This window comes from Pseudomonas sp. GM24, assembly GCF_000282235.1.
GTDB lineage: Bacteria > Pseudomonadota > Gammaproteobacteria > Pseudomonadales > Pseudomonadaceae > Aquipseudomonas.
Window position 1 is genome coordinate 1 of record NZ_AKJR01000084.1, and the last position, 57,098, is coordinate 57,098.

54 protein-coding genes, 2 tRNA genes and 2 pseudogenes (1 of these 58 running past the window's edge) are annotated in these 57,098 nt (G+C 58.1%); 42 read left to right on the forward strand and 16 right to left on the reverse strand.

What is annotated here, in order from left to right; genetic code table 11:
* Positions 1-326 precede the first annotated feature (326 nt).
* The 4 genes from PMI23_RS12325 to PMI23_RS12340 are packed head-to-tail and all read left to right on the forward strand — an operon-like array spanning position 327 to position 5,901.
* Positions 327-3,158, forward strand: coding sequence for a xanthine dehydrogenase family protein molybdopterin-binding subunit (locus PMI23_RS12325; protein ID WP_007913465.1), 2,832 nt, complete (start codon positions 327-329; stop codon positions 3,156-3,158).
* Positions 3,151-3,690, forward strand: coding sequence for a (2Fe-2S)-binding protein (locus tag PMI23_RS12330; protein ID WP_007913466.1), 540 nt, complete (start codon positions 3,151-3,153; stop codon positions 3,688-3,690). The genes PMI23_RS12325 and PMI23_RS12330 overlap by 8 nt, the downstream gene beginning before the upstream one ends.
* Positions 3,691-3,692: 2 nt before the next feature.
* Positions 3,693-4,928: a c-type cytochrome gene (locus PMI23_RS12335; RefSeq protein WP_007913467.1), complete on the forward strand. Its 1,236-nt coding sequence runs from the start codon at positions 3,693-3,695 to the stop codon at positions 4,926-4,928.
* A 1-nt stretch (position 4,929) separates the two neighbouring features.
* On the forward strand, positions 4,930-5,901 hold the full coding sequence (locus PMI23_RS12340; protein WP_007913468.1) for an XdhC family protein: 972 nt from the start codon (positions 4,930-4,932) through the stop codon (positions 5,899-5,901).
* 42 nt (positions 5,902-5,943) lie between these two features.
* On the opposite strand, the gene PMI23_RS12345 is transcribed toward PMI23_RS12340, so the two are convergent.
* The gene (locus PMI23_RS12345) at positions 5,944-7,227 is read right to left on the reverse strand and encodes an NAD(P)/FAD-dependent oxidoreductase (protein ID WP_007913469.1); all 1,284 of its coding nucleotides are present in this window, start codon (positions 7,225-7,227) and stop codon (positions 5,944-5,946) included.
* Positions 7,228-7,410: 183 nt separating this feature from the next.
* Here PMI23_RS12345 and PMI23_RS12350 point away from each other — a divergent pair.
* Positions 7,411-7,487, forward strand: a tRNA-Val gene (locus PMI23_RS12350).
* A 579-nt stretch (positions 7,488-8,066) separates the two neighbouring features.
* Entirely contained in the window at positions 8,067-8,522 is a 456-nt protein-coding gene (locus PMI23_RS12355; protein ID WP_007913470.1) for a DUF2214 family protein, read from the forward strand.
* Positions 8,523-8,740: 218 nt separating this feature from the next.
* On the opposite strand, the gene csrA is transcribed toward PMI23_RS12355, so the two are convergent.
* Positions 8,741-8,935 carry a carbon storage regulator CsrA gene (gene csrA / locus PMI23_RS12360; protein WP_003179932.1) on the reverse strand — a complete coding sequence of 65 codons (195 nt, stop codon included), beginning with the start codon at positions 8,933-8,935 and terminating at the stop codon, positions 8,741-8,743.
* A gap of 250 nt (positions 8,936-9,185) precedes the next feature.
* Here csrA and PMI23_RS12365 point away from each other — a divergent pair, with 250 nt between their 5' ends.
* Both PMI23_RS12365 and PMI23_RS29265 read left to right on the forward strand, forming a co-directional pair.
* A complete protein-coding gene (locus PMI23_RS12365; protein ID WP_007913471.1) occupies positions 9,186-9,554 on the forward strand; it encodes a hypothetical protein in 369 nt (122 codons plus the stop codon).
* 16 nt (positions 9,555-9,570) lie between these two features.
* Positions 9,571-9,802, forward strand: a pseudogene (locus tag PMI23_RS29265) (SIP domain-containing protein); the annotation flags it as partial.
* A gap of 57 nt (positions 9,803-9,859) precedes the next feature.
* Here PMI23_RS29265 and PMI23_RS12370 read toward each other — a convergent pair.
* The 3 genes from PMI23_RS12370 to PMI23_RS12380 form a co-directional block, all read right to left on the reverse strand.
* On the reverse strand, positions 9,860-10,549 hold the full coding sequence (locus tag PMI23_RS12370) for an endonuclease (RefSeq protein WP_007913472.1): 690 nt from the start codon (positions 10,547-10,549) through the stop codon (positions 9,860-9,862).
* A 4-nt stretch (positions 10,550-10,553) separates the two neighbouring features.
* A complete protein-coding gene (locus tag PMI23_RS12375; RefSeq protein WP_090282667.1) occupies positions 10,554-10,823 on the reverse strand; it encodes a DUF1654 domain-containing protein in 270 nt (89 codons plus the stop codon).
* 198 nt (positions 10,824-11,021) lie between these two features.
* Positions 11,022-12,110, reverse strand: coding sequence for an asparaginase (locus PMI23_RS12380; protein ID WP_007913474.1), 1,089 nt, complete (start codon positions 12,108-12,110; stop codon positions 11,022-11,024).
* A 348-nt stretch (positions 12,111-12,458) separates the two neighbouring features.
* On the opposite strand from PMI23_RS12380, the gene PMI23_RS12385 reads away from it, so the two are divergent.
* From PMI23_RS12385 to PMI23_RS12420, 8 genes are all read left to right on the forward strand, one after another.
* Positions 12,459-12,908 (forward strand): hypothetical protein, encoded by a 450-nt coding sequence (locus PMI23_RS12385; protein WP_007913475.1) that lies wholly within the window; start codon positions 12,459-12,461, stop codon positions 12,906-12,908.
* A 201-nt stretch (positions 12,909-13,109) separates the two neighbouring features.
* Positions 13,110-14,066 (forward strand): sugar ABC transporter substrate-binding protein, encoded by a 957-nt coding sequence (locus tag PMI23_RS12390; RefSeq protein ID WP_007913476.1) that lies wholly within the window; start codon positions 13,110-13,112, stop codon positions 14,064-14,066.
* Positions 14,067-14,122: 56 nt separating this feature from the next.
* Positions 14,123-15,676: a sugar ABC transporter ATP-binding protein gene (locus tag PMI23_RS12395; RefSeq protein ID WP_007913477.1), complete on the forward strand. Its 1,554-nt coding sequence runs from the start codon at positions 14,123-14,125 to the stop codon at positions 15,674-15,676.
* Positions 15,673-16,650: an ABC transporter permease gene (locus PMI23_RS12400; protein ID WP_007913478.1), complete on the forward strand. Its 978-nt coding sequence runs from the start codon at positions 15,673-15,675 to the stop codon at positions 16,648-16,650. Before PMI23_RS12395 ends, PMI23_RS12400 begins: the two co-directional genes overlap by 4 nt.
* Positions 16,651-16,653: 3 nt before the next feature.
* On the forward strand, positions 16,654-17,673 hold the full coding sequence (locus PMI23_RS12405) for a LacI family DNA-binding transcriptional regulator (protein ID WP_007913479.1): 1,020 nt from the start codon (positions 16,654-16,656) through the stop codon (positions 17,671-17,673).
* A gap of 24 nt (positions 17,674-17,697) precedes the next feature.
* Entirely contained in the window at positions 17,698-18,615 is a 918-nt protein-coding gene (gene rbsK, locus PMI23_RS12410; RefSeq protein ID WP_007913480.1) for a ribokinase, read from the forward strand.
* Complete coding sequence (rbsD, locus tag PMI23_RS12415; RefSeq protein WP_007913481.1) at positions 18,612-19,016, forward strand: D-ribose pyranase; 405 nt, start codon at positions 18,612-18,614, stop codon at positions 19,014-19,016. The genes rbsK and rbsD overlap by 4 nt, the downstream gene beginning before the upstream one ends.
* A gap of 32 nt (positions 19,017-19,048) precedes the next feature.
* A complete protein-coding gene (locus PMI23_RS12420; RefSeq protein WP_007949847.1) occupies positions 19,049-20,077 on the forward strand; it encodes a nucleoside hydrolase in 1,029 nt (342 codons plus the stop codon).
* A 32-nt stretch (positions 20,078-20,109) separates the two neighbouring features.
* Here PMI23_RS12420 and PMI23_RS12425 read toward each other — a convergent pair whose 3' ends face one another.
* Entirely contained in the window at positions 20,110-20,322 is a 213-nt protein-coding gene (locus tag PMI23_RS12425) for a hypothetical protein (RefSeq protein WP_007913484.1), read from the reverse strand.
* 131 nt (positions 20,323-20,453) lie between these two features.
* Here PMI23_RS12425 and PMI23_RS12430 point away from each other — a divergent pair, with 131 nt between their 5' ends.
* Both PMI23_RS12430 and PMI23_RS12435 read left to right on the forward strand, forming a co-directional pair.
* A complete protein-coding gene (locus PMI23_RS12430; protein ID WP_007913485.1) occupies positions 20,454-20,759 on the forward strand; it encodes a hypothetical protein in 306 nt (101 codons plus the stop codon).
* Between the two features lie 169 nt (positions 20,760-20,928).
* Positions 20,929-21,246: an I78 family peptidase inhibitor gene (locus PMI23_RS12435; protein WP_007913486.1), complete on the forward strand. Its 318-nt coding sequence runs from the start codon at positions 20,929-20,931 to the stop codon at positions 21,244-21,246.
* A gap of 71 nt (positions 21,247-21,317) precedes the next feature.
* Here the strand turns inward: PMI23_RS12435 and PMI23_RS12440 are convergent, their stop codons facing one another.
* A complete protein-coding gene (locus PMI23_RS12440; RefSeq protein ID WP_003179963.1) occupies positions 21,318-21,530 on the reverse strand; it encodes a cold-shock protein in 213 nt (70 codons plus the stop codon).
* A 288-nt stretch (positions 21,531-21,818) separates the two neighbouring features.
* Complete coding sequence (locus PMI23_RS12445; protein WP_007913487.1) at positions 21,819-22,121, reverse strand: hypothetical protein; 303 nt, start codon at positions 22,119-22,121, stop codon at positions 21,819-21,821.
* A gap of 371 nt (positions 22,122-22,492) precedes the next feature.
* Between PMI23_RS12445 and thrS the strand changes: the two genes are divergently transcribed.
* The 10 genes from thrS to PMI23_RS12495 all read left to right on the forward strand — a co-directional run bounded on the left by thrS (position 22,493) and on the right by PMI23_RS12495 (position 30,927).
* Positions 22,493-24,415, forward strand: a complete 1,923-nt coding sequence (thrS, locus tag PMI23_RS12450) for a threonine--tRNA ligase (RefSeq protein WP_007913488.1) — start codon at positions 22,493-22,495, stop codon at positions 24,413-24,415.
* Positions 24,415-24,966 (forward strand): translation initiation factor IF-3, encoded by a 552-nt coding sequence (infC, locus tag PMI23_RS12455; RefSeq protein ID WP_171057393.1) that lies wholly within the window; start codon positions 24,415-24,417, stop codon positions 24,964-24,966. The genes thrS and infC overlap by 1 nt, the downstream gene beginning before the upstream one ends.
* A gap of 60 nt (positions 24,967-25,026) precedes the next feature.
* Positions 25,027-25,221, forward strand: a complete 195-nt coding sequence (rpmI, locus tag PMI23_RS12460; RefSeq protein WP_002553160.1) for a 50S ribosomal protein L35 — start codon at positions 25,027-25,029, stop codon at positions 25,219-25,221.
* Between the two features lie 28 nt (positions 25,222-25,249).
* Positions 25,250-25,606, forward strand: coding sequence for a 50S ribosomal protein L20 (rplT, locus tag PMI23_RS12465; RefSeq protein WP_007913489.1), 357 nt, complete (start codon positions 25,250-25,252; stop codon positions 25,604-25,606).
* Positions 25,607-25,715: 109 nt separating this feature from the next.
* Complete coding sequence (gene pheS / locus PMI23_RS12470) at positions 25,716-26,732, forward strand: phenylalanine--tRNA ligase subunit alpha (protein WP_003226365.1); 1,017 nt, start codon at positions 25,716-25,718, stop codon at positions 26,730-26,732.
* Between the two features lie 26 nt (positions 26,733-26,758).
* On the forward strand, positions 26,759-29,137 hold the full coding sequence (gene pheT / locus PMI23_RS12475) for a phenylalanine--tRNA ligase subunit beta (protein WP_007913490.1): 2,379 nt from the start codon (positions 26,759-26,761) through the stop codon (positions 29,135-29,137).
* Positions 29,138-29,140: 3 nt separating this feature from the next.
* Entirely contained in the window at positions 29,141-29,443 is a 303-nt protein-coding gene (ihfA, locus tag PMI23_RS12480) for an integration host factor subunit alpha (protein ID WP_002553164.1), read from the forward strand.
* Complete coding sequence (locus tag PMI23_RS12485) at positions 29,424-29,780, forward strand: MerR family transcriptional regulator (RefSeq protein ID WP_003179985.1); 357 nt, start codon at positions 29,424-29,426, stop codon at positions 29,778-29,780. The genes ihfA and PMI23_RS12485 overlap by 20 nt, the downstream gene beginning before the upstream one ends.
* Positions 29,781-29,869: 89 nt before the next feature.
* Positions 29,870-29,946, forward strand: a tRNA-Pro gene (locus tag PMI23_RS12490).
* 519 nt (positions 29,947-30,465) lie between these two features.
* A complete protein-coding gene (locus PMI23_RS12495) occupies positions 30,466-30,927 on the forward strand; it encodes a hypothetical protein (protein WP_007913491.1) in 462 nt (153 codons plus the stop codon).
* Between the two features lie 336 nt (positions 30,928-31,263).
* Here the strand turns inward: PMI23_RS12495 and PMI23_RS12500 are convergent, their stop codons facing one another.
* Complete coding sequence (locus PMI23_RS12500; protein WP_007913492.1) at positions 31,264-31,539, reverse strand: hypothetical protein; 276 nt, start codon at positions 31,537-31,539, stop codon at positions 31,264-31,266.
* Between the two features lie 154 nt (positions 31,540-31,693).
* On the opposite strand from PMI23_RS12500, the gene PMI23_RS12505 reads away from it, so the two are divergent.
* Positions 31,694-32,023 carry a hypothetical protein gene (locus PMI23_RS12505; RefSeq protein WP_007913493.1) on the forward strand — a complete coding sequence of 110 codons (330 nt, stop codon included), beginning with the start codon at positions 31,694-31,696 and terminating at the stop codon, positions 32,021-32,023.
* A gap of 57 nt (positions 32,024-32,080) precedes the next feature.
* Here the strand turns inward: PMI23_RS12505 and PMI23_RS12510 are convergent, their stop codons facing one another.
* Entirely contained in the window at positions 32,081-32,494 is a 414-nt protein-coding gene (locus tag PMI23_RS12510) for a VOC family protein (protein ID WP_007913495.1), read from the reverse strand.
* Between the two features lie 223 nt (positions 32,495-32,717).
* Between PMI23_RS12510 and PMI23_RS12515 the strand changes: the two genes are divergently transcribed.
* Positions 32,718-34,529, forward strand: a complete 1,812-nt coding sequence (locus PMI23_RS12515; protein WP_007913497.1) for an ABC transporter ATP-binding protein — start codon at positions 32,718-32,720, stop codon at positions 34,527-34,529.
* Here PMI23_RS12515 and PMI23_RS12520 read toward each other — a convergent pair.
* The 3 genes from PMI23_RS12520 to PMI23_RS12530 form a co-directional block, all read right to left on the reverse strand.
* Entirely contained in the window at positions 34,526-35,470 is a 945-nt protein-coding gene (locus PMI23_RS12520) for an alpha/beta hydrolase (RefSeq protein WP_007913502.1), read from the reverse strand. The two genes, PMI23_RS12515 and PMI23_RS12520, sit on opposite strands and share 4 nt — an antisense overlap.
* 112 nt (positions 35,471-35,582) lie before the next feature.
* Positions 35,583-36,581: an NAD(P)H-quinone oxidoreductase gene (locus tag PMI23_RS12525; RefSeq protein WP_007913504.1), complete on the reverse strand. Its 999-nt coding sequence runs from the start codon at positions 36,579-36,581 to the stop codon at positions 35,583-35,585.
* Between the two features lie 61 nt (positions 36,582-36,642).
* Complete coding sequence (locus PMI23_RS12530) at positions 36,643-37,842, reverse strand: YbfB/YjiJ family MFS transporter (RefSeq protein ID WP_007913505.1); 1,200 nt, start codon at positions 37,840-37,842, stop codon at positions 36,643-36,645.
* A gap of 111 nt (positions 37,843-37,953) precedes the next feature.
* Here PMI23_RS12530 and PMI23_RS12535 point away from each other — a divergent pair, with 111 nt between their 5' ends.
* Entirely contained in the window at positions 37,954-38,829 is an 876-nt protein-coding gene (locus PMI23_RS12535; protein WP_007913506.1) for a LysR family transcriptional regulator, read from the forward strand.
* Positions 38,830-39,006: 177 nt separating this feature from the next.
* Complete coding sequence (locus PMI23_RS12540; RefSeq protein ID WP_238539533.1) at positions 39,007-39,471, forward strand: hypothetical protein; 465 nt, start codon at positions 39,007-39,009, stop codon at positions 39,469-39,471.
* A 49-nt stretch (positions 39,472-39,520) separates the two neighbouring features.
* On the opposite strand, the gene PMI23_RS12545 is transcribed toward PMI23_RS12540, so the two are convergent.
* Entirely contained in the window at positions 39,521-40,243 is a 723-nt protein-coding gene (locus tag PMI23_RS12545; RefSeq protein WP_007913508.1) for a pirin family protein, read from the reverse strand.
* 215 nt (positions 40,244-40,458) lie between these two features.
* Between PMI23_RS12545 and PMI23_RS12550 the strand changes: the two genes are divergently transcribed.
* A complete protein-coding gene (locus tag PMI23_RS12550) occupies positions 40,459-41,409 on the forward strand; it encodes a GlxA family transcriptional regulator (protein ID WP_007913509.1) in 951 nt (316 codons plus the stop codon).
* Between the two features lie 90 nt (positions 41,410-41,499).
* The gene (locus PMI23_RS12555) at positions 41,500-42,957 is read left to right on the forward strand and encodes an ATP-binding protein (protein WP_007913511.1); all 1,458 of its coding nucleotides are present in this window, start codon (positions 41,500-41,502) and stop codon (positions 42,955-42,957) included.
* Here PMI23_RS12555 and PMI23_RS12560 read toward each other — a convergent pair.
* Both PMI23_RS12560 and PMI23_RS12565 read right to left on the reverse strand, forming a co-directional pair.
* Entirely contained in the window at positions 42,934-45,822 is a 2,889-nt protein-coding gene (locus PMI23_RS12560; RefSeq protein WP_007913513.1) for an ATP-binding protein, read from the reverse strand. The genes PMI23_RS12555 and PMI23_RS12560 overlap by 24 nt on opposite strands.
* A 125-nt stretch (positions 45,823-45,947) precedes the next feature.
* Entirely contained in the window at positions 45,948-46,379 is a 432-nt protein-coding gene (locus PMI23_RS12565) for a helix-turn-helix domain-containing protein (protein ID WP_007913516.1), read from the reverse strand.
* Between the two features lie 211 nt (positions 46,380-46,590).
* Between PMI23_RS12565 and PMI23_RS12570 the strand changes: the two genes are divergently transcribed.
* The 8 genes and pseudogenes from PMI23_RS12570 to PMI23_RS12605 form a co-directional block, all read left to right on the forward strand.
* Entirely contained in the window at positions 46,591-47,514 is a 924-nt protein-coding gene (locus PMI23_RS12570; RefSeq protein ID WP_007913518.1) for a LysR family transcriptional regulator, read from the forward strand.
* Positions 47,515-47,627: 113 nt separating this feature from the next.
* Complete coding sequence (locus PMI23_RS12575; protein WP_007913529.1) at positions 47,628-51,674, forward strand: hypothetical protein; 4,047 nt, start codon at positions 47,628-47,630, stop codon at positions 51,672-51,674.
* Between the two features lie 70 nt (positions 51,675-51,744).
* Positions 51,745-52,677, forward strand: coding sequence for an Ig-like domain-containing protein (locus PMI23_RS12580; protein ID WP_007913530.1), 933 nt, complete (start codon positions 51,745-51,747; stop codon positions 52,675-52,677).
* 20 nt (positions 52,678-52,697) lie between these two features.
* On the forward strand, positions 52,698-54,299 hold the full coding sequence (locus PMI23_RS12585) for a hypothetical protein (protein ID WP_238539534.1): 1,602 nt from the start codon (positions 52,698-52,700) through the stop codon (positions 54,297-54,299).
* Positions 54,300-54,798: 499 nt separating this feature from the next.
* Positions 54,799-55,157: pseudogene (locus PMI23_RS12590) on the forward strand (DUF6124 family protein).
* A gap of 255 nt (positions 55,158-55,412) precedes the next feature.
* Positions 55,413-55,826 carry a DoxX family protein gene (locus tag PMI23_RS12595; RefSeq protein WP_007913538.1) on the forward strand — a complete coding sequence of 138 codons (414 nt, stop codon included), beginning with the start codon at positions 55,413-55,415 and terminating at the stop codon, positions 55,824-55,826.
* Positions 55,819-56,445, forward strand: a complete 627-nt coding sequence (locus PMI23_RS12600; protein WP_007913539.1) for an antibiotic biosynthesis monooxygenase — start codon at positions 55,819-55,821, stop codon at positions 56,443-56,445. The genes PMI23_RS12595 and PMI23_RS12600 overlap by 8 nt, the downstream gene beginning before the upstream one ends.
* 43 nt (positions 56,446-56,488) lie before the next feature.
* A protein-coding gene (locus PMI23_RS12605) for an amidohydrolase (RefSeq protein ID WP_007913540.1) crosses the window boundary here: on the forward strand, positions 56,489-57,098 show its beginning. It continues 1,229 nt past the right edge of the window; only the first 610 of its 1,839 coding nucleotides appear in the window; it begins with the start codon at positions 56,489-56,491; the stop codon falls past the right edge of the window.

Consider the following 57,098-nt stretch of genomic DNA (forward strand, 5'->3'; position numbering starts at 1 on the left):
TGTAGGAGCTGCGGCACGCTGCGATCTTTTGATCTTGATCGTAAAAAACAGGATTAAAAGATCGCAGCCTCGTTTCACTCGACAGCTCCTGCAAGGGATGCCTGTAAACATCCTGCGGTGCCACGTCGCATTGATTTTTTGATTCTTTAGTCAAATTTTCGTAACTGGTTGTTTGCTGCGAGCGCAGAAACCTTTAAAGTTAACCCTTCGGTCAGCTTTGCACTGTCAACACGCCCTTTGTTTCGCCAGAAAGGGCTTCTGCAAGACTCGAGATTCCCCAGTAGATAACCAGAAGGGCGGACACATAACCGCCCAGAGGATGATCCATGTCCAACCGTGAAATATCCCGGCGCTCGTTCCTCCAGGGCGGGCTGGTGGCGGGTGTGAGCGTCACGCTCACGCCGCTCAGCAGTCAGGCGCTGGCTGCCTTGATGGAAAACAGCGTCACCGTGCCGTCCGAGAAATGGCTCGGCAACAATGGCAAGGCGCGTCAGCGTAACGACGCACTGTCCAAAGTCTGCGGCAGCAAAGTCTTTGCCCGCGACATCCGCTCCAAGGACATGCCGGGCTGGCCCGAGCAGCAAGGCCACGCCATGCTGCTGAAAACCATCAAGGCTGACCGCATCTACGCCGGTTACGACCTGTCGTGGCTCGGCGCCGATTTGCAGCCTGATCGCATCGTCACCGCCGCGGATCTGGACAAGGACGGCATCGTCTTCCCGGAAGAGCACGCCCCGGATCCACTGCTGCCGGAAGGCAAGGTGCCGATGTTCATCGGTCATCCTGTGGCGATCCTGATCTGGAACGACTTCGAGCGTTTCCGTCAGGCCAAGAACAAACTCAAATTCAATGACAAAGCGATTCGTTACGGTGCAAAAGTGCCGTTCTACGAAGGCGATCCGTATGGCAGCTTCCGCTACGTACGTGTGGGCGGCGCGACCTCGGCAGACGAAGACGAATTCGCCAGCCTCAAGGACTCGATCCTGTTCCCGATGCTGAAAAACCGTCGTCCGGTATGGAATTCCCAGCCGAACCTGCACGGCAACCTGACCGAGCGTGGCCTGTTTTACGCCGACCGCATGAAGCAAGAGATCGATACGCCGCCGGACAACTGGCTGGTGTTCGACGAGCGCTACAAAACCCCGTCGATCGAACCGGCCGCCATGGAGCCGGACAACGGCAACGGCTGGTACGATCCGAAAACCAAGACTCTGCACTTCGTGGTAGCCACCCAGTGCCCACTGGAAGCTGCGACCGAGACCGCGAAAATGATCGCGCCGTCGCGTTTCGGCCTCGATAACCTGAACATGCACCCGGGTTACACCGTCGGTTACGGTTCCAAAGACCACAACATCTTCGTCTACTACGCAGCCCTTGCTGCGCTGTACGGCGCCGGTGTGCCAGTGCGTCTGGCCAACGACCGCTACGAGCAATTCCAGAGCGGTATCAAGCGTCACCCGTTCGACATCCGCTACCAATTGGCCGTGGACAAGAACGACTACAGCTTCAAGATTTTCCGCGCCGAAATGAGCGTCGACGGTGGTGGCCGGATCAACTACAGCCCATCGGTAGCCGCAGTTGGCGCCACGGCGGCGCAGTCGATCTACTACATGCCGCAGAACGACCTGCAAGTTACTGCCTACCACTCGCGTGGTGTTGAGGCCGGTTCGATGCGTGGTTACGGCACCCTGCAAAGCATGGCGGCGACCGAGATGATGGTCGACGAAATCGCCAACCGCCTCGGTGTCGATGCCATCGACTTGCGTCGCAAGAATGCTCTGCGTTCCGGTATGAAAAACACCCAGGGCGCGATCCCGGCCGGTGCCTTGCGTCTGCACGAAATCCTCGACAAGGCCTCGGTGCACGAAGTCTGGAAAAACCGCGACGCGATCAAGAAACAGCGCGAAGCCGCAGACCCGGATAACTGGTACGGCGTCGGTTTCGCCATCTGCCAGAAGGACTTCGGCACCGGTTCGGAAGCGCCGATGGCCAGTATCGAATTCACTGCTGACGGTCGCATCACCCTGCGCCATATCGGCATTGAAATCGGTACCGGCATGTCCACCTCGCAAGCCTTGGTCGTAGCTGATTTTCTTGGCAGCCCGGCGCACGAAGTGAAGACTGGCGAAACCGAATGGAAGGAAATGCAGCTAATCACCAGCGGCAACCCTTACATCATGAGCCAGGCCGAACAGGACAATCTGCTGCGCAACCCGCGTTGGGTCGGCAAATTGGCTTCGGCCTCGTCGGCGACCAACTCGGCGTACTACTTCAGTCACGCCACCCGTGAAGCGGCGCGAGTGCTGTTCAACAACGGTTTGTGGCCGGCGGCCATGGAAATCTGGCGTCAGGGTCCTTACGGCGGTCAAGCCAACCCTTACGTTGTGCGTCGCGAAGATGCGCATTGGGTCGACGGCAAACTCACGGCTAACGGCATGCAGCCGCTGAGCTTCGAAGAGCTGGCCAAGCGCGCTCACGAGCGTGGTCTGGTGACTGGCGCCACCGTTCACGCGTTCAACCGCTGGAGCTGGGCCGAGGCCGAATACAGCATCGACGGCGTGCGCGAGCGTCTGCCGCTCGATGGTCTCGCCGTGAAATACGGTGACGGCGCGCCGAAAGCGAAGAAAGCGTTGATGGCCACGTCTGGTTTCCACCTGCTGGATCGCCAGAACATCAATTACCCGGTTGTGCAGTTGAACAACGCTGCCGTGACTTATTACAGCCCGGTCGCCACGCTGGTCGAGCTGAAGGTCAACAAGGGCTCGCTGGATGTAGAGGTGCTCAACCACCATTCGTGGGTCGAGTGCGGTCGTGTGCTGGTCGAAGAACTGGTCAAGGGCCAGCTCGAAGGCGGTATCGCCATGGGCATCGGTCACGCCTTGATGGAAGAGATGCCGCTGTACGAAGGTGGGCCGGGGGAGGGTGACTGGAACTTCAACCGTTACCGTCTGCCGATGGCGCGTCACGTTGCGGTGTGGAAGCAGACCGCGGAGATTCTGCCGCCGCTGTCGCCAAGCGATCCGTCCAAAGGCATCGCCGAAGTGGTGATGATCCCGATCGTCGGTGCCATCGGTAACGCCGTGGCGCACGCCATCGGTAAACGTGTTCGCGATCTGCCAATCACTGCTGCGCGCATCAAGGAGGCCCTCAATGGCTAACCGTCCGTTTCAACTGACCCTCAATGGTCAATCCGTCGGCCCGGTGGACATCCCTGATGACCTGCCGATGATCGACTACCTGCACGAATACAAAAATCTCACCGGTTCGCGTCTGGGCTGCGGTCAGGGTATCTGCCACGCCTGCGTGGTGATCGTCGACAACCCGGACGGCACCAGCGAGGAAGTGCGCACCTGCATCACCGGCGCGCATTACTTCGAAGGCAAGACAGTCCGCACCATCGAATCCCACGCCAAGCGTGACGAATCGGGCCAGGTCACTGAGCTGAACCCGATCCAGCAGCGCTTCGTCGACGAGTTCGCCTTCCAGTGCAGCTACTGCGCACCGGGCTTCGTCAACGCCGCGACCGTGCTGGTGGAAAAGCTGCAACGCCAGCCGACCGTGCAGAGCAAGCTCGAACAAGTCATCGAGGACAGCCTCGGCCATCACGTCTGCCGTTGCACCGGGTACGTGCGTTATTACAACGCCACCCGCAACGTGCTGACCGATCTCGGCCTGGTCAAGGAGGGTTAAGCATGAAGCTTTTTCTGACCCGCCTGACCTTGGCGGTCGGTCTCGCTGCGCCGGTGTTGTTTGCCCACGCCGATGATCAAGTCAAGCGCGGCGAATACCTCGCCCGCGCGGCCGACTGCATGGCCTGCCACACGGCAGCGGGCGGCGCACCGTTTGCCGGTGGTCTGCCGATCGTTTCACCGTTCGGCACGATCTACGGCACCAACATCACACCGAGCAAAGAGCACGGCATCGGTCTGTACAACGATGACGAGTTCTTTGCTGCGCTGACTGAAGGCAAGCGTCGTGACGGCGCCAACCTCTATCCGGCGATGCCGTACACCTCGTATCACCTGATGCCGCGTGAAGATTCGGACGCGATCCATGCGTACCTGAAAACCATCGAGCCGATCGAGCGCGCAGCACCGGTCACCAGCCTGAGCTTTCCGTTCAACGTGCGTCCGGGCTTGATCGGCTGGAACATGATGTACGGCAAAGCGCTGAAGCTGGAGTCGGCCGAAGGCAAAAGTGAAGCCTGGAAGCGCGGCCAGTACATGGTCGAAGTGCTCGGTCACTGCGGCGAATGCCACACCCCGCGTGGTCTGCCGGGGGCGATGCAATTGGATAAACGCCTGACCGGCGGCATCCTCAATGGCTACCTGGCGCCGAGCCTGCTGGCCACTGATCTGGCCGCGCGCGGCTGGAACGAGCAGGATCTCAGCACGTTCCTCAAGCACGGCATGAGTGCGCAAGGGACGATGTTCAGCGAGATGTTCCCGGTGTTCCACAACAGCACGCAGGGCCTGAACGATACCGATCTGGCGGCGATGGCGACGTTCCTGCTCGGCGACAAACCGCCGGCAGCCAAAGCGCTGGTTGAAGTGCCGGTAGAGAAACTCAGCGCCAGCGCTCAGCGCGGCCAGCAGGAATACCTGAACGTCTGCGCCGGTTGTCATGCGGTCGGTGGCGAAGGCAAGCCGCACATTGCGGTGGCCATGCGCGGCAACACCACACTGCGCCTGGAAGACCCACGCAACCTGTTGCGGGTGATCGAGGATGGGATCGGCGAGCAGAAGTTCTCCGGCTTCGAGCACATGCAGCCGATGCCGGGTTTCGCCGGCAAGCTAAAGCCTGAACAACTGACCGACCTGCTCAACTACTTGCGTCAAGGTTGGGGCGGTCAGTCGGCTGAACTGGCGGTGAGCGATGTGCAGAAACTGCAGGCCGACGCACCGTCCATCGAGCACAAGGCGCACTGACATGCAGCATCTCGATCTACAAGTAGTGCGGCGAGCGCTGGAGTGGTCGGTGGCAGGGCGGCGCATCTGGCTCTGCACCGTGCTGACCACTTACGGCTCGGCACCGCGCGCGCCGGGTTCGCTGCTGGCGGTGAACGATGGCGGACAGTGGATCGGCTCGCTTTCGGGTGGTTGCGTCGAGGAAGATTTCCTTGAGCGCGTCGCCGAAGGTGCGTTTCTCGATGCAGTCAATGTCGTGCGTTACGGCGAAGGCGACGATCCGCGCTCGCGGGTCAGTCTGCCCTGTGGCGGCATTCTCGATGTGCTGGTAGAGAAATTTGACGCTGGCTGCGAGGTGCAGGCGCATCTGCGCGAATTGGAGTCGGCGCTGCTTGGTCAGCGTCGCTTGATTCGCGAGGTTGATCTGGCCAGTGGTGCGCGCACTTTGTTCGCTGATCGCGAGCAGGGTGCGCGGATCGAGCGCGAGATTGATCGGGTGCGCATTCGTGTCGGCGCGGCCCAGCGTTTGTTGCTCGCTGGGTATTCCAGTGTGGCGCAGGCGTGTGCTGAGTTTGCCGTTGGCCTCGGGTTTGAGGTGATTCTCTGTGATCCGCGCGATGAAGTGCTGGAAGGCGTGGTGCTGGATGGCGTGGAAATTCGTCGGCAATTGCCGTCGGTGTTTATTGCTGATGGTGGCTGTCATCGTGATACGGCGGTGGTGGCGCTGACGCATGACCCGCGCATCGACGATCTGGCGATGATGGAGGCGGTGCGCACCGAAGCGTTCTACATTGGCGTGATGGGTTCGCTGCAGACCTCGCAGAAGCGCTTCGAGCGGTTACGTCGGATTGGCGGCTTGGGCGAGGCTGAGCTGGCGCGGATTCATGCGCCGATTGGTCTGAACCTCGGCAGCAAGACGCCGGCGGAAATTGCCTTGGCAGTGTTGGCGGATATCTTGCGCATCCGCAGCGGGATTGCTCGGGATCAGCTCTGAGTGCTGTGTTCAATAAATAGGGCCGCGATCAGCGGCCCTTTTTTACATCCCGAATTTATCGCGTAGCCCGTAATACCATGCGCCCAGTGCGGCAAACGGCGTGCGCAACAGTTGTCCGCCGGGGAACGGGTAGTGCGGCAAGTCAGCAAATGCATCGAAGCGCTCGGCCTGACCGCGTAATGCTTCGGCGAGGACCTTGCCCGCCAAATGCGTGTAGGTCACGCCATGGCCGCTGCAACCTTGCGAATAATAGATGTTGTCGCCCAGGCGCCCAACCTGTGGCAAGCGCGACAGAGTCAGCAGGAAATTTCCGGTCCAGGCGTAGTCGATCTTCACATCCTTGAGTTGCGGAAAGGCCTTGAGCATTTTCGGGCGGATGATCGATTCGATGTTGGCGGGATCGCGCGCGCCATACACCACGCCACCGCCGAAGATCAGGCGCTTGTCGCCCGTGAGGCGGTAGTAGTCGAGCAGGTAATTGCAGTCTTCAACGCAGTAGTCCTGCGGCAGCAGCGCTTTCGCCAGCTCGTCACCCAGCGGCTCGGTGGTGATTACTTGTGTGCCGCACGGCATCGATTTGGCCGCAAGCTCCGGCACCAGATTGCCGAGGTAAGCGTTGCCGGCGACGATAATGTACTTGGCCCTGACCTTGCCCTGCGGCGTGTGCACCACCGGGTTGGCGCCGCGCTCGATGCGTACGGCGGGTGACTGTTCATAGATCGTGCCGCCGAGTGACTCGACCGCCGCTGCTTCGCCGAGCGCAAGGTTCAGCGGATGAATATGGCCGCCACTCATGTCGAGCATGCCGCCAATGTACTGATCGCAGGCAACCATTTCGCGGATGCGGCGTTGATCGAGCAACTCGAGTTGCGTATGGCCGAAACGCTCCCAGAGGCGTTTCTGCGATTCCAGATGGCCCATCTGCTTGGCGGTAAGGGCTGCGAATACGCCGCCGTCCTTCAGGTCGCACTGGATGTTGTACTTGGCCACGCGCTCGCGAATGATCCTGCCGCCTTCGAACGCCATCTGCCCGAGCAGTTGCGCCTGTTTGGGGCCGACGCTGCGTTCGATGACGTCAATGTCACGGCTATAGCTGTTGACGATCTGTCCGCCATTACGCCCGGAGGCGCCGAACCCGACCTTGGCCGCTTCCAGGACGGTGACGCGAAAACCGTTCTCCAACAGAAACAGCGCTGATGACAATCCGGTATACCCGGCGCCGATCACACAGACGTCCGTCTCCACATCATCCTGCAAGGCAGGGCGGGGCGGTACGGCGTTGGCCGACGCAGCGTAATAGGACTCTGGGTAAAGGGTGTTCGCCATCCTGCAGCCTCTGTTTAATATATTTTACGAGTGCGTCGATCCTACCCGAGTTGAAAAACCTCCGCCAGCCACCGGAAAATCTTCGTCGGAGCCCCGAAATTAAATATTTTGCATATTCATAGGGTTAGGTGAAAAAAAGGTGTTGACACCCCTCCGGAATTCCGTAGAATGCCGCCTCACAGCAGGCACGTAGCTCAGTTGGTTAGAGCACCACCTTGACATGGTGGGGGTCGTTGGTTCGAGTCCAATCGCGCCTACCAAACAAAATCCGCTCTGCTGGGCGGTCTAGAAGGGCTCACCGAAAGGTGGGCCCTTTTTTGTTGTCTGCGATTTACAAAACTTTTGCAAAGCCCTCATCAGGGCGCCTGTTCGACTTCGCGTTTAGACGATCTCAGGGCATTCGAATTTCCATAAGTAGACCTTCTTGGTTCTTACTGCTTCGCCAACGGTTCCTACGCCGAGGCAGGTTTTGCTTTTGGTGCAAATGATTCCGTCGGGCGCTTGAAAAATCGCCACTCGTCGCATGCATCCTTTGAAAAAGTGTGGATATTGAACAGCTTACGAGTGTTACTAACCAGCCAGTTATCAAAAAAACGTTGTTACTGTCCGTTGAATTAAGTAACATCCGCCCCGCGTTCACCACCACGGTTTATGCATTTTTAAATCCCAAGCTTCCATCAGCTGCTTGGGATTTTTTTTGCCTGCGATTTACCTCAACTGGCTGAAATCTCTCCTTTCGATCTCTCTTGAAAGCCTGGCGACACCCCGCAGGCAAATCCTTGTTTTTTCAACTACTACTGACTGGCCGATTTTCAACTCTTTCTGATGAGGGTGTATCGATGCTGGTTCATTGGTTTCTTGCAGCTGTTCATCTGCTGGCATTTGCCTTGGGTTTTTGGGCGGTACTGACGCGTGGGACGGCGTTCAGTCGCCTGGCGGCCGGGACGGGGGAGGCCGGTCGGGTTCTGCTGGCTGACAATTTCTGGGGGATTTGCGCGCTGATCTTGTTGATCACGGGCGGGATGCGAGCCTTTGGCGGTTACGAAAAAGGCACTGACTATTATCTTCATCAGCCGCTGTTTCACCTGAAGATGACGCTGTTCGTTCTGATTCTGTTGATGGAGCTTGCGCCGATGATCACGCTGATCAAATGGCGGATCGCCAAGGCGCGGGGGACGGTACTCGATACTGGGAGAGCAAAGTTGTTTGCACGCATCAGTCACGTCGAAGCGCTGCTAATGGTGCTGATGATGGTTGCAGCCACAGGCATGGCACGTGGTGTGACGTTCGGGTAGGAGGGCGAATTCCCTTCGCTCTATCGGAAATGTCCGACAGCCAGCCTTGAGAATGCTCGGTAGTATCGATCAGCAGAAAGGGCGGGAGGATAACGCGGAAGGATCATGTGTCAGGCGCCGTGCCCAAGGAGCTTGGGAAGCGGATGGCAAAACGGCGCGTGAATCTCTAGCCAGTCATTCCACGAGGTAAACGGACTGGCTACTGACTGCGATGCGGCTCAGGGAGTTTGTGGCTTGTCCGGGGCGGTCAGGCCAGCCTGAATGCGCTGGTAAATCTCTTCACGGTGCACGGCAACGTTTTTCGGAGCGTTGATACCAATGCGGACCTGTTGGCCGCTTACGCCCAGAATGGTGATCGTAATGTCATCACCAATGTTTATGCTTTCACCGACTTTGCGGGTGAGTATCAGCATGGTCTTCTCCTTGATTGCTTTGTAGGGCACCTGATTCAGACAGTGCAGAGGTCGGTGGTACGTATAGATTAGTGCGAAGTCTCACGGTTTGGGTGCCTCTTTCTGACGCGCAGAAGCGGCATTAATTCCCAGGGCGTAACTATACAGAGGCTGCAACCATCAATCTCGTTGTTTTGTGCCCATTTTGCGGGCCTCGCGAAGTATTTATGAATGATAAGATCGCGGCTTTGAGAATTTCGAGGAAAGCGTTGTGCGCAAATTGGTTTGGGTAGTCGCGGCACTGGTATTGGCAGGGTGTGGTGAAGGCAAGAGTGTAGACGCACCAAAACCACAATCGGCTGCAGTAACGGCGCCGTCGGCGGCTGTGGCACCACAATGGGATCTCGAAGTGCGCGGCGAAACGCCACAAGCTGTCAGCGACCTGAGTGGCTGGCTGATCGAGCACGCCTTTGTGCCTACGGTGATCAAGGACAGCAGCGGCAAAACGCGAATTCTGATTGGTCCGTTCAACTCTCAGGCTGAAGCTGAGGCGCGTAAGGTGCAGGTGGATGCGGCTTTGGTGAAGGCCAAGAAGCAGAACGTTGAATCGGTGTTGGTCGAGCATCCGCTCGCGCCGTAAACGTGCGCGCGTGTTTCTGCCCGTTCATGCGTCTTCAGCGGGACAAACGATTGAATTGGCTGACGTCGACATAGAAAAGGACATTCTCTGGGAAATCGCCGACACCGCCACTGAAGGCTTTTACGGCTGGATTGCCGGAGAGTCGGCAGCCGTGATGAGCTTGCGCAGATACCAGATCAAAGAGCGCGTTCATACCTCGTGAGACACTTAATCTGATGGGCTACTGGCGGCACAATAAGACGGCCAGCCAAGCACAAAATAAAAAGGCCTCGAACGTTATGTTCGAGGCCTTTTTCGTGCTGCAATCAACCGCAGGCTTTCATGTTCACCGGCCCGACAAATTCGTTGCCGCGCCCCATCACGCACGCCACGCTTTGATTGCGCTGACGCTCCCAGTCCTGCACCGGGTAAGTCTTGTCCCATGCCTCGTACAATTGTCGATCCTGTTTCGACAGGCGCAAGCCGTACTGCTTGCTCATGTAAAAGTACGTACGGGCGATCATGCCGCGAATCGAAGGGCGGGGCATTACCTTCTTCGCCTTGAAGTCGACCTGGGTCAGGCATGAGCCGTATTGCCCGGATTGCACCGGCAACCAACCGTAGCTGAAGTTGCTGCGGTCTCCGTTGACCTCGCCAATGCTCGGTACCAGGTTATGCAAGTCGGCTTCGGCTTTCTGATAGCTTGGGTCGTAACGGGTGCAATTCTTCCTTCCGCCTTCCTGCCAGCACTGACGCTGATGGCCGAACTGCCAAGCCGGCACGATGTGCTCCCATTCAATACGTGACGCACGCTTGGCGTTCTTGCGCGGTACGTAACCGCAGGCTTTCAGATCAACCTTGTTGCCGGTGTACTTGCACCCGCAATAAAACTCTGTGGACTGTGGCGCGTACAGCTTCCAGGCGACCTTCTTGGCTTCGGTAAATGTGCGGGGTGCACCAGCCTGGGCACCCATGGTGATGAACAAAAAAAGCAAAGCAAAACAACGGACACTCATTGAATCAATCTTCCTTCGGCACAACCCAAAAAATCTGCACGCCACCGTCGTCGCGATAGGCGAGGGTGACGTTGTCGTTCTCGTCGATTTCCTCGAGCAGGCGCTCCCAGTCGTCCATCGGCTCGTCGGGCAAGCGGAAGATCAGTGCGGCTTTGGCTTTTTGAGCGGTGGGCGAATTGATGATTTTTTGAACGCGCATACCCATGCGTTCGTAAGCGTCAGGAGCATCTGGGGAAGTGGCCACGAGGTTATCCTTATTAAGCTGTACGTGCATACAGTATTTAACTGTAAGCATTTTCGCAACTGCTTAAAATTCAAGAAAATCCTCTGACAGCGGTTTTCAGAATTTGGTGTAGGCCGTGTCGATTTTTTTGTGGGAAAAGTGCGAGAGAGTTGTAAGCGATGCACCACCCGCCCATTGGGCGAGTAGTGCGCAGGGTGCCCGATCGAGAATTGATCGGGCGAAGGTCAATCAGTATTCCCAGAACATCCGTTGCAGCTCTTTGCTGTCGTTGGTTTTGGTCAAAGCGACCATTGCCAGGATGCGGGCCTTTTGCGGGTTCAGGTCGTGAGCCACAACCCAGTCGTACTTGTCGTCTGGCTGCTCGGCGTTACGCAGAACGAAGCCTCCAGCGTTGACGTGGGACGAACGAATGATTTGCACGCCATCCTTGCGCAGCGCTTGAAGGGTCGGAACCACGCGGGAGGATACCGAACCGTTACCTGTACCGGCATGGATAATGGCTTTGGCACCGGATTGTGCGAGGGCCTTGTAGGCGGTATCGCTGACGTTGCCGTAGGAATAAGCGATTTCTACGTCAGGAAGGCTCTTGATATTTTTGATGTCGAACTCCGAATCCATGGTGTGACGCTTGGCTGGCAAGCGGAACCAGTAGGATTTGCCTTCAACCACCATGCCCAATGGACCCCAGGCGCTTTTGAACGCTTCGGTCTTGATGTTGATCATTTTGCTGACGTCGCGACCGGACTGGATTTCATCGTTCATGGTCACCAGTACGCCTTTGCCGTGCGCTTCTTTGCTGCTGGCCACGGCCACGGCGTTGTAGAGGTTGAGCATGCCATCGGCGGACATCGCCGTGCCCGGACGCATCGAGCCGACGACGATGATCGGCTTGTCGGTTTTTTCTACCAGGTTGAGGAAGTAAGCGGTTTCTTCCAGGGTGTCGGTGCCGTGGGTGATGACGATGCCGTCGACGTCTTTGCTGTCAGCCAGTTCGGCCACGCGACGACCCAGTTGCAGCAGGTTTTCGTTGGTGATGCTTTCCGAAGCAATCTGCATGACTTGTTCGCCACGCACGTTCGCCAATTTGCTCAGCTCGGGAATGCCGGCGATCAATTGTTCGACGCCAACCTTTGCCGCCTGATAGGTGGCGCTATTGGCGGCGCTCGCGCCGGCACCGGCGATGGTGCCGCCTGTTGCAAGTACCACGACGTTAGCGAGCTTGGTCTGGGTTTCGACTTCTTTCGCCTGAAGGGCGGAAGGCAAGAGCAGAAGCAGGGCCAAAGCGCCCGGAACCAAAGTGTTGAAAGCAGATTTCATTATTTTTCTCTCTAGTAGTGAGACGGTGCTGATGCAGGTTCATCTAGATGCGCCCCAAGCCGATCTGAATGCTTGGGGTGCGGTGAGGGGAGCAGGATCTGTACCAGCCGTACTTTGCGTCAGAGAAATGTTTAACTTGATGATTTACATCAAGATTTTATGGGTTTGAAAATGTCGGGGTGAATCGTTTATCCGGTTTTCCGAACGATGGACACTTTCGCGTTCGGCTCTCCGAAAAGGACTACTGCTTTTGTCGAGTATTTCGAGTGGCCGGTTTCGGCTTTTCTGCTAAAGAAACTTTCGCGGGGGCCGATGGTTGTCCAAGGAAACAGAATCTACGGAGTTCACATGTCACTGACGGTCGGTTTATCTAATCCTGCGGCAGTCACCATCGGCGGCAAAACCGCAGCGACTATCAATGCATTGAGCGAGGCGGGAGCGGAGGCTTCCACCGAGGCGCTGGGCACTGAGAAGGAATCGAACAATCAGGTCAGGACCGGTGGCGCCGCCGCGCCAGAAGACAGCAAGGCTGAAAGCGGCGACAACCTGAGCGTCACGGTCAAGATGCTGCTCAAGCGAATGCAGGAACTGCAAAAGCAACTTCAGGAGCAGCAACAACAACTGGCGGCCGCACAAGCCAAGACCTATCCGACGCCTGAGGCCAAATCGCAAGCGGTGATGTCCATTCAGGGGCAAATCGCGCAAACCAGCGCTGCGATGGCAGAAGTGGCCGGTGCACTGGTCAAGGAAATGACGAAGAGTTCCACCAGCGGTAATCTGGTCAGCACCACGGCATAAGTAGTGAAGGGGCGAGTCCGACGATTCGCCCTACAACAAATGACGATTTCTGATTGTTGACAAATGTCGGCGGGATTCGCATAGTTCGGTCTACGCAAACGTTTGCGCGGCTTTCACGGCGCTGTATGGCCCGCAAGAAAGCCATGTAGCTTACGTCAGCGCAAGCGTTGCTCACAATAATCATAAGATCGGAGTGAACCCATGAAGCTGCCATTCGCTGGACGTCTTCTTGCTGTCGCTATGCTGGCTGCCACAGCCGCCGCACTACCTGTCTCTTCGGCATTCGCCGAATCTGCCGAGAAACCCAAAGTCGCGCTGGTCATGAAGTCACTGGCCAACGAATTCTTCCTGACCATGGAAGATGGCGCCAAGGCCTACCAGAAAGAACACTCCGCCGATTTCGACCTGATCTCTAACGGTATCAAGGACGAAACGGATACTGCCGGCCAGACTCGCATCGTCGAGCAGATGATCCTGGCCAAGGTCAACGCGCTGGTTATCGCCCCATCTGACTCCAAAGCCATGGTGCCGGTGATCAAGAAAGCCGTCGATGCCGGCATCACCGTGATCAACATCGACAACCAGCTCGATCCGGCCATCGTCAAAAGCAAAAACATCAGCGTGCCCTTCGTAGGTCCGGACAACCGCAAAGGTGCGCGTCTGGTCGGTGAATATCTGGCCAAGCAGCTCAAGGCCGGTGACGAAGTCGGCATCATTGAAGGTGTGTCCACGACCACCAACGCCCAGCAGCGCACCGCTGGCTTCAAGGATGCGATGGACGCTGCACAGATCAAGATCGTTTCCCTGCAATCCGGTGATTGGGAAATCGACAAAGGCAACAAGGTTGCCGCTTCGATTCTCAGCGAATACCCGGACGTCAAAGCGCTGCTGGCCGGCAACGACAGCATGGCAGTAGGCGCTGTCTCTGCTGTGCGTGCCGCCGGCAAGGCTGGGCAGGTGAAGGTCGTCGGTTACGACAACATCAATGCCATCAAGCCGATGTTGAAAGATGGCCGCGTGCTGGCCACCGCTGACCAGTTCGCTGCCAAGCAAGCTGTGTTCGGTATCGAAACCGCGTTGAAAATCATCAAGGGCGAGAAAGTCGACAGCGGCGCCAATGGTGTGATCGAAACACCGGTCGAGCTGGTCACCCAGTAAGTCTTCTGGCGACACAACGGCGCTCGTCCGTCCGGGCGAGCGCATGGAGAGTTTTTATGTCAGTTTCCGCCCCGAACGCTGTCCTCTCGGTCAGCGGTATCGGTAAGACCTATGCGCAACCGGTGCTTACCGGCATCGACTTGACGCTGATGCGCGGTGAAGTGCTGGCGCTGACCGGCGAGAATGGCGCCGGCAAAAGTACCCTGTCGAAAATCATTGGCGGACTGGTCACACCGACCACCGGCCAGATGCAATTCCACGGCAAGGACTATCGTCCGGGCAGCCGTACCCAGGCTGAAGAGCTCGGCGTGCGTATGGTCATGCAAGAACTCAATCTGTTGCCGACCCTGTCGGTGGCGGAGAACCTGTTTCTCGACAACCTGCCAAGCAACGGCGGCTGGATCAGCCGCAAGCAGTTGCGCAAAGCCGCGATCGAAGCCATGGCGCAGGTCGGTCTCGACGCGATCGATCCGGATACGCTGGTTGGCGAGTTGGGTATCGGGCATCAGCAGATGGTCGAAATCGCCCGTAACCTGATCGGCGATTGCCACGTGCTGATTCTCGATGAGCCGACCGCGATGCTGACCGCACGTGAAGTCGAAATGCTCTTTGAGCAGATCACCCGCTTGCAGGCACGCGGCGTCTCGATCATCTACATTTCCCACCGTCTCGAAGAACTGGCCCGCGTCGCGCAACGGATTGCCGTGCTGCGTGACGGCAATCTGGTCTGCGTCGAGCCGATGGCCAATTACAACAGCGAGCAACTGGTCACGCTGATGGTCGGTCGCGAACTGGGCGAGCACATCGACATGGGCCCGCGCAAGATCGGTGCTCCGGCGCTGACTGTCACGGGTTTGACTCGCTCTGACAAAGTGCGCGATGTCTCGTTCGAAGTGCGTGCCGGCGAGATCTTCGGGATTTCCGGACTGATCGGGGCAGGGCGCACAGAACTGCTGCGCCTGATTTTTGGTGCGGACGTTGCCGACAGCGGCACCATCGCGCTCGGCTCCCCGGCCAAAGTGGTCAGTGTGCGCTCGCCGGTCGATGCGGTACGCAACGGTATCGCGTTGATTACCGAAGACCGCAAGGGTGAAGGCCTGCTGCTCAGTCAGTCGATCAGTGCCAACATCGCACTCGGCAACATGCCGGAAATTTCCAGTGGCGGTGTCGTCAACAACGGCGACGAGATCGCTCTGGCGCAGCGTCAGATCGACGCCATGCGCATCCGCAGCTCGAGCCCGACACAATTGGTTTCAGAGTTGTCCGGTGGCAACCAGCAAAAGGTCGTGATCGGCCGCTGGCTGGAGCGCGACTGTTCAGTGCTGCTGTTCGACGAACCGACCCGTGGCATCGACGTCGGCGCCAAGTTTGACATTTATGCCCTGCTCGGCGAACTGACGCGCCAGGGCAAAGCGCTGGTGGTGGTGTCCAGTGACCTGCGTGAGCTGATGCTGATCTGCGACCGGATCGGCGTGCTGTCCGCCGGGCGGCTGATTGACACTTTCGAGCGTGACAGCTGGACCCAGGATGACTTGCTTGCCGCCGCGTTCGCCGGCTACCAAAAACGTGATGCGTTGCTCAACGAAGCGGCGCCTAGGGATCTCCCATGAAAACTGCATCTCCTGCCGGCAAACGTAGTGGCAACTTCTATGGTCTGGGCACTTATCTGGGCCTGGCCGGTGCCTTGCTGGCGATGATTGCGCTGTTCTCGGTCTTGAGCAGCCACTTTTTGTCCTATAACACCTTCAGCACCCTGGCCAACCAGATTCCTGACCTGATGGTGCTGGCGGTCGGCATGACTTTCGTGTTGATCATCGGCGGCATCGACCTGTCGGTGGGCTCGGTGCTCGCATTGGCCGCTTCGACCGTCAGCGTCGCGATTCTCGGCTGGGGCTGGGGCGTTTTGCCGTCGGCATTGCTCGGCATGGCGGTGGCGGCACTGGCCGGTACCGTCACCGGTTCGATTACTGTTGCGTGGCGGATTCCATCGTTCATCGTCTCTCTGGGTGTGCTGGAAATGGCTCGGGGTCTGGCGTATCAGATGACCGGATCGCGCACCGCGTACATCGGTGATTCGTTCGCCTGGCTGTCGAACCCGATCGCGTTCGGCATCTCGCCGTCGTTCATCATTGCTCTGCTGGTGATCATCATTGCTCAAGCGGTTTTGACCCGCACCGTATTCGGTCGCTACCTGATCGGCATCGGCACCAACGAAGAGGCGGTGCGTCTGGCGGGGATCAATCCGAAACCCTACAAGATTCTGGTGTTCAGCTTGATGGGCCTGCTGGCCGGTATCGCCGCGCTGTTTCAGATTTCCCGTCTGGAAGCCGCTGACCCGAACGCCGGTTCCGGTCTGGAGCTGCAAGTGATCGCTGCTGTGGTCATTGGCGGTACCAGTTTGATGGGTGGGCGCGGCTCGGTGATCAGCACTTTCTTTGGTGTGTTGATCATCTCCGTGCTGGCGGCGGGTCTGGCGCAGATCGGCGCGACCGAGCCGACCAAACGTATCATCACCGGTGCGGTGATTGTGATCGCGGTGGTGCTCGACACTTATCGCAGTCAGCGCGCCAGTCGCCGGGGCTAAAACATGGCAACGATCAAGGATGTGGCAGCCCTCGCGGGAATTTCCTACACGACGGTGTCGCATGTGGTGAACAACACCCGGCCGGTCAGTCAGGAGGTGCGGCTGAAAGTCGAGGCGGCGATCAAGAGCCTCGACTATGTGCCGAGTGCGGTAGCGCGCTCGCTGAAGGCCAAGACCACTGCAACCATTGGCCTGCTGGTGCCGAACAGTCTCAACCCGTACTTTGCGGAACTGGCGCGGGGCATTGAGGATTACTGCGAGCGTAACGGCTACTGCGTGATCCTCTGTAACTCCGACGACAATCCTGAAAAGCAGCGCAGCTATTTGCGTGTGTTGCTGGAGAAGCGCATCGACGGTTTGATCGTCGCTTCCGCTGGCGGTGACAGCGGACTGGCGCAGGGGCTGGCCGGGGTGAAAACGCCGATGGTCATCGTCGACCGTGGTCTGGACGGTGTCGATGCTGATCTGGTGCGTATCGACCATGAATACGGCGCTTACCTCGCGACCCGGCATTTACTGGAATTGGGGCATCGCGACATCGCCACCATTGGCGGTCCGGCGAGTACCAGTGTGGCGCAGATGCGTCTGGCCGGATATTGCCGAGCGCTGAAAGAGGCGGGCGTTGAAGTCCGCCCGGAGCGCATGCTGGAAAGTGATTTCACCAGTACGGGTGGATACAGTGCAGCGGCGATTCTGCTTGAGGGTAACCCGCCCAGCGCAATCTTTGCCGGTAACGACATGATCGGTATCGGCGTGCTGCGCGCCGCGGCAGAGCGCAATGTTCGTGTGCCGAGCGAGTTGTCGGTGATCGGTTTCGACGATATCCAGATGAGTCGTTACGTGTATCCGGCACTCACCACTGTGGGGCAATCGATCCTGCAGTTGGGCGAGATGGCGGCCGAAGTACTGCTGCGAAGGATCGCTACGCCGAATCTGGGCACTGATCAGCGGATCGTGACCCCGAGTATTGTTTTGCGCGAATCGACCGCACCGTTGTCCGGCGTGTTCACCGAATATCGCTGAAACCGAATTGACGAGTAATGATGTATGCCAGCAAATGTAGTGGTAATAGGCAGCCTGAACATGGATCTGGTGACCCGGGCACCGCGGCTGCCCGTCGGCGGTGAAACGCTGATCGGTCATTCGTTTGCCACGGTTTCTGGCGGCAAGGGTGCCAATCAGGCGGTGGCGGCGGCGCGTTTGGGTGCTCAGGTCGCGATGGTCGGTTGCGTTGGCAATGACGACTATGGCGTGCAATTACGCAACGCCTTGTTGGCCGAGCAGATCGATTGTCAGGCCGTCAGCACTGTCGATGATTCCAGTGGTGTGGCGTTGATCGTGGTCGATGACAACAGTCAGAACGCCATTGTCATTGTCGCCGGCGCCAATGGCGCCATGACGCCCGCAGTGATCGACCGTTTTGATGCGGTGCTGCAGGCCGCCGACGTGATCATCTGCCAGCTCGAAATTCCGGATGCGACAGTGGGGCATGCGCTCAAACGTGCGCGCGCGCTGGGTAAAGTTGTCATCCTTAATCCGGCGCCAGCCAGTCGTCCACTGCCGGCAGACTGGTTTGCCGCGATCGACTACCTGATCCCCAACGAGAGCGAAGCGACCGTGTTGAGCGGATTATCGGTGGACTCGCTGGAAAGCGCAGAAAGTGCCGCCAGCCAGTTGATCGCCATGGGGGCGGGCAAAGTCATCATTACGCTCGGTGCTCAAGGTTCGCTGTTTGCCGATGGCCAACGCTTTGAGCATTTCCCGGCACCGAAAGTGAAGGCTGTCGACACCACTGCCGCCGGAGACACATTTGTCGGTGGCTTTGCGGCGGCGCTGGCCAATGGCAGGTCCGAGGCCGAGGCGATTCGCTACGGACAGATTGCCGCCGCGCTGTCGGTAACCCGCGCCGGTGCGCAACCGTCAATTCCAACCCAGTCCGACGTACAGGCGTTTAAACCCGCATGAAAAAGACTCCTCTGCTCAACGTCGCATTGTCGCGGCTGATTGCTTCTCTGGGCCACGGCGACATGGTGGTCATTGGTGACGCCGGGTTGCCGGTGCCGCCTGGTGTCGAGCTGATTGATCTGGCGCTGACCCATGGCGTACCGGATTTCGTCAGCACCCTGAAAGTCGTGCTCAGCGAGATGCAGGTGGAAAGCCATGCACTGGCCAAGGAAATCTTCGACAAACAGCCGACCGCGTTGAATACGCTGGATGCGTTGAATGAAGAAGGTGCTCTCGGTCGTCGTGATCTGCTCAGTCACGAGCAATTCAAGGTTCTCAGCCGACAGGCTCGGGCGATTGTTCGTACAGGCGAATGCCAGCCGTACTGCAATATCGTGCTGGTCGCCGGAGTTACGTTCTGATTTTTCGATTCCACATGCACAAGGAATGCGCCATGCAACGCTATGCTCAGAAACTGCATCAATTCATCCGGAGCTTTCTGCTTTTGTCCGTAATCACTGCCACCGGCGCCCAGGCGGCGGAGAAAATCGACCTGATTATCGACACCGACCCGGGTGCCGATGATGTGGTTGCCTTGCTGTTCGCCCTGGCCTCGCCGGACGAGCTGAACATTCGCGCGCTGACCACCGTGGCCGGCAATGTGCGCCTCGACAAGACGTCGCGTAACGCACGACTCGCTCGCGAGTGGGCAGGGCGCGAAGATGTACCGGTTTATGCCGGTGCGCCGAAGCCGCTGATGCGCACCCCTATCTACGCCGAGAACATCCATGGCAAGGAAGGCCTGTCGGGTGTCACCGTGCACGAACCGAAAAAGGGTCTGGCTGAAGGTAATGCCGTCAACTATCTGATCGATACCCTGAAAAAAGCCAAGCCGCACAGCATCACCATCGCCATGCTCGGGCCGCAGACCAACCTGGCGCTGGCGCTGATCCAGGAGCCTGAAATCGTTCAGGGCATCAAGGAAGTGGTGATCATGGGCGGTGCGCACTTCAACGGAGGCAACATCACCCCAGTGGCCGAGTTCAACCTGTTTGCTGACCCGCAAGCGGCTGAAGTCGTGCTGAAAAGCGGCGTGAAACTGACTTACCTGCCGCTGGACGTGACCCACAAGATCCTCACCAGTGATGCACGCCTGAAACAAATCGCTGCACTGAACAACAACGCGAGCAAGATTGTCGGCGACATTCTCAACGAGTACATCAAAGGCGATATGGAACACTACGGTATTCCGGGTGGCCCGGTGCATGACGCGACCGTTGTGGCTTATCTGCTCAAGCCGGAACTGTTCACCGGTCGTTCGGTGAATGTTGTGGTGGATAGTCGTGAAGGGCCGACTTTTGGTCAGACCATCGTCGATTGGTACGACGGCCTGAAGGCACCCAAGAACGCCTTTTGGGTTGAAAATGGCGATGCTCAGGGTTTCTTTGACTTGCTGACCGAGCGTCTGAAGCGTCTGAAGTAAATCATTCGCCCGCAGGTGCCAGCCTGCGGGTTTTATCCCTTCTCTGCGTGTTTATGCGCGACCTGTTCGGTCGGGTAACGCTCGAAAATCTGCTTGATGAAGTGCTTGGCCGCTTCAGTGCCCAACTCCTTGACCAATAGATCGATACCAATCAGCGCAAGCTCCTCGGTGGTTCCCGGGCTGTAAGAGCTGTGTCCGTCTGTCCATTTGGCATTAATGGCGGCGTCGATGCTGATGGTGGTCATGAGAGCGCTCGAAAAGTCGGAAGATCATGGATTCGAGTTAACCATTTTGTCGGGCATTTGGCACTGCGACTTAGGCATGAACGGAGCGCTATGCGACACTTGGTATTTCAAGGCTTTCCAAGGACCGTTCTGTGCAGATCGATTTGAATACCCCTGACGGCCTCACGCTCGATGCGGTGCGCCAGTTGCTCGCTTCGGCCAGCGATGACGAACACACGCAACTGCGCGTGACCAAGGGCGGTATCGCTTACATTTCTTCCGGCGTTACCGGTGGGCAGGATATCGACGGTTTGCTGTTTCGCCTGGAAACCTGGGCCAAGGGTTCAGGGTATGTGGGCAATGTCGCGGCCAGTGATGAGGTGTGGGTGATGCAGATTTTCAACGCGCTGAAGGACAACTGGCCGAATCCGCCGTATGACTACATCGACGTCTACTGAGCGCCGTTAATATTCAGTCACGATTGATTGATGAATAGACGCATGCCGCTCAGGCACACTCGGCGTTTTTCCAATCGTGGGGCAGGGTGATGGCCTTGGCCGTGAAACCAAACGCCGGAATGGCGGTCGCACGATCTCAGCTTAACCATTTTGAAAACAAGGAGGCTTCATGCCTTTGAAGTTCGCGACACTGGGTGCACTTATGGCCGCCGCCATGTTGGCCGGTTGCAGCACGACCTCCAGCGAGTCGGCAAAGGAATCTGCGGCGACCGAAGCCGGTCACAGCCGCTGTGAAGCCACGGCGGCGGAGTTCGCCATTGGCAAGAAAGCTTCGCCAGAGCTGCTGGAGCAGGCGCGCAACAAAGCCGGGGCGCAGAATGCCCGCTTCCTCAAGCCGAATGACATGATCACGCTCGAGTACCGCTCGGATCGCTTGAATCTGAACACCGACAACAACCTGGTGATCACACGCGTCAACTGCGGCTGATCAGCGAAGGCTTTTGTTGCAGGCATAAAAAACCCCGTCACATGGACGGGGTTTTTTAGTGCGCGCAGAAATTACTCTGGGCGAACCTGTGCAGCTTGCATACCCTTTTGGCCTTTCTCAGCCACGAAAGAGACGGTCTGGCCTTCTTTCAGGCTTTTGAAACCGTCGGATTCGATAGCTTTGAAGTGTACGAACAGGTCGTCACCGCCACCTTGAGGAGTGATGAAGCCGAAGCCTTTTTCATCGTTGAACCACTTAACGGTGCCGGTTTGGCGATTAGACATGGTGTATCTCCAAGAAACATATATTTTTCAGTACTGTGCTGCTCAGGCCAACTGGGCACACCCGGGTATCATAGTCGAAATGTTCGCTTTGGTAGCCCCCCGGACGTGCTGTTTGCCAATCAGACGTGTTTTCTTTACTGCCTGATTCGGCTGAAAGCCCCGGTTTACAAGGCTTTTGGCAGAACGTAAAGACAATAAAAAAACCTGTAAAACCTGCATAAATCGTCTGAAAAGGCTCAAAATCAGCCCGTTTCAGGGGCGCTGAGCCGGGTCAGAAAGGTGTTTTGATCACTTTTTCGCCGGTGTATTTGCCTTGCATTTGGCAATTTGACCCAGTGCTTTTTGCTGCAGTTCTGGGGAGGCCTTATTGTCCATCAGCGCCTGAATGTCGGCGGCAGGATAGGACTTGATGGCATCAGCACCACAAGCACAGTGCGATTTGGCTGCAGCAGCGCCAATTTGCGGAGTTGCCGCTTGGGTGCACTGCTCCATGTACTTCTCACGCTCGCCCTTCGGCCAGTCGGCGTGGGCGCTCAGCGGTAGCAGCATAACGATAGGGGCGACGACGGCGAACAGGGTATTCAGACGCATGCGAGGATGCTCCTTGTGGGTCAATGTCTTGTTATCTGAGGGCTGAAGGGGCCATCAAGTTCATCACTCTGGCATAAAAACGGACGATTTGCCTTCTGGCAAAACAGAGGCATAAGTGACCGCTCATCTGTGCTAGCATGCCGGGCTCAAGCGTTCTCAGGCTCCGGCAGACCTTCAGTCCCGGCAGCGGTCAACGTACGTATATTTCGATTTGAATCCCAGTCACTCTGGTTCGGTTTTCCGGTTGGCCGCAAGGCTCCTGCCGCTGTAAGGCAGGCGTTCGTCATTGAATGGCCTGGATCGGATCTTGTACTGGCTCATCCCAACCCACGTGACCTTTGGTAGGGGTCACCACTAGGAGAGGAGGCGCCATGCCAACTATTACTCTTCCCGACGGCAGTCAACGTTCATTCGATCACCCGGTTTCCGTAGCCGAGGTCGCCGCATCCATTGGTGCCGGTCTGGCCAAAGCCACTCTGGCCGGCAAGGTCAATGGCCAACTGGTCGACGCCAGCGACATCATCAGCAGCGACGCGACCCTGCAAATCATCACGCCAAAGGATGAAGAGGGGCTGGAGATCATTCGTCACTCTTGCGCCCACCTGGTTGGCCACGCGGTCAAGCAGTTGTACCCGACTGCGAAGATGGTCATCGGGCCGGTCATCGACGAAGGCTTCTATTACGATATCGCCTTCGAGCGTCCTTTCACGCCGGACGACATGGCTGCTATCGAGCAGCGCATGCAGCAGCTGATCGAGAAAGATTACGACGTCATCAAGAAAGTCACTCCGCGTGCTGAAGTGATCGAAGTGTTCAAGGCCCGTGGCGAAGACTACAAGTTGCGCCTGGTCGAGGACATGCCGAACGAGCAGGCCATGGGCCTGTACTATCACGAAGAATACGTCGATATGTGCCGCGGTCCGCACGTGCCGAACACCCGCTTCCTGAAATCCTTCAAGCTGACCAAACTGTCCGGTGCCTACTGGCGCGGCGACGCCAAGAACGAGCAATTGCAGCGCGTTTACGGCACCGCTTGGGCAGACAAAAAGCAGCTGGCGGCTTACATCCAGCGCATTGAAGAAGCTGAAAAGCGCGATCACCGCAAGATCGGCAAGCGTCTGGGCCTGTTCCACACCCAGGAAGAATCCCCGGGCATGGTGTTCTGGCACCCGAACGGCTGGACTCTGTACCAGGTGCTCGAGCAATACATGCGCAAGATCCAGCGCGATAACGGCTACCTTGAAATCAAGACTCCTCAAGTCGTTGACCGCAGCCTGTGGGAGAAATCCGGGCACTGGGCCAACTACGCCGACAACATGTTCACCACCCAGTCGGAAAACCGCGACTACGCCATCAAGCCAATGAACTGCCCATGCCACGTGCAGGTGTTCAACCAAGGTCTGAAGAGCTACCGCGAACTGCCGATGCGTCTGGCCGAGTTCGGTGCTTGCCACCGCAACGAGCCGTCGGGTGCGCTGCACGGCATCATGCGCGTACGTGCGTTCACTCAGGACGACGCCCACATCTTCTGCACTGAAGAGCAGATGCAGGCCGAATCCGCAGCGTTCATCAAGCTGACCATGGATGTTTATCGTGACTTCGGCTTTACCGATGTCGAGATGAAACTGTCCACTCGTCCGGAAAAACGCGTCGGTTCCGACGAACTGTGGGATCGCGCTGAAGCCGCACTGGCTGCAGCCCTTGATTCTGCGGGCCTGCCGTACGATCTGCAGCCGGGTGAGGGTGCATTCTACGGTCCGAAGATCGAATTCTCGCTGAAAGACTGCCTCGGCCGCGTCTGGCAATGTGGTACTCTGCAGCTCGATTTTAACCTGCCTGTCCGTTTGGGCGCTGAATACGTCTCTGAAGACAACAGCCGCAAACACCCAGTGATGTTGCACCGTGCGATCCTCGGTTCCTTCGAGCGTTTCGTCGGGATTCTGATCGAGCACTACGAAGGTGCGTTCCCTGCCTGGCTCGCGCCAACGCAGGCGGTGATCATGAATATCACTGATAAACAGGCAGATTTTGTTGCAGAAGTTGAAAAAACTCTCAACGAAAGCGGATTTCGTGCCAAGTCCGACTTGAGAAATGAAAAGATCGGCTTTAAAATCCGCGAGCATACTTTGCTCAAGGTTCCCTATCTTTTGGTTATCGGAGATAAGGAAGTCGAGATGCAGACTGTCGCTGTGCGTACTCGTGAAGGTGCTGACCTGGGCTCGATGCCCGTCGCCCAGTTCGCTGAGTTTCTCGCGCAAGCGGTTTCCCGGCGTGGTCGCCCAGATTCGGAGTAATTATTATTAAGCGTGAAATGAGACAAGATAAACGAGCTGCACCGAAAGCCCCGATCAACGAGAATATCTCGGCACGCGAGGTTCGGTTAATTGGCGCTGATGGCGAGCAGATTGGCATCGTCTCGATTGATGAAGCGCTTCGTATTGCTGAAGAAGCAAAGCTTGATCTGGTGGAAATCTCCGCAGACGCAATCCCACCGGTTTGCCGTGTGATGGATTACGGCAAATCGATCTTCGAAAAGAAGAAGCAGGTTGCCGCGGCGAAGAAGAACCAGAAGCAGATTCAGGTAAAAGAAATCAAGTTTCGTCCAGGGACGGAGGAAGGGGATTACCAGGTAAAACTGCGCAACCTGGTACGTTTCCTGAGTGATGGGGACAGGGCCAAGGTATCCTTGCGATTCCGCGGCCGTGAGATGGCCCACCAGGAGCTGGGGATGGAACTCCTCAAGCGGGTTGAAGCTGACCTGCTCGAGTACGGTTCGGTCGAACAGCATCCTAAGATGGAAGGACGCCAGCTGATCATGGTCATCGCCCCGAAAAAGAAGAAGTAATCAACAGGGCACGGCAGGCCTTCTGATTATGTTTATCAACTGAATGCGGAGTATCCGAACATGCCAAAAATGAAAACCAAAAGTGGTGCTGCTAAGCGGTTTCTGAAAACTGCTAACGGTATCAAGCACAAGCACGCTTTCAAGAGCCACATCCTGACTAAAATGTCGACCAAGCGTAAGCGTCAACTGCGCGGTAGCAGCTTGCTGCATCCGTCTGACGTGGCAAAAGTCGAGCGCATGCTGCGCCTTCGTTAATTTTAGTCAAGAATAGAGGAAGTAACTCATGGCTCGTGTAAAGCGTGGCGTCATTGCCCGTAAGCGTCACAAAAAAATTCTGAAACTTGCTAAAGGCTACTACGGCGCACGCTCCCGCGTATTCCGTGTTGCCAAGCAAGCGGTAATCAAGGCAGGCCAATACGCCTACCGTGACCGTCGTCAGAAAAAACGTCAGTTCCGCGCTCTGTGGATCGCTCGTATCAACGCTGGTGCTCGTGTTAACGGTCTGTCCTACAGCCGTTTCATCGCTGGCCTGAAAAAAGCGTCCATCGAGATCGACCGTAAGGTTCTGGCTGATCTGGCAGTGAACGAAAAAGCGGTGTTTGCTGCGATTGTCGAGAAAGCTAAAGCCACCTTGGCTTAAGTACCCCCGACAATCACCCGGCCTCACTTCCGTGGGGCCAGGTGGTAAACGTCTTAAATAGGGGAAGAGCCTTCAAGCTCTTCCCCTATTTTGTATCTGGAGTCTGTACATGGAAAACCTGGATGCGCTGGTCTCTCAAGCACTAGAGGCTGTGCAAAGCGCTGAAGATATCAATGCCCTGGAGCAAATCCGGGTTCAATACCTTGGCAAAAAGGGTGAATTGACTCAGGTGATGAAGACCCTGGGGAATTTGCCGGCAGAAGAGCGTCCGCAAGTCGGTGCGCTGATCAACGTTGCCAAGGAACGTGTTACAGGCGTTCTCAATGCGCGCATGGCTCTGTTTGAAGAAGCCGAACTGGCTGCCAAACTGTCTGCCGAATCCATTGACGTGACGTTGCCGGGCCGTGGTCAGACCTCCGGTGGTCTGCATCCGGTGACCCGGACTCTGGAACGTGTTGAACAGTTCTTCACCCGCATCGGCTACGGCATTGCCGAAGGCCCTGAGGTCGAAGACGACTATCACAACTTTGAAGCGCTCAACATCCCAGGCCATCACCCGGCCCGGTCGATGCATGACACCTTCTATTTCAATGCCAACATGCTGCTGCGCACCCATACCTCGCCGGTACAGGTCCGCACCATGGAATCGAAGCAGCCGCCGATCCGCATCGTCTGCCCAGGCCGCGTGTATCGCAGTGACTCCGATATCACTCACTCGCCGATGTTCCACCAGGTCGAAGGCCTGCTGGTTGATCGCGACATCAATTTTGCCGATCTCAAAGGCACCATCGAAGAATTCCTGCGGGTGTTCTTCGAAAAAGAGCTGGCCGTACGTTTCCGTCCTTCGTACTTCCCGTTCACCGAACCATCCGCTGAAGTCGACATGGAATGCGTGATGTGCAGCGGTAAAGGCTGCCGTGTCTGCAAGCAAACCGGCTGGCTGGAAGTGATGGGCTGCGGCATGGTTCACCCCAACGTGCTGCGCATGTCCGGCATCGACCCGGAAGAGTTCTCCGGCTTTGCTTTCGGCATGGGCGTCGAGCGTCTGGCCATGCTCCGTTACGGCGTGAACGACTTGCGTCTGTTCTTCGACAACGACTTGCGGTTCCTCGCGCAATTTCGCTAGTCGTAACGAATTCTTAGGAGAGCAGGATGAAATTCAGTGAACAATGGCTGCGTGGCTGGGTTAGCCCGCAGGTAAATCGCGACGAGCTGGTTGCTCGTCTGTCGATGGCTGGTCTGGAGGTCGATAGCGTGACTCCGGCTGCCGGTGTTTTCAGCTGCGTGGTCGTGGGCGAGGTGCTGAGCACCGAGCAACACCCTGATGCCGACAAGTTGCGCGTGTGCCAGGTCAGCAATGGCGCGGAAACCTTCCAGGTCGTGTGCGGTGCGCCAAACGTGCGTCCGGGCCTGAAGATTCCGTTCGCCATGATTGGCGCTGAGCTGCCGGGCGACTTCAAGATCAAGAAAGCCAAACTGCGCGGCGTCGAGTCCAACGGCATGCTGTGCTCGCAAGCCGAGTTGCAGGTCGGTGAAGGCAACGACGGTCTGATGGAGCTGCCGGCTGATGCGCCGGTGGGCGAAGACTTCCGTGTGTATCTGAGTCTGGAAGACGCCAGCATCGAGGTCGACCTGACCCCGAACCGCGGCGACTGCCTGTCCCTGGCTGGTCTGGCTCGTGAAGTCGGCGCGCTGTACGACGCGCCGGTGACCCGTCCGGTGGTCATGGCCACTCCTGCCGTGCACGACGAAGTGCGTTCGGTAGAAGTGCTGGCGCCTGCCGCGTGCCCACGTTACCTGGGCCGCGTTATCCGCAACGTTGATCTGTCCAGACCGACGCCGCTGTGGATGGTTGAGCGTCTGCGTCGCGCTGACGTGCGCAGCATCGACGCTGCCGTCGACATCACCAATTACGTGATGCTCGAACTGGGTCAGCCGCTGCACGCCTTCGATCTTGCCGAAATCAATGGCGGCATCCGTGTGCGCATGGCGGAAGAGGGCGAGAAGCTGGTGCTGCTCGACGGTCAGGAAGTCAGCCTGCGTAGCGATACGCTGGTGATCGCTGACCACACTCGCGCGCTGGCGATTGCCGGTGTGATGGGTGGTGAGCACAGTGGTGTTTCCGCGACCACTCGCGACGTATTTCTGGAAAGTGCGTTCTTCGATCAGATCGCAGTGGCGGGCAAGGCCCGTTCCTATGGCCTGCACACCGATGCTTCGCACCGCTACGAGCGTGGCGTCGATTGGCAACTGGCCCGTGAAGCCATGGAGCGCGCCACTGGCCTGCTGCTGGAAATCACTGGCGGTGAAGCCGGCCCGATCATCGAGACCGTCAGTGCGCAGCATCTGCCGTCGATCGCGCCGATCACTCTGCGTTCCCAGCGCATCACTCAGATGCTCGGTATGGAAATGGATTCCGCCCAGGTTGAGCGTTTGCTCGGCGGCCTGGGTCTTGGCATTGCTGCCGACGGTGAAGGCCAGTGGCGAGTAGAAGTGCCAAGCCATCGCTTCGACATCAGCCTGGAAGTCGATCTGATCGAAGAGCTGGCCCGTCTGTACGGCTACAACCGTCTGCCGGTTCGTTACCCGCAAGCGCGCCTGGCGCCGCAAGCCAAGGCTGAAGCGCGTAGCGATCTGCCGGAACTGCGTCGTCTGTTGGTAGCGCGTGGTTATCAGGAAGCGATCACTTACAGCTTCATCGATCCGCGTCAGTTCGAGCTGTTCAACCCGGGCGTCGAGCCGCTGTTGCTGGCCAATCCGATCTCCAATGACATGGCCGCCATGCGTTCGTCGCTGTGGCCGGGTCTGGTCAAAGCGCTGCAGCACAACCTCAACCGCCAGCAAGATCGCGTGCGTCTGTTCGAAAGCGGTCTGCGCTTCGTTGGTCAGCTGGAAGGTCTGAAGCAAGAGCCGATGCTGTCCGGCGTGGTTTGCGGTAGCCGCCTGCCGGAAGGCTGGGCGCAAGGTCGCGACACTGTCGATTTCTTCGACGTCAAAGCTGACGTGGAGGCCGTACTGGGCTTTGCCGGTGCACTGGATTCGTTCACCTTCGCACCGGGCAAACACCCGGCGCTGCACCCGGGTCAAACCGCGCGCATCGAGCGCGAAGGGCGTGAAGTCGGCTTCATCGGTGCCATCCACCCGGAATTGTCGAAAGCCTTGGGTCTGGATCGTCCGGTCTTCGTTTTCGAACTGGTTCTGGCAGAAGTGGCACTCGGTAAAATGCCGAAATTCCATGAGTTGTCGCGCTTTCCTGAAGTGCGTCGTGACCTTGCACTGATTGCGCACAAAGACGTCGCGTCTGCAGCCGTACTGGACGTAATCCGTGAAAATGCAGGCGAATGGCTCACAGATCTCAGGCTGTTTGACGTGTATCAGGGTAAAGGTATTGATCCTGATAGAAAAAGCCTTGCAGTTGGCTTGACCTGGCAGCATCCATCGCGCACTCTTACTGACGATGAGGTGAATTCGACGACGCAAAATATCCTCACCTCGCTCGAACAAAGGTTGAACGCCACGTTAAGGAAGTGACGTATGGGGGCTTTGACGAAAGCTGAGATGGCGGAACGTCTGTATGAAGAGCTGGGCCTGAACAAGCGGGAAGCCAAGGAATTGGTAGAACTGTTTTTCGAGGAAATCAGGCACGCTCTTGAAGACAACGAGCAGGTCAAATTGTCCGGTTTCGGCAATTTCGACCTTCGGGACAAACGCCAGCGGCCTGGCCGCAACCCGAAAACGGGGGAAGAAATCCCGATCACGGCTCGCCGTGTGGTCACCTTTCGTCCAGGGCAGAAGTTGAAGGCCCGAGTTGAGGCTTATGCTGGAACCAAGTCATAACGACGAACTACCCGTCATCCCGGGCAAACGCTACTTCACCATCGGTGAAGTCAGCGAGCTGTGTGCCGTAAAGCCACACGTGCTGCGCTACTGGGAGCAGGAGTTTCCTCAACTCAACCCCGTCAAACGCCGCGGAAACCGCCGGTATTATCAGCGCCAGGACGTGCTGATGATCCGGCAGATCCGCGCGCTCCTTTACGATCAGGGTTTCACCATCGGCGGCGCACGCCTGCGTTTGTCCGGCGATGAAGCCAAAGACGACACGACCCAATACAAGCAGATGATTCGGCAAATGATTGCCGAATTGGAAGATGTACTGGTGGTTCTCAAGAAATAAAAAGCAGCGTTTGAATACTTCCAGTTTTCAAACGCTTGCGCTATATTCTTGAGCGTTCTTCGAGATGAAGAGCGAGTTGCAAGACCAGTCGGGGCGTAGCGCAGTCCGGTAGCGCACTAGCATGGGGTGCTAGGGGTCGAGTGTTCGAATCACTCCGTCCCGACCATATTTTTCAATGACTTAGCCCAATCTGAAAAGGTTGGGCTTTTTCATGCGTGGGGAATTTGCGGGGGCATCTCGTTTTCTCCTCAAGATGATCAGAGCCGGTCCTCGCGAACTGATTGACCTCGATGCGGACTCAGCCAAAGGCTGCGACGTCAGGTTGCGTGGGTCATGCGGTCGTATTCGCCACGACTGCACCAATGCATGCTCAGCGAGTAACCTCATCACCAACGCGGACATCCGCAGACTCATTGCGCTTCAGGCAGGCAAGATGTCGATGAAAGCCATTATTTCCGATGTCAGACGACATTACTTCCAGCGTGTCGCGTCTTTTGGGGGTAATCAAGTCTCTTGCTTTAACAACTTAACACTTTCGAAATAGCGCCATAGTGCTGATGTTGCTTTATAGCTCTGGTATATAGAAGTGTATAGGTCGTAAGTTTATTTGACGCCAAAAAATATCGAACTATAGTTTTTTTTGCTGCAGGCAGAATTCTATTCTTTGTTGATGAGGTGTTGCTAAATGGAAAGTAAAATTCATGCGAATAAAGGCTGGCAACGTATCGGGAAAATCCCTTCGGCAGGCAATCTTTATGCAGATGGTACATGGTGCTTCAATACTCGCGAGCGAGACGCCAGAACCTGTGATGCTAAAGGATATGGTGTAGGCAAGGGCAACTACTACATTATGAATATTGATAAGGGGGACAAGAAATATCCTTATAGCGGCGAGAAGGCAATAGTGGGGCAGGCAATATTCAGAGTCGGTGAGCATGGATCGCCAGAGGCGCTGGGTCTGCGAGGGGCGTTCAGCGGTGGTGAGGATGTGTGGATGATGATCAATGACACGTTTGACGGTCTTGATGACAATGACGGTTCCCTCCAACTTAGGTTTGTTTCTGCAGGAGGACGGACACTAACACCGACAAATTCTCTTGGTGATCCCATTGGTACTCAATATACAAAGGACAAGTTCACGAACTAAGAGTGGTTCTTGGCGTTTCTATTTGTGCGGGATTATGATGGTCTCATGTTTCGTTCGATTTTAATTTTGGTAGCTGTGCTGTCGGTGGGTTTTTCTGGTACTACAAATCAATAAAGGGTGGGGCTTGGGGCGAGCACAAACAGGAGGTGCCACTGAGCGACTATCAGAGTTACTCTGTCCCGGTCGTATAATTCATTTAAAAAGGCCAATGCATTCAGTATTGGCCTTTTCAGTACGTGTCCCTTTATGCGATGCCAGCGCGGCTAGCGTGTATTCATGGTGCCAGGCTCGCTAGTTGCAATGTTTGGAGCTCACCGCGAGACGGAAAAAGAACGGCTATTGTGCAGGCTTCTTCTTGATGTCATCCGAGTCACTCGAAGTCGCAGCGTCCTTTTCCGTTTCGTGCGATTGCGCGCCTGCGTTGCCGCCTGACGATTCCTCGCCTTTCTTGTTCGCCTTTTCTTCATTGGATTGTTTGCTGCCGGAATTGACTCCTGGCAGGGCGGTCGGCGGGGCAGCAGACCCAGCGTTAGTCTCCTCGGCAGCCAATGTGCAGGCAGGGCCAATGAGCAGCAGACTGGCGAGGGACAGGGCAGCAATATTCTTGTTCATTATCTGTACGCTCCACTGAGGGGTGTTCAGTTTGGAAGTGCTGAGAGGCGAAAGGTGCGGGCCACCGGACGAGTGGTGAGAAGGCAAATTGCTGGCCCCCGGACTATCGCTTCCCCGGCAAAATCGCCTTTTTTCAAAAGGTTAGGTTGGCTATATGCGGACGATTGTCATAACCGTTGCAACGCTTTCCCTGGCTGTCATCGCCTGTGGGGTTCAGGCGAAAGAGTTGAGCAAGAGTCATCGTTTTGCCTGTGTATGGGGTTCGGACATCGCCGCCGGCGCGCAGCAGTCGAAGCTTGCGGGGATTTCGCTGTATGGCGCGCGCAAACGCCTGCAGGTGCGCAAGTTCCAGCAGCCGTGGATGCGCATGACTGCGATGGGGATCACCGAGCAGACCTACGACAGTCCATCAAAGCTCAAACCCGCAGCGGTCAAGCAGACCTATTATGAACAATGCGTACGCCACGAACTGGCCCAGCGCTGAAGCAAAAAGCCCAACCTGAACCGGTTGGGCTTTTTCATGCCTGGCGAAAAGTTTGTCTCACTTTTCGCTCTCGCAATTGACCATCCACGATACGCCAAAACGATCCACCAGCATGCCGAAGCGCACCGCCCAGAAAGTCGCCTCCAGCGGCATATCGATGCGGCCGTCCTTGGCCAGAGCGTTAAACACCTGCTCAGCTTCAGCGATGCTGTCGACATTCAGCGAAATCGAGCAGCCGCTCATGCCTTGAGTCGGGCGGTCGGGTGTGGTGTCCGAGGCCATGATCATCTGATCACCCACTTTCAGACAGGTGTGGATGATCAGATTGTGGTGTTCTTTGGGCACATGTTCGGCGGCGGGTGTCTCGCCGAATGTCATCATCGCTTCGAGCTTTCCTTGCAAGGCTTGCTGGTAAAAGGTGAAGGCCTCGCGGCAGTCACCGTTGAAGATCAGGTACGGGTCGATTCTCATGTCTCTGCTCCCGGCAGTCAGGCGCGGAGCATGGCGGGTGTTCGCCGGGTTCCGCGTTAGGCGGTTAAAACATAGCAGAGCGTTGGACGCCGGAAAGGCCTGAGTCTTCCAGATGTTTTTGTTCTGAAAAGCGCTTCGACGATAACGCGGTCGTTGTGTGAAATTCAGTCCAAGCGCTGGAGTACCATGACGCACCACCATCACCTGCAGAGTCCAACGCCCCATGCCTGATCTATCACGCTTCACGTCCTTGTTCGATCAGGCGCAGCGCGCCTTGCGCCTGGTCTGGGGGACATCGCGTGGCTTGTTTCTGGGGCTGGTGCTGGCAACGTTGGTGGCCGGGCTGCTGCCGGCACTGGCGGCGTGGTTGGGGCAGCGAATTGTCGATGCCGTGGTCGCAGCGATGCAGCTGCACGCGCAACACGGCAGTGCGCCGCTGTGGCCGGTGTTGCGTTACGTTTTGTTGGAGGCCGGGGTGTTGGCGCTGTTGTCCGGCACGCAACGGGCGCTCTCGGTGCAGCAGTCGCTGTTGCGGGTGCAGTTAGGGCAGAAGGTCAATACGCTGATCCTGGAGAAAGCACAGACCCTGTCACTGGTGCAGTTCGAGAACTCCGAGTTCTACGACAAACTGGTGCGTGTGCGTCGCGAGGCTTCGACCCGGCCATTGGCGCTGGTCATGAAGTCGTTGGGCTTGATTCAAAACCTGATCATGCTGATCAGCTTTGGTGTGCTGCTGGTGCATTTCTCCCCTTGGGCGCTGGTGCTGCTGGTGGTCGGAGCATTGCCGGTGTTCTTTGCCGAGGCGCATTTTTCCGGTGACGCCTTTCGCCTGTTCACCCGCCGCGCGCCGGAGAGTCGGCAGCAGAATTACATCGAAACCTTGCTGTCCCACGAAACCTATATCAAAGAGGTCAAGCTGTTCGGTTTTGCACCACTGTTGCTGCAACGCTACCGCGACACGTTCGCCAGGTTGTATGCCGAAGATCGACGTCTGACGTTGCGGCGCGATGGCTGGGGTTTCGGCCTCGGTCTGCTCGGTACGGCGGCTTTTTACGTGGCCTATGCCTGGGTGGTGATCGATGCTGTGCATGGCCAGATCAGTCTTGGCCAGATGACCATGTATCTGGTGTTGTTCAAGCAAGGCCAAAGCGCGGTGAGCAGCAGCCTGAGTGCAATCAGCGGCCTGTACGAAGACGGCCTCTACCTGACCAGTCTTTATGAATATCTAGCCGAACCGGTTCAGGTCGATAGCGGCCACCTGACGGTCGGTGCCTGCCCGGGCGATGGGTTGCGTTTCGAAAACGTCGGTTTCCGTTATCCGGGTGCCAGTCGACCGGCACTGGAAAATATTGACCTGCAACTGGTGCCAGGCCAGAGCATGGCGTTGGTCGGAGAGAACGGTTCAGGCAAGACCACGCTGATCAAATTACTGACCCGGCTCTATCGTCCTGATCAAGGGCGCATCCTGCTCGATGGCAGTGATTTGCAGGATTGGCAGGAGACCGCGTTACGTCGACGTATTGGCGTGATTTTTCAGGACTACATCCGCTATCAGTTCAGCGTCGGAGAAAACATCGGCGTCGGCGATACCTTGGCGTTCAACGATTCGCAACGATGGAAAGAGGCGGCTGCCCAAGGGATGGCGGCGCCCTTTATCGAAGGACTGGACAAGGGGTATGCCACGCAATTGGGACGCTGGTTTGCCGGGGGCCAGGAATTGTCTGGCGGGCAGTGGCAGAAAATTGCCTTGTCCCGCGCGTACATGCGCCGTGAGGCCGACATTCTGATCCTCGATGAGCCGACTTCCGCCCTTGATCCGGCGGCCGAAGCGGCGGTGTTCGAGCATTTCAGCCAGCACAGCGAAGGGCGCATGACCTTGCTGATTTCCCATCGTTTTTCCAGCGTGCGCAATGCCGACCACATCATCGTCCTGCAACAAGGCCGGATTCTGGAGCAGGGTGGCCACGATCAACTGGTCGCCGCTGCGGGGCATTACGCGCAACTGTTCGATTTGCAGGCTCGCGGCTACCGCTAAGTGTCCCGCCCGCTGCGCACGGTCGCCGGTCCGGCCATCCGCGGCGCTGGTTTGCTCTGCATCAGGCTGTCGAGCGCCTTGCGATAATTCTGCCCGCCGAGCGCCATGCTGTTGTTGTGCGTCGCTCCTGGCACCAACAACAGGCGCTTGGGCTGTTGCGCGGCGTTGAACAGTTGCTCGCTGAAGCGCGGAGGAACGAAAGCATCAGCCAGACCGTGAACCACCAGCAGCGGCATGTGAATGTCGGCGATCTTGTCGATCGAATCGAATTTCTGCGACAGCAGCCAGCGCACCGGCAATGAAGTGTTGGCCACAGAGGCGGCGACATCTGCCAGCGTGGTAAACGTGGACTCGATCACCAGTCCGCGCACGGGTAGCGCGGAGTGATCGCGGGCGGCGGCCTGCCCAAGTTCCGCTGCCAGATCGATCGCCACGGCGCCGCCCAGGGAATGCCCGTAGATCAGGCGTTTGGCCGGATCCGGTTGCAGCAGTTTGAAGCGCTCCCACGCCACGCGTGCGTCTTCGTAGACACTGCTTTCCGATGGCAGATCACCGTGACTCTTGCCGAAACCGCGATAGTCGATGGCCAACACCGAATAACCCGCCGCGCGCAATTGTTCGATGCGAAACAACTGCCCGGTGAGGTTCCAGCGCACGCCATGCAGATAGAGAATGGCCGGCGCATTGGCCTTTTCCGCCGGCCACCACCAGGCATGAATGTTTTCCCCGGCCTTGAAACTCTTCGGTTGCAGGTCGAGTTCCTGCACGCTGCCGGGCAAGCCGCGATACCAACCGGCAGTGCCCGGTTCGATGCGAAACAGCAGTTTGCGTTCGGTGTGTTCGAGTACGGCACAACTGGTCGGCACGCCGATAATCAGCGCGGCCATGCAGGCAAACGCCAAACGGCGGCGTCGCAGACGCGTCATGAAGGACAGGAACATTAAACGTTTCACCCAGGCGCAGACAAAGAAGGCTTTTTACCAGATGCCTCGGTCTGCGCGTGAGTTTTTCGACCACCGCCCCGGCGCAACGATTACCAAATGCTGCAAAGACTTACACGACCTGCAGCACGATCTTGCCGATATGGTCGCCAGCCTCCATGTGTGCGTGAGCCTGAGCCGCGTCGTTGAGTGAATAAACCTTGTCGATCATCGGCAGGCAGCGCCCGGCAGACAGTGCTGGCCATACGTGCTCGCGCAGTTGATCGGCAATCGCGGCTTTTTCGGCAGCGGTACGGGCACGCAAGAGGGAGCCGGTGATCACCGCGCGTTTGGCCATCATTGCCAGCAGGTCAAAGTCGTTGGCCCGTGCGCCGCCGAGGAAACCGAGCATGACCAGACGGCCATCCATCGCCAAAGCGCTGACGTTATCGTTGAGATACGAGCCGCCCATGATGTCGAGGATCACATTGACGCCCTGGCCTGCGGTTTTATCGGCGATGACCTTGGCGAACTCCTCCTCGCGATAGTTGATCGGCAAGCCGCCAAGGTTGCTGATCGCTGCGCATTTGTCCGGGCTGCCGGCGGTGGCAAACGCTTCTATGCCGAATTCTCGGCACAGCATCAGTGCGGTAGTACCGATGCCGCTGGTGCCACCATGAATCAATGCGCGTTGACCACGGCTGGCGCCACCGAGGCCGAACAGGTTGGCCCATACGGTAAAGAAGGTTTCCGGGATCGCGGCGGCGAGCACCCAGTCCAGGCCGTCGGGAATCGGCAGGGTCTGGCCGGCGGGGACGGCGCAGTATTCGGCATAACCGCCGCCATTGGTCAGCGCGCAGACTTTGTCGCCCACGGCGAACTGATTGACACCCGCCCCGAGCGCCACGACTTCACCGGCGACCTCCAGCCCGGGAATCGGGTTCATGCCGGGTTTCATCGGGTATTTGCCGGCGCGCTGCAAGGCGTCCGGCCGGTTGATTCCGGCGGCGTGTACGCGGATCAACACCTCGCCCTCTGCGGCGACTGGCAGCGGTACGCGGCGGGGTTGCAAGACCTCGGGTCCACCGGGCTCGGTGATTTCGATTCGGGTCATTTCGCTGGGCAGGGACATATCGATTCCTCTTGGCTTGAGTTGTGTAAGTGGGAGCGTGCTGCGCAAGCAATGATTCCCTTCAATTTGCACAGCAGCGCCGTTCAACCGGGGCGGGCAGCCATTTCATGGCTTGCTCCAGCAGCAGCGCCACGACGATCGCGCCAGCGGCAATAACGAACAACAACGCGTGATGCCCGCTGCTGGCATTGAACAGCGCCGAATAGGCAAACCCGGCCAGCGCCTGAAACGTGGCGAATGACACCGTGGCACGGCTCCAGGCGATTTGCTGGCGATGGTGCTCCGGCACCAATTCATGCACCCGCGCCAGCGCCAGCGGCACAATGCCCGGCGGAAATGAACCGAGAATCACCGCCAGCAAAGCCAGCGCCAGAAACGAGTGGGAGATCGCCAGCAGTCCTAGGGCAATCGCCTGCACCACCAGCACCAGACGAATGCCGGACCGTGCGCCCAGTTGATCGGCGAGAAAGCCATAACTCACCGGGCCGACAATCGCGCCCAAGCCGTACATCACCCAGATCAACGCGCCGATATGCGCCCCGGCACCGAGTCCACGCGCCACGTAATCCACCAGAAACACCATGGCGGGCACCAGGCCGGCTGCCATAAAAGCGTATTGAGCGAACAGCAAGTACACACCACGCGGTGTTGGTTCTACGGGCACTATTTCTTGCGCAACGACCGGGTGCAGGAAATCAGACGGCCAGGCAAACCAGCTCAGCACCGTCAGCAACAAGGCCAAAGCCCCCAGGCCCAGCCACGTTGCCTGCAAGCCAAGGCTCAACAGCGGTGGCACCAGCGTCCCGGAACCGGCAATGCCAAGACCGATACCCAGAAAAATCGCGCCACTGGCCAGCCCTTTACGCGCCGCCGGGACATGCGGCAGTACTGTCGCGGCCACTAGAACCATGATCGCGCCGCCGGCAATCCCGGACAGCAGCCGCCAGCCGAAGAACCAGCTCACCGACAACGGAAACGCGCAGGCAAAAAATGCCGCCGTGACCACCAGCATCATCAGCCGCAAGGCATTTTTATTGCCGAGTTGGCGTGCTGCAGGCCGGCCGAGCAGGGCGCCGATCAGATAACCCACCAGATTGGCGGCTCCGAGGTAGACCACATCATTGGCGCTGAACCACTGCGCCTCAATCAGCGAAGGGATCAACGGGGTGTAAGCGAAACGCGCCAGTCCGATGCTGACCAGGCTGGCGCAGAGGCCAGCGAAGATCGAGAGCCAGATACCGGTGGAGGTTGAAGTGCGCATGATAGCGATCTCGCGGAAGGTTTATGGCATTCAGCATATCGGCTATCGTTGCTGCGTTAATGCAGCGATTAAGCGGCACGCTGATGCGAATTTGCATCGCCTGGAGACAGCATGAATTGGGATGACGCACGGGTATTTCTTGCCGTTTGCCGCGAATCGACGCTGCGCGGTGCAGCGAGGGTTTTGGCGGTGGATCAGGCAACCGTCGGGCGGCGCATCACGGCACTGGAAAAGTCCCTGAGCGCGACGTTGTTCCTGCGCACCTCTGACGGGTACGCGTTGACGGCGGTCGGCGAAGCAGCGCTTAAAAGCGTGGAGAAAATGGAGCATTCGGCGCTGGAGCTGGAGCGGCAGATTCAAGGCTTGGACGATCGTCTGACTGGCACGGTGCGCGTCAGCACCACGGATTCGCTGGCCATCGATTTTCTGATTCCGGCGATTGCCCGCTTGCACGAGCAGCACCCGCACGTGCGCGTGCAACTGGATGCGTCCACACAGATTCTCAGCCTGGCCAAGCGTGAGGCGGATATCGCCGTGCGCAACACCCGGCCGGACAACCCTGACCTGATTGCCCGGCGCATTGCCCGATGGCCGGTGGGGCTGTTTGCTTCCCAAGCCTATATAGATGCCAATGGAGTGCCGCCGCCGGGCACGGCATTTGAAGGGCATGATCTGGTGGTTTATCAACCGTATCTGCAAGGCAAAAAGGACCTGACGTTGGTATCGGAGCCGTTGAGTCGCGGTCGGATCGTCGCCAGCCTCAGTTCCAGTTTGCTCGTCCGTCGTTCGATTGCAGCAGGGTTGGGTGTAGGAGAAATCCCGGTATACATGGGTGAGCGCGATGGCTTGATCAGGCTATGGCCGGAGCGCACTACGCCGCTCCCGTATGAGGTATGGCTGGTAACCCACGCGGACCTGCGCCACACCGCGCGGGTGAGGGCGGTGATTGAGCAGATTGTCGATGTGTTCGCGTCGGAGAATGAATAGGTAGATGCTGTTTTGGCAGGGCTACAACCTCTGACGAAACGGCCTACACCAGAGGCAGAATCGCCCGGCTTGTCAGCATTCTGGATGGGGCCTACCGTTTCATCAGCTCGGTGAGGGGCGTTGGAAACTCACCGACTTAATACCAGGGACGGTATGTAGACCCAGGAAGGTGTCGAATTGAAAACCTCGGAATTCAGTCAAAATCCAATCAGTGATCTATCGAGTAAAAGCCGGAATACTCAAGCCATGAACGCAATAAGCCGTGAAGAATTCAATGCCCGGATCGAAACCATTGAGACCAGGATGGACGCTCGGTTCGAGGGTGTGTCGGCAAAAATCGATGCTTATCTTTTGACTCAGGCGGAGAGGGACAAACGATACGATTTGATGTGGGACGGTGTACAACAAATCGCCGAAGACTCAAAAGAAGCCATCAAACAAGCCTCGACAGTGAAGGCGCATTACTGGGCGACGACAGCCGTCCATTTTCTCGGAATGATCACCATCGTCGTGGGGGCGCACTTCGCCAATCAGGCAGCGGTGTTAACCACCTTGCAGACGACACTCGCGGCGATCCAGGTAGGTAAAGATATAGGCGCACCAAGACCTGCTTCGCAACAAGCACCCGAATCAGCACAATAGAAAACGGCCTTCAAAGAAGGCCGTTTTTCGTGAGCATTGAAACACCGCGTCATGGCATCTCTGGCAATTCCTGCGGCCGCAGGTCGAACACCAGCACTTCGGCATCGACACCGTTGCTCAAGGTCAGCAACTGTTCTTCGCGAACCCGCACGCCGTCACCTTCGTGCAATGGCTGGCCATTGAGTTCAACGCTGCCACGCGCGACATGCACATAGGCATAGCGGTTGGCAGCCAGTTCCAGTGTGGCGCTTTCCTTGCCGTCGAACAGCCCGGCGAAGACCCGTGCATCCTGACGCACCTTGAGCGAACCGTGCTTGCCGTCCGGCGAAATGATCAACTGCAGGCGACCGCGTTTTTTCTCGGCGCTGAAATGCTCTTGTTGATAGCGCGGTTTGGCTCCGGCAACCTCCGGCACAATCCAGATCTGCAGGAAGTGCACCGGTTTGATCGCTGAATGGTTGAACTCACTATGCGCCACGCCGCTGCCTGCGCTCATTAATTGTACGTCGCCTGGACGAATGACCGAACCGGTGCCCAGCGTGTCCTTGTGTTCCAGCGCACCTTCCAGCACATAGGAAAAGATCTCCATGTCGCGATGCGGGTGCTGGCCGAAGCCTTTGCCCGCGGCAACGCGGTCATCGTTAATCACCAGCAGGTCGGAAAAACCCTGTTCGCGAGGGTTGCGATAGCTGGCGAAGGAAAAGGTGTGAAAGGACTTCAACCAGCCATGATTGGCGAGGCCACGATCGGAGGCTTTGCGAAGAGTCAGCATGATGAAATCTCCTTGCGGGACGTGAATTCGTCCGAGTGAGGAGAAGGTTACTGTTTACTGGATTGCGCAATAAGTAGATGAAAATTGAAAGACTGTCCCTTTCAGGTTGACAGTTTTGCGATAGCCGTCACACAAAACTTTTGCGCTCAAACGGCTACAGTTGGCCATAATGTCTGGCCTGTCTCATGTTTCTTTGATTGAAGTGATGTCCTCCCATGAAAACCGTGGCAATGGTGCTGTTCCCCGACTTTCTCCTGCTCGACATGGCCGGGCCATTGGAGGTTTTTTCGGTTGCCAATCGGTATCTGAAACCCGATGCGCATTATCAATTGATCACGCTTGGCACCGAAGATGGACCGCTGCGGGCCTCCAATGGTGTGATGGTGCAGGCGGACCGGACCATTGGCGGCGACACCGAACGTTATGATTTGCTGCTGGTGCCGGGAGGCCCCGGTGCCTACAACCAGCAGTTTCCGTCGTTGTTTGCCTGGCTCAAAGACGCCGTCCGGCGCGTTGAATATTACGGTTCGATCTGCACCGGCGCGTTTGTGTTGGGGCATGCCGGATTACTTGATGGCTACCGTGTGACCACGCACTGGAACTACACCGAACGCCTGATCAAGGGATTCCCCAAAGCCCATGTCACGACCGATCAGATCTATGTCGAGGATCGCAATCTGATCACCTCGGGTGGCGTCACTGCCGGCATCGATATGGCGCTGGCCGTGATCGCCCGCGATCACGGCAAAAAGCTCGCCCAGGATGTGGCCAAAGTCCTGCTGGTGGTGATGAAGCGGCAGGGCGGTCAAGCGCAGTTCAGTCCGCTGATGGCTGCAGTGGCGCCACAGGAAACGCCGATCACCCGCGCACAAAGCTATGTGCTGGAGCATCTCGACGAAGCCTTTACGGTCGAGCGCATGGCCGCCATTGCCAACATGAGTGCGCGGCATTTTGCGCGGGTGTTCACCCGCGACATCCACATGACGCCGATGGAGTTTCTGCAAAGTGCGCGCATCGATTGCGCGCGCAATCTGCTGGAAACCAGTGATCTGCCGCTTAAAACCGTGGCTTACAAAAGTGGTTTCGGCAGTGTGCGGCACATGCGTTCACTGTTTGCCGAAAAGCTCGGCCTGACCCCTGCGCAATACCGCGAACAGTTCAGCTAGAGCGCTTGTGTCCGTCTGGCGCACTCGGATGTCCGTGCTGCGCCTCGTGTAGCGGTTGTCGCGTCATCTGAGGCTGCCAAGATAGTTGGCATGGATAGCCTCAACGATTTGAACACGGCGTCGGTGCTGCATTTCGGCCCTTACGCCTTCCATCTGCGGCAACGGCTGATACTCGATGGAGATCGGCCCTTGCGCATGGGCGGTCGTGCGCTGGACATTCTGCAAGTGCTGGTCGAGCGTGCCGGTCGAGTGGTCAGAAAGGAGCAGTTGATCGCGCTGGTATGGCCGACGTCGGTGGTCGAGGAGATCAACCTGCGCGTGCACATTGCGGCGCTCAGGCGAGCGTTGGGTGACGGCGAGAACGGTCAGCGTTACATCGTCCATGTACCACAATGCGGTTACAGCTTTATCGCCCCGGTCCGCTGCGACAGCGCCGCGCAAGTGGTTTTCGAGGGCTTGCAGACACCCCAGCATAATTTGCCAGCGCGACTGACCTCGGTCACCGGTCGTGACTCGCTGGTTGGCGGGTTGGTGCGACAAATGCCGCTGTGTCGGTTGATGACCATCACCGGAACGCCGGGCGTAGGTAAGTCCACCGTGGCGCTGCGGGTCGCGGAACTGCTTTTGCAGTACTACAGAGACGGTGTATGGCAAGTAGATCTGAGCTTGATCGACGACCACACGCCGCTGCTCGACCATGTGCTGCGCACCCTGAAGAGCGATTTGACCGGGCTGTCGACTCGCCATGCGTTGCTGCTGCTGGATAACTGTGACCACCGTCGCGATGCTTGCAGATTAGCGGTTGAAACGTTGCTCGAAGCCGCGCCTCGACTGTCGATCCTCGCCACCAGTCGTGAAGCCTTACAGGTCAGTCTGGAAACTCTGCAGCGTGTTCCAGCGCTGGCCATTCCGAAGCGCTCGGCAGCCAATTGCATCACTGAAGCCATGGGACATTCCTCGGTGCAGTTGTTCGTCAGCCGTGCGCGGGCGCGACAGCATGATTTCCGCTTGCGCGAGCAGGATGTCAGTGCCGTGCTTGAGATCTGTCGTCAACTCGATGGTTTGCCGCTGGCGATCGAACTGGCGGCGGCGCAGATCGATGCGCTGGCGCTGGTAGGTTTGCAAGCGCAAATGGCCAACGGCCTGCAAGTACTCAGCCATGGCCGGCGCACTGCAGTGGCGCGGCACCAATCCATGCAGGCGGCACTCGACTGGAGCTATCAATGCTTGAGTGAGCAGGAGCAACGCGTGCTGCAACGCCTATCGGTGTTCAAACTGGCGTTTACGCTGGAGGCTGCGTTGGCGGTGATCAGTTGCCCGCGACTGGCTGTGTCGGAGTTGGCCGCGATCATCGAAGGCCTGGCGCAGAAGTCTTGGCTGTCACTGGAACGCGGCGCCAGTGCAGGCCGGTACCGGATGCTCAATACCACCCGGTGCTATGCCCGCACGGAACTTGAGCGCAGTGGTGAGGGGATTGATCTTGAACGCCGGCATGCACGTTACATCAAGCGGATTCGCCGGGCTTCAGACGTGCGCGCCCTCGCGTAATTCGTCGATCAGCAAGTGCACCTTGCGCAGGTCCGGGGTCGCGTAGCCCTCGGTGAAACGTTGATAGATCGGACTGAGCAAATCCAGCGCCTCGCGACAGCGTGACTGACGCTGCCAGAGTTGCGCCAATGAAGTGGCGCTGCGCAGTTCCCAGGAGAGCGCGCCTTGAGTGCGGGCGATGGTCAGGGATTGTTGCAGGAGTGCTTCGGCTTCCTGAATGGCCCCTTCGCGAGCAAGCTCGCTCCCACAGGAATTCTGGATGTACTCGGAACCAGTGTGGGAGCGAGCCTGCTCGCGAAGAGGCCCGCCCAGACAAACCATCCCTCCCTTCAATAACGCATCCGCCCGAGCCCGCAGAATCTCCGCCGTACTCCACCCCGCATCACCACTCAGCGCCCGCTCAAGCAGCGCGTCGTCGACAAAACGGTCATCCAGAGTCACCATGATTTCCCCGATCAGCCCGCCGCTGCCTGTCGACACAGGCGCACTGACTTGTGGTTCGATCACCTGCGCGTAGTGCCGCGCCCAAGTGTTGAACAGCAGCACCGAATGTTTCTGCGACTGCTCGAGCAGCAACTGCAATAGCGCCCGGGCGTTTTGCTGATCGCCGTTGTAATGAGCGATCAGGCAACTGGCCAGCGCCAGGGTGTAGCAAATCGAAGTGCCATGGTCGATTTGCACGGCAATGTCCAGTGCCTGCCGCGCCGTGCGCCACGCTTGCTCTGGCAGACCCTGCATCCACAACACCCGTGCCAGCACCGTCAGCGACGCGACGCTTTGGTCGTACTGCACGCCAAAGCCATGAGTGAAGCGGTTGACATGACCACTGTGCGCCATGCGCTGGAGGACCTGTTCGGCGTGGATGCGCGCCTGCAATTGGTCGCCGGCATAATGCAGAGCCAATACGCGCAAGCGGTGGGTACTCAGTGACAACAGCGGGTCGCCGTGCAGGCCGAGGCGGTCGAAGTGCTCGCTCTGTGCCAGCGCCATGCGGTAGTGCCCGCAACTGAGGTTGACCGCCATGTGCCCGGAGACTGCGCGCAATTGTCCGGCAACGTCGTCGTGCTCGTGGGCCAACTGGCGGGCTTCGGCGAAGGCCTGGATGGTTTCCGCCGTGCCACCCCACGTGTGGTAGCAGGCACTGCCAAGGGCCAGTTTGAGGGCGACTTTCAGGCGCGGGCAGGGTTCGTGCAGTTCATCAAACAGGCTCAGCGCCCGGCGCACATAGGCGCCGTACTCCTTGAGCAGCGACAACTCCTGCCACAAGGGTGCCGACGCCGCCGTCAGCCGAATCCCCAAACCACCAGGGCCGACACCGTTCAGGCTCCAGTCCAGTGCTGCGCGCAAATCTTCCAGCCCTCGGGCGTAGCGATCGATCCATAACAAGGTCGGCGTGTTTTCCCAATCGTTCTGCGCCTGCTGCATCAACGCCAGACAGCGTTCGGCATGGCGTTCGCGGGTTTCCTCGCATTCGGCGGCGTGATCGAGTTTTTCCAGCGCGTAACGTCGGGTGGTGTCGAGCAAGCGGTAGAACACGTCCTCGTCACCGACCTCGACGGCGAGCAGGGATTTGGCCACCAGTTGCGTGATCGACACAAACACCATGCCGGGGTCGATCTGCTGACCGACGATAACGGCTGCCGCCGACTCGAGGGTAAAACCACCACGAAACACGCCCAGACGACGCAGGCAGGTTTGTTCGCAGCGATCGAGCAGATTGAAACTCCAGTCCAGCGTTGCGCGCAGAGTGAGATGACGCTCCAGACTGCTTTGATTGCCCGCTGCCAGCGGCGGTAAACGGCCTTGCAGTTGGCTCAGCAGACCATCCAGTCCGAGTTCGGTGACCTGCGCTGCCGCCAGTTCCAATGCCAGTGGAATGCCGTCGAGCCGATGGCAGATCTCGATTGCCTGTGGCAACTGGGCATCGTTCAGTTCGAAGCTTTCCTGCGCGGCCGTCGCTCGTTCGACGAACAACTGCAGCGCCGAAAAATTCAGCGTTAGCTCACGATCCAGCATCGTCGTCATCGGCGGGTATTCGAGGGAGTCCAGACGCTGTACGTACTCGCCTTCGGCCCGCAGATTTTCGCGGCTGGTGGCGAGGATATGCACGTGCGGCGCCCCACGCAGAATGCTTTCACTAAGCGCTGCGACGGCATCGATCAAATGCTCGCAGTTGTCGAGTAACAACAGCATCTGCCGTTGTTGCAGGCCTTTGACCAGTGCTGTCTGCGGGTCGCCTTCGAGAAGTGCCAGATCAAGCAGGGCGGCCAAGTGTGAACAGATCAGCCGGGGATCGCTCAGAGGTGCCAGATCCACCAGACGAATGCCGTCGCGATAGTGCCCGATCAACTGTTCGGCTACCCGCAGGGCCACCGTGGTTTTACCGATCCCGCCGGGGCCGACCAGGGTGATGCAGCGTTGGCGCGGCAGTTGCGTCATCAAGCTGTCGACCAGCGGCTGGCGGCCGATCATCCGCGTGCGCCGCAAGGGCAGATTGTGTCGACCGCCAGCATTGCCCACAGGGCGCTCCTCCATGGATTTCAGCAAAACCGGTGCGACGAAACTGTAACCCCGCTGCGCCACGGTGATGATGTAACGCTGGCCGGCCTGACCGTCACCGAGCGCCTTGCGCAGCGCCGCCATGTGCACACGCAAGTTGATGTCTTCAACGACAGTGTCCGGCCAGACCCCTGCCATCAATTGTTGCTTGCTCACCACTTCGCCGGCATGCGCCAGCAGAATCAGGAGGATGTCCATCGCCCGTCGGCCCAGACGCAACGGCTGCTCGCCTTCGAGTACCAAACGTTGCCCGGGATGAATCCGATAAGGGCCAAAACCGAGGGCCTGATTCGGTGAAAGACTCAACAGCTCACTCCTGCGGTGCTGCGGCGGACAGAGCGGAGTAGTGCCGGGCGCGTGCGCAGGCCTTCTAATCCGGGGTGTCCCGGCATAATCCTCAGGTTTGAGCGTCAGTGCAACGGGGGCCGCGATCAAAACACGGCAGGCTGTGCACGGTGAGCTTTGGGTTCACGCATGATCTGGCAGCGCCAGGCAAACGGATTGATGCCTTCGCTGCGGGTGAACATATGGCAGAAATGCGCCTGATCGCAGAAGCCGCATTCCAGGCTGATTTGCGTCAGGCTCAGGTCGGTGTGCTGGATCAACAGCTTGGCCCGCGCCAGGCGCTGGGTGCGAATCCAGTCCTGCGGTGACAGCCCGGTGCTGCACTTGAAGGCGCGGGAAAAATGGCTGCGTGACAGTGAACAGGCGCGAGCCAGTTCGGTGACCTCAAGGCTTTCGCCGAGGCGTTCGAGGATCAGTTGTTTGACCTGTCGTTCACGTTGCGGACTGAGTCCGCCGACGCCGGTCTTGCGTGGTTCGTTGGCAGGGGCGAGGGCGACGCTGTGCTGTAAGTGAGCCATGGCCAAAGTCCGTGTCGATGGGGAATGCACGGTCGGCGCATCCCCTCAGGTCAAAAAAACAACGCTGCGCAGTGGCATTCATTGTTGGCTGAGGGCGGGGGGGTGACGAGTTAATCGTTGTTAATTTCGCTGCGAAACGGCGCTGACAGTCCCGTTGATCGCGTAAAGTGCGTAGCACTGGCGTCTGACTGGCTAAAAGGAATCCGTGCCCATGAACCGTAACGATCTGCGTCGCGTCGACATGAACCTGTTGGTGATTTTCGAAGCGCTGATGTTCGAAAAGAACCTGACCCGCGTCGCTGAAAAACTGTTTATGGGGCAACCGGCCGTCAGCGCCGCGTTGGGGCGTTTGCGCGATCTGTTTGACGACCCTTTGCTGTTGCGCAACGGTCGCGGCATGGAGCCGACCGCGCGGGCACTGGCGATTCTCAAAGAGCTGCAACCGGCGATGGACGTTATCTCCGGAGCGGTCAGCCGGGCCAAGGAGTTCGAGCCGGCGAGCAGTTGTGATGTGTTTCGCATCGGCTTGTCGGACGACGCCGAATTCGGCCTGTTTCCGCCGTTGTTGCGTCAGCTTCAGCAAGAGGCGCCGGGGATTGTCGTGGTGGTGCGCCGCGCCAACTACCTGCTGATGCCGGCACTGTTGGCCTCTGGGGAAATCTCCGTTGGTGTCAGTTACACCACCGATCTGCCGGCCAATGCCAAGCGCAAGACCTTGCGCGACATTCCCTGCAAGGTTCTGCGCGGCGACGACCGACCGGGGCCGCTGACCCTCGACGAATACTGCGAGCGCCCGCACGCGATGGTGTCGTTCTCGGGCGACTTGAGCGGCAATATCGATATGGATCTGGCCAAGGTCGGCCGTACGCGCCGCGTGGTCTTGGGTGTGCCGCAGTTCAGCGGGTTGCGCGCCTTGCTCGCCGGCACCGAGATGATCGCCACTGTGCCGGATTACGCCGCCTGCGCGTTGGTGGAAGGTTGTGCGCTGCGCGCCGAAGATCCACCGTTTCCGATTGATGCGGCGCAATTGTCGATGGCCTGGAGCGGGGTGCATGACAACGATCCGGCGGAGAAATGGCTGCGCTCGCGGATCAGCCAGTTCATGGCGGCGCCGTTGGATATACCGCCACGTTGACCCCTCCGCTCGTCGGAAATTGCTCTGTACCTGTCAGATCTGACAGGTGACGATTTTCTGTTTCTGGCTGTTAATCACTCCGTCGCCTAATCCCCCGGCAGGAGTGTTTTGTCATGCTTTTAAAACTCAAAAAACAGATCGCAACGCTGGCACTTCCTGAGCCGGATATCACCGGTCGTACGCTTCCCATCCTTCCCTCGGGAGAGTGGGGGATCAATCACGCTGCGGCGAAAGGGGTCTATCCGGACGAAGGGTTGCAGGTCTACCTCAGCCCATGGACGACCAAGAGTAAAGGCGACCTGGTGGTGCTCAGGAAAGGCTCTGTCGAGGTGGATCGGTACACCATTCGTGATCAATCAGAATCTGATCAGCGTGCGACCCTGTTCGTTGCTCCGCGGCATCTTGCTTCGGGCTCCCATGAAATCGACTATTGGGTAAAGCGATTAGGCCTGGATCCCGCCGAGACGTACACGCCGCCATTGAAAATATTCGTCAAGCTGGAAATTCCCGGCGGACAGGATACGGAGGAGGGGCCGGGGCATTCCAATCTGTACATGTTCATCCCGCCGGAATTTGTCTCTGGTGGAGTGGACAGCGACAACATTCCGGTGGATCCGGATGATGAGGGTAATCCGGATGCGCCGAAAGCGGGTGTGCCTATCGTCATTCGAAACGCATCCGGTAGCGGCGAACCCTATCCTGAGATTGCCGTGGGCGACCAGCCTCAGATCAGTTGGGGCGGCATTTTTATCTGGGGCGACCCGGTGACGGCGGAGCAAATCAGTGATCCGGTGAAGAATCCCATCACGATTTACGTCAAGCGGGCGATTATAGAAAAAGCAGGTGATACCGATGCGGTGGGCCTGGCCGTGAGCTTTCGCGTGCGCGATATCGTCCACAACTATTCGGAGGACTGGTGTAAAGAAACCCGGATCAGGGTTTCGCTCAACACCAATCGGCTGGTTGCCCCTATTGTCAAGGATGCGCTCAACAATGTTCTCGACCTTGACCGGTTGGGTGAAAAAAACGTCGTTGTTCAGGTCTGGGCAACCTCGAGCGAATTCAAACATCAGGACTGGATTGTAGTAAAAGTCAGCGGTACCAGCGCCGACGGTGAAGCCGTCACGTTCACTGCGCCGAGGCAGGAGGTCGACAATCTTCCCCACACCTATGAGTTCGAGTTCGAGAATGCGGATCTGCGCAGGCTTGTCGCAACCCAGGTGATTTTTTCTTATGAGGTCGAGCGCGAGGGAATTGCCGATCCGCTGCAATCCAAAGGTCAGTTCGTGCAAGTCAACGGCGAGGCCACGCGCCTGGATGCCCCTGTTGCTGAAGATGAAAACCAGGGCGCCATTGACCCTGACCTGGCACGTACCCGGATTCTGATTCGCTCTGATTCGCTGTTCAACTATGGCGATGCGTTTGAACTGGTGTGGTTCGGTAAACGTCCGGATGGCAGTGCCTATATCCCGGAATTCGAAAGGTATACACCGAGCCGGGAGGAAATCGACGACCCGATCGGTTTCTTCCTCACTGTCGAAGGCTTGCACTTGAAGACCATTGAGGGCGGAACACTGGTGCTGTCGTATGTCCATTTGAGTGTGGATGGGAGCGATGAAATTGTCAGGCGTGTGTCGCGTCCCGCGGCATCGCTGAGCGTGGGCGAGCCAAAATTCGAGTTGGTCAAACCGATCGTGCTGGGCGAAAACAATGGCTCACTGGAGCCTGCTGATTTACCCAACGGCGTTGGTCGGCTGACTGTTCTCAACCCCATCGTCACGCCGACGAAACGCGGTGATAAGGTGGCTTTCGATTGGGTCGGGGCAAAAACAGGCAAGACCGGCGACATCATCGACATTACTGTGCTCAACGAGAATATGGACGTGTCATTCCGACTCAGCCAAACGTTCGTAGCCGAGCATATTGAGCCAAATCGCGGGTCCATGATCACGGCCAAGTACAAAATATGGCGCAAGGAGACGGACACATTCAGTTATTCCAACCCCCTCGTGTTCTCCGTCGGCGAATCTCGGCAATTGCTGGACCCGGCCCGCGTGGTGCAGGCGCTGGATGACATTCTCGACCCGGCCAATGTTCCGGACGGAGCAACCGTTGAGATACCGGCCAATGATCCCGAGAATGCCGGCGATCACTTCTATATGACCTGGGCATCATCGGACGGAGTGGTCAATTACACCGATGACAAAGCGGTCAGTGGCAATAACAAGGGCAAACCGATCGAGTTCACTGTTGACCTGTCCGTTGTGCAGGCCAGCCTGAACAAAAAAGTGACTGTCGATTATCGGGTCGAGTTGTTTAACGGCGGCGAGGCGGACGGCAAACCTTATGAGTTTGACGTGCAAGCGCAGGAGTTCCGGCTGCCGGTTGCCACCTTCCGGGAAGCCACGGGCTCGCAAAAGGATCAGTTGAACCCGGACGATGTCTACCCCAACGGCGCAACGGTAGTGATCCCGGCAACTGCTCGGTTGAAGACCGACGATGAAATCACCGTGACCGTGGTTGGCAAAACCACCACTCCTTACCCCCACACGGTTCTGGCAGCAGAGGCCGACAAAGAACTCAGCGTGATCAAGGTGGCCCACACGGTGATCAGCGCCAACCTCGATGACAGCATCTCGTTGCGTTATGAGGTCAAGCGCAAGGCGGGAGGGACCGATGGCCCGTCGGTGCCGACGGTTTACGATGTTCGCCGGGTCATTGGCAGCGGCACCCTGAAGATCATGGGGGCGCGCTATAACCGCAGTACTTATCGCGCGTCCAGTGCCACTCGTGTACTGAGCGCATTCAATGCCACCACCGGGCAGGCGCTGCAAGCGCAGTGGAAGTACGCTTCGGACACCGAGTGGATGACCGCCGCCACCTGGCGCGACACCTCACCGCAGCAGCCGCTGCAAGTGCGCACTGCCGATGATCTGGTCACGCTCAACTCAGCCAACATTATTGGCAACGGGATCGATACCACGGTCACAGGACTCGCGGCTTTCGTCGCTCACCGAGATGTCGGGGATGTCGCCGGTTGGGGCAACGCTGCGTACGGTGCCAATATTCCTCCGACCATCATCACCATGGATGACATCGTTGAGGTGAGCTGCACGCGCAGCGCTTATGCGGCTCGCCGCGCCAATAGTGCAGTTGTCGCCTGGGGAACCGCCGCCGAGGGCGGAAGCATGAGCGGTATGGATCCGCTGGGTTTTGTCGAAGTCATCGGTAATGCGACCGCGTTCACCGGGTTGAAGACGACCGGGCAGGTGGTTGCCTGGGGCACACCTGCCGATGGAGGTAGTGTTCCTGCAGACATCAGCGCACTGACGGATATTGTTCGAGTGGTGGCGGCGGGTCAGGCTTTTGCAGCAAAACGATCCGCCGGGAATGTTGTGGCCTGGGGCCTGGCGGCAAACGGTGGGGTGGTTCCCGGTGATATTGCAGGCTTGACCGATATCGACAATCTGATCGGCAGCTTTGGTGCCTTTGCCGCGCATCGTGGCAATGGGCGGATTGTCGGCTGGGGCCACGCCACCTATGGCGGCGCAGTGCCGGCTGAAATTGCGTCGCTGACCGACATCATCGAATTGAGCTGCGCCAACGCGCAGGCCTTCACTGCAAGGCGTGCCACCGGGCAGGTGGTGGCGTGGGGAACGGCCGCGTACGGCGGGACGATTGACGCGCTGATCGGCGGGCTCACGGACATAGTCGAGGTCAGTTCCACCTGGCGCGCATTCGCAGCGCGCCGAGGCAACGGTCATGTAGTGGCATGGGGCACTCCCGCGGAGGGTGGTCTGGTGCCTGCCGAAATCGCGGCGCTCGATGACATTGTTCAGGTGTGTGGTTCCTCCATGGCTTTTGCCGCGTTGCGCAAGAACGGCACAGTGGTCGCCTGGGGGAATGCGACTGTAGGTGGCGACACCTCGACGGTCGTCACTGAGCTGACTCAGGTACAAGCGCTATACGACAACACTCATGGGTTTACTGCGCTAACCGCTGACGGCCGCGTCGTGACCTGGGGACATGCCGATGGCGGCGGGGACAGCAGCGCCGTACAGGAGCGGCTGAGGGGCAAGGTGTCTTATCACGCCACTCCGATCTCCAGAGGCCGGGCACTTCTGGCCAGTCGCTGGGCCGAGCTGAATACCGGGCGTTGAACGCTTGCCCTTGAGCCTTGCTTCAAACCCGGAACACGGCGCTCGACCGAGCGCCGTGTGAGGTCTCACCATGCACAAAACAACAAACACCCCGCTCAAACCGTCGGTAGACGAAGCGCCCGGCGATGTACTCGATCCTGCGAATATTCCGGCCAAAGGCGTGACGGTCAGAATCAAACCCTATGACGACATGGCCTACCGTGATCACGTTTTTCTTAGTGTCGGCGAGTACACCGATGACATCCCGATTGGCCCCACCGCTGTTGGCAAAGACGTCACCTTCACCGTGCTTGGCAGTGAATTGATTGCCGACGCAAACGACATCGTCCCCATTCACTTCGAAGTGCAGTTCTATGGCGGCGATCGTGTGCCGTCGCAAAGACTGGAGCTTCTATTGCAGTCAGGTTTTGACGCGCAGGCGGCCCTCGATCTGAGCGCGCACAACCATGTGGTGTCGGTTGATAAACCGCCGATGAAGTTACCCGAAGCGGCCAGAATGACGCGTCTTGCGCAGTGGGGGAGTGGCCCCTATCAATACACCAGCAGCGATCCGGCCATTGCCAGTGTCGATACGCTGTCGGGCGAAGTCACTGCGCTTCGCAATGGCGACTGTACGATCAGCGCCACCGACAGCCAGAGCCAGACCCGAACCTACCCGTTGACTGTGAAGGGCATTGTTGAAGTGCACTTCCTTACCCACAGCGCGGATTTTCAAGGGATGCTCACACTGTGCGAAACAGCAAAATTGCAGCCGGTCACGCTGACCCAGATCAAACGCATGTGGACGCTGTACTTCCCCGACGCCGGCCCGGTGGCCGATTACCTTGAGTGGCTGAACTATCCCGTATGGACCGGCGAAGATCTGGGTGGCGGTACCGCGTGGACTTATGACCTTAACGGCGATTCTGTCAATGACAATGCCAGTGCGCACAACAAGGACACGTATTGGCAGGTCCTCGGGGTTAGTGCGACTCAAGCGAAGCGTCAAAAGGGCAGGGGGTAGAAGCCATGCAAGGCGCACGGATGCAGATAACCCGATACCTGCTGGCATTGCTGTTGCTCAGCGGTCCGGTCCTCGCCGCCACCGGCCCGGAAACCGCGCAGTTGCTCAACAGACGTTATCAGAACACCACGGCCGAATGCCCGGGCGCCAACCCAGCGTATTTTTGCAGCGGTGTGCTGGTGCGCGGCAGTGATCCGGCTCTTGAGTTCTGGAAACACGGTGAGGTCGCCACGCAGTTGGGGGCCGAGGCTTTTGTCTATCTGCGCAGCGACCTGGGGACTCGCACCTTGTCATCAGCCAACGGCGTTGTCTTCAGTGATTCATTCACTGCCATAGGTCTGGGTAAAACGCTGAACGTGTTATGTGCCTATCCATTCGAACTGGCACTGGATGACGATAGACCAGACTTTGGTTGCGGCGCAGTGACGTCAGGACGTGACAGCAGTTCTTGCGCTGCCCAAGGCGTGACCGATGCCGAGAGCTGGTTGACGCATTTTCATCAGCAGGATTTACAAACAGCAAAGCAGTGTTCATTGAGCAGCCTTGCCCCGGCACAGTTCAGGGCCAGCCTGCTGGCACATCAGGGCATTGATAACGAATGGTCGGTTCGGTCGATGCAGGTGCAGTTGCGCAATTGGGATGTCAGCGCACCGAAACAACTACCGCTACAAGGCCTGTACTACGACATGACGCAACCCGCCGCGTTACTCGGCGCGCAGAGAGATCAGCGGGCTTACTTCATCGCGACCGGCGACTGGTTGCCCATCATGCGCATGGACCTGATGCAGGGGCCCGATGCCGTGTTCGGTTTCGATCTCAAGGAGCAGGTTTACAGCGGCTATGAAGTGGCGGCGCGACTGAATGCGCGTTACGCCGATACCGCCATGGCATGCCGGGGCAATACCGCCGCTTATAACTGCAACGGCGTGTTGATACGCACCACCGACGCCTCGCCGAACTTTCATGCGTGGAACCCCAGCCCCGGTTCGATTCAGCGCAATGGTGTGTCTTTTTCCTATCTGCGGGCGGATGTGCATTTGCCTGTTCTGGCTTGGGCCAAGAACGAGGGCTTGATCATGAAGGAGCTCGCGGCTCCGACAGGTTATCCATTGACCTTGCGTTGCTCTTTCCCGTTCGACGGTGCGACTTTTTATCGAAGCGACAGCTGCAATGGGCATTCCGATGCCCCCCAAGATAGCCGGCCGTGTGATGAGCAAGGCATAAGTGATGTGGAGGAGGTGATCACTCATTTTTACGCACAGGCCAGCCGATATCACGGCTGCAGCCTCAATGGGAACCAGGCGCCGTTTGCGGTCAGCGTCGAAGCGCGTGCTCGACTCAACGCCACTGATCAGCGCGTACACAACGAGGTTATCATCGCTAACTGGCCACAGGACATCCCTGCGCAGCTACCTCTGGAAGCGTTCTTTTACGTCGCGGCTTCGGGGCGTCTGAACGCTCAATTTTTTCAATGGGACTATTTCAACCAGACCGGGCACTTTCTGCCGATTGTACGGGTAGCCTCTAACGCATCGAGAAGTGCATATGTGTTCGATTACGATCCAGCGGATCAATGGTTGGGGGCGGATTCACCGAAATCGAGCAGTGGTAACGTTCAATGAACACAGCTCCTTTGCACTCGGCAACCTTAAACCAGTCATGGCAGCGCCGCTGGATATCCCGGCTAGCTGAATCCCTGCGCAAATCTCAAATACAGCACTGATCCCCTGTGGGAGCGGCGTGATCCCTGAGTTGTTGGGTGGTTTAAACATCGCTGTTTAAGCAACACCCACAGACACTCTTTCAGGCTACGCATCCTTGCGCCTTTGCCTACAGCTACGCCAGAATCCGCCGGCTTGTGCGCTTGTGGCCCGGTCTCTATCGTTTGGTGGTCGCTGAAAACTCAGCGATCGGGTTTAGCGACTCGGACCAAAAAAAGTGCATCAGCGCTCCATGCTTCGTTGCAGGCTATCGTCTGCACTTCGCTATGGCGGCTGTATGCGGGAGACCTTCGGGTCTACCGGGTTGCCTTTTTACCGGTTCGCTAACCTGCATACGGTCGCCACCCATCCTGTTTAGCGACAGGACGTGGTGATCCCGGCTCTAAAAAGGAGATTCACCATGTTTAAAGTCACACCCAACCCGCCAGACATCGACCCCACATCCCCCTACGAATCCATCGATTCGAGAAAACTCCACGAAGCCGCCGACCGCGCCCTCGACCATTACCTCCTTCCACCCGGCTCCACGCCGACCCACGCAGAACCCGTGGCATGTATGCCGTGACCGCTGACACCAAAAACGAAGACCTGCTGACCGATGCCAGCGAAACACTCGCCTCGGCCAAAACCATCGCCCAGGATGTCGCCCACCTGTTGCCCGCGCCGCAGCGTCGGGCGTTGTTGGGGATTGCGCAGTTGATCATGCTCGGCGAGCTGGCGGTGAACCGGGTGCTGGATAACCTGGAGTTACCGGGCTAACCCGGACCACTGATCGTTCCCACGCGGAACTTGGGGCGCTCAGAAACCCTGTGGGAGCTGGCTTGCCAGCGATGGCGTCAGCTCAGCCAACAGCGACGTCGCCTGACACTCCGCTATCGCTGGCAAGCCAGCTCCCACAGAGTTCTTCGGCGTTCCCGGCAACCTGGTTGATCGCAAGAACTGAGCACACCCATCCAATTTCCTCCCGACCATCATTGGCATGATTCCAGCCAATGACATTTCAAGGGTCGGGTCATGAATGCCTCAACAGATGAACAGGCACGCGACATCGGTTTGCTGTTCCTGCGGGTCAGTGGCGGGTTGTTTCTGCTGTGGGTCCACGGCTTGCCCAAGCTGCTCGACTTCACCGCGCAACTGCAACTGATCGAAGACCCGTTCCACCTCGGATCTCACCTCACTTTGATCCTGGCGATCTTCGCCGAAGTCCTCTGCCCACTACTGATCGTCGCCGGGTTACTGGCACGATTGGCCTGCGTGCCTATTCTCTTTGTGCTGCTGGTGGCGTTGCTGGTCGTGCATCCGCAATGGAGTGTGGCCGAGGGGCAGTTCGGCTGGTTGCTGCTGATCCTGTTTAGCACTGTGTTGATCGCCGGGCCGGGACGGCTGGCGATTTCTGTTCGTTTGCCCGGAGTGTTGCGTTATGCCTGAAGTCCTCAATCCACAGTCACCGGGGGCCGATGAGACGGTCACGTTGATCATCAAACACCGGGTCAAGGCCGGTTTCGAGTTAGCGTATGAGGCCTGGCTGCGCAATATCGTCCGCGTGGCGGGGCAGCGTGAGGGGCATTTGGGTGTGGACGTGGTGCGCGGCAAGCGCGGCCGCCTCGACTTCTACACCTGTGTGCTGCGTTTCAGCAGCACCGACGCGATGCAGGGGTGGCTTGAGTCGTCGCAGCGTCAGGCGCTGGTCGCCGAAGCCGCGCCGATGCTGGCTGATGGCGATCAGACCGAAGTCGCACCGATCAATGAATTCTGGTTTACGCCACTGGCCGATGCCGCTTCGCCGCCGCCGCGCTGGAAACAAGCGGTGGTCACGCTGCTGGTGATTCTGCCGCACACCTTGCTCGTGCCACTGATCTGGGGGCCGCTGCTGGCGCTGCATCCGCTTCTTTCCAACTATGTGGTCGCTACTTTCCTGATCACCCTGACCATCGTCCTGTCGGTGGTGTACGTGGTGATGCCGCCGGTCACCCGTTTGTTTTCGCCATGGCTCGAAGCCAGCCAGGCCCATGAACACCTCAATTCCCAAGACACCTCGCCGCGTTGAGCGCGCGAGGTTCGCTCCTTTTCACTTTGCTTGAGGAACTGCGATGAGCGCCGATCTGATTTTATTCAATGGCCAGTTTCATACCGTAGACCGCACCAAACCGCTGGCCAGTGCCGTGGCCATCACCGACGGCCGCTTTGTCGTCGTCGGCAACGACAACCAGGCCATGGCCCTGCGCGGGCCGAACACGCAAGTGGTCGATATGCATGGCCGCTGTGTCATCCCGGGTCTCAACGACTCGCACTTGCACCTGATCCGTGGCGGTTTGAACTACAACCTCGAATTGCGCTGGGAAGGCGTGCCGTCGCTGGCCGACGCGCTGCGCATGCTCAAGGATCAGGCTGACCGTACGCCGACCCCGCAATGGGTGCGCGTGGTCGGTGGCTGGAACGAATTCCAGTTCGCTGAAAAGCGCATGCCGACTCTGGAAGAAATCAATCAGGCCGCGCCGGACACCCCGGTGTTCATCCTGCACCTGTATGACCGTGCGCTGCTCAATCGCGCCGCACTGCGCGTCGCCGGTTACACCCGCGACACGCCGAACCCGCCGGGTGGCGAGATTGTCCGCGACAGCAACGGCAACCCGACCGGCATGCTCGTTGCGCGGCCTAACGCGATGATTCTCTACTCGACGCTGGCCAAGGGGCCGAAGC

Coding starts and splice junctions, on each gene's coding strand:
- PMI23_RS12440 (WP_003179963.1), bottom strand. CDS start 21,530: ATGTCTAATCGCCAAACCGGCACCGTTAAGTGGTTCAACGATGAAAAA.
- PMI23_RS12555 (WP_007913511.1), top strand. CDS start 41,500: ATGGATAGCCTCAACGATTTGAACACGGCGTCGGTGCTGCATTTCGGC.
- PMI23_RS12520 (WP_007913502.1), bottom strand. CDS start 35,470: ATGTTCCTGTCCTTCATGACGCGTCTGCGACGCCGCCGTTTGGCGTTT.
- rbsD (WP_007913481.1), top strand. CDS start 18,612: ATGAAAAAGACTCCTCTGCTCAACGTCGCATTGTCGCGGCTGATTGCT.
- PMI23_RS12585 (WP_238539534.1), top strand. CDS start 52,698: ATGCAGATAACCCGATACCTGCTGGCATTGCTGTTGCTCAGCGGTCCG.
- PMI23_RS12340 (WP_007913468.1), top strand. CDS start 4,930: ATGCAGCATCTCGATCTACAAGTAGTGCGGCGAGCGCTGGAGTGGTCG.
- PMI23_RS12325 (WP_007913465.1), top strand. CDS start 327: ATGTCCAACCGTGAAATATCCCGGCGCTCGTTCCTCCAGGGCGGGCTG.
- csrA (WP_003179932.1), bottom strand. CDS start 8,935: ATGCTGATACTCACCCGCAAAGTCGGTGAAAGCATAAACATTGGTGAT.
- PMI23_RS12330 (WP_007913466.1), top strand. CDS start 3,151: ATGGCTAACCGTCCGTTTCAACTGACCCTCAATGGTCAATCCGTCGGC.
- PMI23_RS12485 (WP_003179985.1), top strand. CDS start 29,424: ATGCTGGAACCAAGTCATAACGACGAACTACCCGTCATCCCGGGCAAA.
- PMI23_RS12345 (WP_007913469.1), bottom strand. CDS start 7,227: ATGGCGAACACCCTTTACCCAGAGTCCTATTACGCTGCGTCGGCCAAC.
- PMI23_RS12525 (WP_007913504.1), bottom strand. CDS start 36,581: ATGTCCCTGCCCAGCGAAATGACCCGAATCGAAATCACCGAGCCCGGT.
- PMI23_RS12575 (WP_007913529.1), top strand. CDS start 47,628: ATGCTTTTAAAACTCAAAAAACAGATCGCAACGCTGGCACTTCCTGAG.
- rplT (WP_007913489.1), top strand. CDS start 25,250: ATGGCTCGTGTAAAGCGTGGCGTCATTGCCCGTAAGCGTCACAAAAAA.
- PMI23_RS12425 (WP_007913484.1), bottom strand. CDS start 20,322: ATGACCACCATCAGCATCGACGCCGCCATTAATGCCAAATGGACAGAC.
- PMI23_RS12435 (WP_007913486.1), top strand. CDS start 20,929: ATGCCTTTGAAGTTCGCGACACTGGGTGCACTTATGGCCGCCGCCATG.
- PMI23_RS12600 (WP_007913539.1), top strand. CDS start 55,819: ATGCCTGAAGTCCTCAATCCACAGTCACCGGGGGCCGATGAGACGGTC.
- PMI23_RS12495 (WP_007913491.1), top strand. CDS start 30,466: ATGGAAAGTAAAATTCATGCGAATAAAGGCTGGCAACGTATCGGGAAA.
- pheT (WP_007913490.1), top strand. CDS start 26,759: ATGAAATTCAGTGAACAATGGCTGCGTGGCTGGGTTAGCCCGCAGGTA.
- PMI23_RS12535 (WP_007913506.1), top strand. CDS start 37,954: ATGAATTGGGATGACGCACGGGTATTTCTTGCCGTTTGCCGCGAATCG.
- PMI23_RS12395 (WP_007913477.1), top strand. CDS start 14,123: ATGTCAGTTTCCGCCCCGAACGCTGTCCTCTCGGTCAGCGGTATCGGT.
- rpmI (WP_002553160.1), top strand. CDS start 25,027: ATGCCAAAAATGAAAACCAAAAGTGGTGCTGCTAAGCGGTTTCTGAAA.
- PMI23_RS12500 (WP_007913492.1), bottom strand. CDS start 31,539: ATGAACAAGAATATTGCTGCCCTGTCCCTCGCCAGTCTGCTGCTCATT.
- PMI23_RS12505 (WP_007913493.1), top strand. CDS start 31,694: ATGCGGACGATTGTCATAACCGTTGCAACGCTTTCCCTGGCTGTCATC.
- PMI23_RS12550 (WP_007913509.1), top strand. CDS start 40,459: ATGAAAACCGTGGCAATGGTGCTGTTCCCCGACTTTCTCCTGCTCGAC.
- PMI23_RS12515 (WP_007913497.1), top strand. CDS start 32,718: ATGCCTGATCTATCACGCTTCACGTCCTTGTTCGATCAGGCGCAGCGC.
- PMI23_RS12510 (WP_007913495.1), bottom strand. CDS start 32,494: ATGAGAATCGACCCGTACCTGATCTTCAACGGTGACTGCCGCGAGGCC.
- PMI23_RS12565 (WP_007913516.1), bottom strand. CDS start 46,379: ATGGCTCACTTACAGCACAGCGTCGCCCTCGCCCCTGCCAACGAACCA.
- PMI23_RS12545 (WP_007913508.1), bottom strand. CDS start 40,243: ATGCTGACTCTTCGCAAAGCCTCCGATCGTGGCCTCGCCAATCATGGC.
- thrS (WP_007913488.1), top strand. CDS start 22,493: ATGCCAACTATTACTCTTCCCGACGGCAGTCAACGTTCATTCGATCAC.
- PMI23_RS12370 (WP_007913472.1), bottom strand. CDS start 10,549: ATGAGTGTCCGTTGTTTTGCTTTGCTTTTTTTGTTCATCACCATGGGT.
- PMI23_RS12390 (WP_007913476.1), top strand. CDS start 13,110: ATGAAGCTGCCATTCGCTGGACGTCTTCTTGCTGTCGCTATGCTGGCT.
- PMI23_RS12380 (WP_007913474.1), bottom strand. CDS start 12,110: ATGAAATCTGCTTTCAACACTTTGGTTCCGGGCGCTTTGGCCCTGCTT.
- rbsK (WP_007913480.1), top strand. CDS start 17,698: ATGCCAGCAAATGTAGTGGTAATAGGCAGCCTGAACATGGATCTGGTG.
- PMI23_RS12530 (WP_007913505.1), bottom strand. CDS start 37,842: ATGCGCACTTCAACCTCCACCGGTATCTGGCTCTCGATCTTCGCTGGC.
- PMI23_RS12595 (WP_007913538.1), top strand. CDS start 55,413: ATGAATGCCTCAACAGATGAACAGGCACGCGACATCGGTTTGCTGTTC.
- PMI23_RS12375 (WP_090282667.1), bottom strand. CDS start 10,823: ATGCACGTACAGCTTAATAAGGATAACCTCGTGGCCACTTCCCCAGAT.
- PMI23_RS12400 (WP_007913478.1), top strand. CDS start 15,673: ATGAAAACTGCATCTCCTGCCGGCAAACGTAGTGGCAACTTCTATGGT.
- PMI23_RS12405 (WP_007913479.1), top strand. CDS start 16,654: ATGGCAACGATCAAGGATGTGGCAGCCCTCGCGGGAATTTCCTACACG.
- ihfA (WP_002553164.1), top strand. CDS start 29,141: ATGGGGGCTTTGACGAAAGCTGAGATGGCGGAACGTCTGTATGAAGAG.
- pheS (WP_003226365.1), top strand. CDS start 25,716: ATGGAAAACCTGGATGCGCTGGTCTCTCAAGCACTAGAGGCTGTGCAA.
- PMI23_RS12420 (WP_007949847.1), top strand. CDS start 19,049: ATGCAACGCTATGCTCAGAAACTGCATCAATTCATCCGGAGCTTTCTG.
- PMI23_RS12570 (WP_007913518.1), top strand. CDS start 46,591: ATGAACCGTAACGATCTGCGTCGCGTCGACATGAACCTGTTGGTGATT.
- PMI23_RS12580 (WP_007913530.1), top strand. CDS start 51,745: ATGCACAAAACAACAAACACCCCGCTCAAACCGTCGGTAGACGAAGCG.
- PMI23_RS12385 (WP_007913475.1), top strand. CDS start 12,459: ATGTCACTGACGGTCGGTTTATCTAATCCTGCGGCAGTCACCATCGGC.
- PMI23_RS12355 (WP_007913470.1), top strand. CDS start 8,067: ATGCTGGTTCATTGGTTTCTTGCAGCTGTTCATCTGCTGGCATTTGCC.
- PMI23_RS12335 (WP_007913467.1), top strand. CDS start 3,693: ATGAAGCTTTTTCTGACCCGCCTGACCTTGGCGGTCGGTCTCGCTGCG.
- PMI23_RS12445 (WP_007913487.1), bottom strand. CDS start 22,121: ATGCGTCTGAATACCCTGTTCGCCGTCGTCGCCCCTATCGTTATGCTG.